Here is a 57,671-nt window from a genome sequence, read left to right as displayed (position 1 = left end):
TCATCACCATTCACGATTTGCGACTCGACACACACGCCCGCATGGTGTGGAAAGGGGACGAACCCATCTCCCTTTCAGCACGCGAATTCGATTTGTTGCGGTATCTTGTGGAACACGCGGGGCAAGCCCTGCATCGTCAAGAAATTCTCGACGCAGTGTGGGGCACGGATTGGATCGGCGATCCCCGCACGCTCGATGTGCACATTCACTGGTTGCGTGAAAAATTAGGCGATGTCCCATCGAACCCGTGCTATATCCAGACTGTGCGCGGCTACGGCTATCGTTTTGTCGCACCAGAAGACCATGCAGACGATGCAACCACCACCCCATAAACGCCGACACGCGCCAAGCCTGCGCGCCTTGTTGCTCTGGCCCTCCCTCGTTCTGGCGACGGTGGGATTGCTTGTGATTGTCATCTGGGCGGGATTGTGGATTCAACGGCTCTTCATCAGCCAGGCAGAACAAGAGCTCGAAATTGAAGCCTTTTTGATCGCCAACGCCTTGCGCGACCCGCTGGAAAACTATCTCTCCGCCCAATTTCCCAGCGGTCGCCCCTTGGGCAACCTCGTGCTCTCCTACGCCGCCGACACCGGCGCACGCATCATCATCACCTTGCCCGATGGGCGCATTGTTTTCAGCTCCGAAGCCAACGTACCGTTTGACCACCTGCCGCTCACAACCGAATTACAAGCGGCGCTGGCGCAAAGCGAACAACACGACATCCGTCCCGATGATTTTGGTACAGGGGAACAACGGCTCTACGCCGCCGCGCCCATCGTGGGCGAAGACGGCATCATAGGGCTTGTGCAACTCTCCATTCCATACGCCCCTATCCAGCAACAAATCTGGTCGGTTTGGGTGCGTACCGGAAGCATGGCGGCGCTCGTCATCGGCGCGTTGACACTGGCACTGCTCTGGCTGGCGCGGACGCTCAGCGCCCCCATCATTCACCTGACAACCGTCGCTGAGCGTATGGCGCAAGGGCACCTGGATACCCCCATCACGCCCAAAGGACCCGCCGAAATTCAACGCCTGGCGCTGGCATTCGCGACGATGGCGCAGCGCATCCGCGAAATGCTGGCACAACAGCAACAATTCGCCGCCCACGCCGCCCACGAACTCCGTTCGCCCCTGGCAAGCATTCGCTTGCGCCTGGAAATGATACAACGCATGGCGGCAAACGGGCAGAGCGAACAGATACAACAATACCTGCGCGATACCGAGACGCAACTCACTCATCTGGAAACGCTGGTCAACGATTTGTTGCTTCTGGCTTCGCTTGAAAAAGCCGAAGAAACAGCCCGCCAACCGATTGACCTGGCACCGCTCCTGTACGAATTGGTGGACGAAATGGCGGCGGAACTGCGCCAACACCGTTTGCGCGTCGAGATGGACGTGCCGCCCCATCTGCCGCCCATTGCCGGGCATCCCTCGCATGTGCGCGTGGCGCTTGGCAATGTACTTGATAACGCCATCAAATACTCGCCCGACGGGCAACGCATTGCCATTCGGGCACGCGAAACGTCAGAGCACCTCATCATAGAAGTCCAGGATTGGGGGATGGGGATTGCCCCCGAGGAAATGCCCCACTTGTTCGACCGCTTCTACCGCAGCAAAGCGGTGCGCGGGGCAAACATTCGTGGGACGGGGTTGGGGTTGGCGCTGGTCAAAGCCATTGTGGAACAGCACCATGGGCGGGTCGAAGTCGAAAGCGAGCCAGGCAAGGGGACCACGTTCAGGTTCATCTTTCCCCTCGCGTCGATGTCTGAACCAGCGCGCGCACACAAGAGTTGACCTGCAACCTCGGCGCTTCCTCATTCAAGCCTGAACGCCGAGCCGCTCAGCCAAATCAGCACGATCAGCACCAACAACATGCCCGTCCAGAGAGCCACCGCCACACGGATAGCACGGCGCGCCTTTTCCGCTTCCCACCACGTCCGCGGGCGTACCCGCTGCGCCAAAAACGTGACCACACCAGCCAGATTGATACACGTCATGTTGACGAGAAAGAGCATCGCCGCACCTGTCGCCGGCGTGCCATAGCCGGCGCCCGCTAGCAAGCCCATCGTCGCCAGTGGGGGAAGGAGCGCCACGGCCACCATCACCCCCACCAGCGTTGCCGACACGCCACTCGTAAACGCCAGCGTCCCCGCCACGCCCGCCGCCAGCGCCAACACAACATCGCGTCCCCCTGGTTGAATACGGCTCGCTATCTCCGGCACAGTTGGATCAACAGGAAACAAAACCCCCCACACCAGAGCAATCAGCACAGCCACAGCAACGCCGCTCCCCAGCGTTTTGACGGCGCGCTGCACCATCTCCAAATCGCCCAACGTCGTGCCCAATGCCAACGCAATGTTGGGGCCAAGCAGCGGTGCAATCACCATTGCCCCAATCACCACAGCCACATTGTTCGCTGTCAAACCGATGATGGCGACCAGGGTTGAGAGCGCCACCATGATGAGGTAAATTGGCGTCAGTTGGCTCGCTTCCACCAAATCCTGGTAGAGTTCCTCACGGCTTACCCGCGCCGGCTCGCTCGGTGTTTCCGATTCAGCGGCCGAAGCAGGCGATTCGTCGGCTTGTTTGAGCGGCGGCACCGTGGCTTCAATCGGCAACAACACCAGCCGAAACGCGTCGGAATGCCCAAAGCGATTCATCAGCGCGTCGCTCAGCGCTTCCGTCTCTTGGGCGTCGAGAAGCACACGCACCAACAGCCGCTCATCGGCGGTCTTGATACGCCATGAATGAACCGCGTTGATTTCTTCAAGCAACCCCGCCACCTCATCAGCGGCGTCGGTCGGAACGAGGAACTCCACCAGGCGCAGCGCCATAGCCGCTCTCAACCCTTCCAGACCGTCTTGACGTTGACGAACTCGCGAATGCCATGCACCCCCAACTCACGCCCATAGCCCGACGCTTTGACGCCGCCAAACGGCAAGCGCGGGTCGCTCTTCACCAGCCCGTTCACAAACACATTGCCCGCTTCCAGATTGGCGATGAAGAACTCGGCTTCGGCGTCGTTCTGCGTCCAGACGCTGGCGCCCAAACCGTAGGGGGTATCGTTCGCCAGCGCCAGCGCCTCTTCCCGCGACGCAACGCGGAAGAGCGCCGCCACAGGGCCAAACAACTCCTCGCACCGCGCCGGCGTCCCCGGCGGAATGTCGGTGAGAACGGTGGGCGCGTAGAAAAAGCCCGGTCGGTCGAGCAAATGCCCACCCACCAGCACACGCGCACCGGCGGCAACCGTTTCTTCCACCTGGCGCGCTAACGTGTCGCGCAGGTAATCGGCGGCAAGTGGACCAATGTCCGTTGCGGGGTCGAAGGGGTCGCCCACGGTGAGCGCCTGCACCCGTTCAACAAACGCCGCCTCGAATTCGTCGGCGATGGCTTCATGCAAGATGAACCGCTTGGCGGCAATGCACGATTGCCCGTTGTTGAGCATGCGCGACTGCACCGCCACCGCCACCGCCGCTTCCAGATTGGCGCTCGGCATCACAATGAAGGGGTCGCTGCCGCCCAATTCCAGCACCGTTTTTTTGATGTTGCGCCCCGCCTCGGCGGCCACCGCTCGCCCAGCGCGCGTGCTGCCGGTCAACGTCGCGCCGCGAATACGCACATCCGCCAACAGACGCGGCACCGTTTCGACCTCGATAAAAAGGTTCTGGTACAAACCTTCCGGTGCGCCGGCTTCACGGAAAATGTCTTCAATCGCCTGGGCGCATTGCGGCACAATCGGGGCATGCTTCACCAGCACAACATTGCCCGCCATGAGCGCCGGCGCGGCAAAACGAAAAACCTGCCAGAAGGGGAAGTTCCAGGGCATAATGGCGAGAAGAGGCCCCAACGGTTCGTAGCGCACTTCACTGTGGCGGGCGTCGGTCGCCACCGGTTCCGGCGCGAGGAACGCCGCCCCGTGGTCGGCGTAGTAGCGGCAGACCCAGGCGCACTTTTGCGCTTCGGCAACGGCCGCACGAATGGGCTTGCCCATTTCCAGCGTCATCAGGCGCGCCCACCGCTCGGCGTCGGTGTGCAGAATGGTCGCGACACGGTGCAAAAGCGCCGCGCGGTCTTTGAACGGCGTGCGCCGCCACACCTGAAACGTCTCGACCGCGCGCGTCAACCGCGCTTCCACTGCGGCGTCGTCAATGGGGTCCACCGTCAAAAGAAGTTCGCCCGTCGTGGGATTGACCGTGCGGAATGGCATGGTTCCCCTCCTTTCCCGTGCTTATGCGGCGGAATCACGAAACTGCATCGTGTAGAGCCGATAGTAGCGCCCACGTTGCGCCAGCAATGCCTCATGTGTGCCCATTTCCACGATACGCCCATGGTCGAGCACCACAATGCGGTCGGCGTTGACGATGGTGCTGAGGCGGTGGGCGATGATGAACGCCGTGCGCCCAGCCAGCAGCCGGGCAATCGCCTGCTGAATAAGCATCTCCGTGGCGGTATCCACGCTCGACGTAGCTTCATCCAGAATGATGAGCGCCGGGTCGGCGAGCAGGGCGCGCGCAAAGTTGAGCACCTGCCGCTGCCCCACGCTCAGGTTGACGCCGTTTTCGCCCACCTCGGTCTCGTACCCCTGGGGCAATTTTTCGATGAAGGTGTGCGCCCCCACCGCACGCGCCGCCGCTTCCACTTCCTCATCGGTGGCGTCCAGGCGACCGTAGCGAATGTTCTCGCGCACGGTGCCGCTGAACAGGAAGGTAGTTTGCAGCACGATACCCATTTGGCGGCGCAGACTGGCGCGGGTGACTTGGCGCACATCGTAGCCGTCAATGCGAATGGCGCCATGCGTGACATCGAAAAAGCGGGGGATGAGCTGCACCAGCGTGCTTTTGCCCGCGCCGGTTTCCCCCACCAGCGCAATCGTCTCCCCCGGTTCAGCGGTCAGCACGATATCTTGCAACACCGGCTGATTGTCGCCATAGGCAAACCAGACATGGTCAAACTCGACACGCCCCTTGATGGGGGGAAGTTCAATCGCATCGGGGGCGTCGCGCAAATCCGGTTGCGTATCCAGCAGCTGGTAAATTCGCTCGCTGGCGACCATGGCGCTCTGGAAAGTGTTGTAGCGCTGAGCAAGGTCGCGAATGGGGTTGAAGAAACGCTCCACGTAGAGCGCAAACGCAATCAGCACGCCCGGCGTGAGCGAGCCGCCCAACACGCGCATCCCCCCGTAGCCAATCACCAGCACCAGCGAGACGGCGCTGAGCATATCCACCGCCGGAAAGAAGACCGCCGCCAACCATCCGGCGCGTTCGTTGGCGCGGAAATGGGCGCGGTTCAACTCGTCAAAGTGGGCAATGTTGCGGGCTTCACGTACAAAGGCTTTGGTGACGCGAATGCCCGTGATACTCTCGTTCAGGTAGCCGTTGAGCACAGCAATGCGCTGGCGCACCGTGCGGTACGCCTCGCGCACATGCCGCCGCCATACGCGCGTCGCCCACACCATGATGGGCATGGTGGCAAACGCCGCCAGCGACAATTGCCAGTTGAGCGCGAGCATGGCGAGCACCGTACCCGCCAGCAAGAAAATATCGCGGAAGACGCCCAGAATCGCCCAGGTGACGAAATCCTGCAAGACGCCCACATCGTTGATGAGCCGCGACATGAGCCGCCCAATGGCAAACTTGTTGTAGAAGTTGAGCGAAAGGGTGTGCAAGTGGGCAAACAGGCGCTCGCGAATATCGCACACCAGCCGCGTGCCCACCACCGCCATAATGGCGATACGGGCGCGGGTTGCCCACCACTCCACCAACGCCGCCCCCAAAAACAACCCAACGTAGATGAGGAGCAAGCGCCCATTCTGGTGCACCAGCGCATCGTCCACCGCGCGCTGAATGAAAACCGGACCGGCGACGTTGGCAGCGCTCGCCAAAAACATGAAGACCAGCGCCAACCCAATGCGTCCCCAGAATGGGCGCAATTCGCCCAGCAAACGCCGCATCAGGTGCGGGTCGTAGGCGGTGCCGAGAATGTCTCGCTCATCACTCACAAGTCGCGTCCTGTTCGGTCGGTTCGGTCAGGCAAGCAACGTCTCCAACGGCCACGATTGCATCTTTTCCAAGAACGTGTAGTTCGTCATGTCCAGGTGGATAGGCGTGATGGAGACGTACCCGTCGCGGATAGCGCGGATATCGGTACCAGGTTCAGCGTTGTCGCCGCTCAGCAAATCGCCGCCCAGCCAGTAATAGGGGCGTCCGCGCGGGTCAATGCGCTTCACCATTTTATCGCGATACGAGCGCCGCCCCAAGCGCGTCACTTGCACGCCCCGCGGACCGCCGTTGTTGGGGTAGTTCACGTTGAGCACGACGCCATTGAGCAGTTGGTTCGTCCAGACGTATTCCACCAGCCGCGCGGCGAATTCAGCCGCCGGGCGCATCAAGTCTTCATCGTCCTTGAAGTTCATGCTGGACACAGCCACCGCCGGCACGCCCGAAATCAGCGCCTCGAACGCCGCCGCCAGTGTGCCGCTGTAGGTAATGTCCTGCCCCAGGTTAGGCCCCTGGTTGACGCCGCTCACCACAAGGTCAATCGGGCGTTCAATCAACCCGTTGAGCGCCAACGCCACGCAGTCGCTTGGCGCGCCCGTGCTCGTCCACATCTCAATGTCGGGGTCGAGGGTGACTTGTTCGGCGCGCAGCGGCTTGTGAATGGTTTTGGCGTGTCCCGCCGCCGACCAGTTGTGGTCGGGCGCGACTACCACCACATCGGCAAAGCGTTTGAGCGCCTGCCACAACACGCGGATACCTGCCGAAGAAATACCGTCATCGTTCGTGACCAGAATGGTCGGTTTGCGTACGGACGTCATCGTCAGCCTCCTCAATCTCACTCTATCACCATTTTGCCAAAAGAGGGATTGAGCATGGTAAACACGTTTGAACATTTGAGCAACTGCGAGACACTTTCCTTCCACATGCCGATTATTCAAAAACCGCATTTACGGCTAAGATACACTTGTACCGTTGGTTGTTCCACAAACGAAAGGAGTTCCTTATGTCCAAGGTACAAAAAGGTGATACCGTCCGCGTCCACTACACCGGCAAACTCGACGACGGCACGGTTTTCGACAGTTCCGAAGGTCGTGAGCCGCTCGAATTTACGGTGGGCGCCGAACAGGTGATCCCGGGCTTCGAGCAAGCCGTTGAAGGAATGGAAGAAGGCGAAACGCGCAGCGTCACCATTCCCGCCAGTGAAGCCTACGGCGAACATCGCGAGGATTTGGTGGTGGTCATTCCGCGCAACCAATTGCCCCCCGACATCGAGCCGGAAATTGGCATGCAGTTGCAGGTGCGCGAACCAACCGGGCAAAGTTTCGTCGTGACGGTGACAGCGTTCGACGATGAAACCGTGACGCTGGACGCCAACCACCCACTCGCAGGGAAGGATTTGACGTTCGATATCGAAGTCGTCGAGATTATTCGCCCATCCTAACCCCATGCAGCGCAAACACCCACCGCTCAATGCAGCCGACATGAGAGACCTGCCGCCCCTGGTGCGTGCCTACGTACAAGCCGCTCAGTTGAAGCAGTTGTACCGCCAGGGGTGGCTGCGGCGGGATGTGCCCCCCAACTTGGCAGAAAGCGTCGCCGAGCATACGTTCGGCGTGGCGCTGCTGGCGCTGTTTCTGCTCCCGCAGTTCCCCCACCTGGACGCGCAAACCGTCCTTTCCATGGCGCTCATTCACGATTTGGGCGAAGCCATTGCCGGCGATTTCACCCCCGAAGACGCCATCCACCCCGACGACAAACACCACCGCGAAGCGGACGGCGTGCGCGCCATTGTGCGCAACCTGCCCAACGGCGCGGCGCTTCTCGATATGTGGGAACGCTACGAGCGCAACGACACGCCCGAAGCGCAGTTCGTGCGCCAACTCGACCGCCTCGAAATGGCGCTGCAAGCCTTTGTGTACGAGCGTTTGCTCCACCTCGACCTGCACGAGTTCTACCAATCAGCCGCGGGCGTTGTTGAAGACGAGTCGCTACGCGCGCTTCTGGAAACACTTCTCGCGCACCGCAACGCATAGCCCAAGAAAAAAAGACCCGCCAGGCTGGTGCACCCCGACGGGTCTTGCTGGTTTCTCTCCCAGATGTCAGACAGGCAAGGCTTCCAACGCTTTGTGTGTGGCTTCCACAATCAAGCGATGCTCGGTTTCGTGCATGCGCTGCTCGAACGTTTCCAGCGTATCTTCGGGAAAAATCGGCACGCGCGCCGTCGCAATCACAGGACCAGCGTCCACTTCGGGAATGACGTAATGCACCATGCACCCGCTCGCCTCAATTTCGCCGCGCTGGTATGCCTCGAACGCGCGTTGAATCGCATGCGTTCCCGGAAACATGCCCGGCAACGCCGGATGAAGATTGATGACACGGTTCGGGAAGCGGTCCAGAAAGGCGGGGCTGAGGATGTGCATCCAGCCCGCCAGCACAATCAGGTCGGGCGACCACTGCGCCACCTGCTCGGCAAGGTCGCGGTCGTATTCTTCGCGTGAGCGCCCAGCCTCTTTGTACGGTTTCAGCGGAAAGTAGAGCGTGGGGACGCCGGCGCGCGCCGCCCGTTGCAAGCCAAACGCCTGTTTGCGATTGGAGACAACCAGCACCACTTCGGCGGGCAAGCGCCCCTCTGCGCAAGCATCCAGAATGGCTTGCAAATTTGTCCCCGACCCCGAAATCATGACGACCAGCCGACGTTTCGTCTCCATATGCCAGCCCCTCAATTGACGAGTTGAACGCCGGGCTCCGCCACCACACGCCCGACGATGAAACATTCTTCAACACCCAGCACCTGCACCGCCCGTTCCGCCTCCGCTTCGGGGACGACGGCGAGCATGCCCAGCCCCATGTTGAAAACATGGAACATTTCTTCACGCGCCACATGCCCCTTGTGCTGAATGAGTGTGAAGATGGGCGGCACAGGCCAGGTGCCCAAGCGCACACGCACACCCAGCCCTTCCGGCAAAATGCGCGGCACATTGTCGAACACGCCCCCGCCGGTGATGTGCGCCAATCCGCGAATGTCCACACCGGCGGCACGCAGCGCGCGCACATGCGGCAAATACGAACGGTGCACCGCCAGAAGCGCCTCGCCAATCGTGCGCCCGTCGAGCAAGGGGTGCGGCGTGGTCCAATCTTCATCGTCAAGCACGCGCCGCGCCAACGTGTAGCCGTTGGTGTGCAACCCGCTGGACGGGAACGCCAGCACCACATCGCCCGCTTGAATGCGCGACCCGTCAATCAGATGGGCGCGGTCGAGCGCCCCCACAATCGTGCCGACCACGTCCACCGCACCTTCATGATAGACGCCCGGCATTTCGGCGGTTTCGCCCCCCAACAAGGCGCACCCCGCCTCACGGCACGCCAGCGCCATTCCCTGCACAACCGTCGCCACCTGTTCGGGCGCAAGGCGGGCGCTGGCAACATAATCCAGGAAGAAAAGCGGTTCAGCGCCCTGCACCAGAATATCGTTCACACAGTGATTCACCAGGTCTTGCCCAATGGTTTCCCAGCGATTGAGCCGCGCCGCGACCAGCGTTTTCGTGCCCACGCCATCGGTGGAAGCCACCAACACCGGCGCCTGCATGGCTTTGAGCCGCGCCGCGTCGAACAGGCCACCAAACGCCCCCAAGCCCGCCAACACCTCCGGCGTGTAGGTAGACTTGACCGCCTCCGCCATCAGGTCAGTGGCGCGTTTACCGGCTTCAATGTCCACACCCGCTTCGCGATACGCTTTGGATTCCGGCGTCATCTCATGCTCCCTTGCTCATTGCTCTTCAACAACCGTTTTGCCAATATCGCGCCGGTATTGCATACCTTCAAACGCAATCTCTTCGACCGCTGCGTATGCACGCTGCAAGGCGCGTTCCAAATCAGCGTCGTAGGCGCTGATGTTGAGCACACGCCCGCCGGCGGTCACAAGCCGCCCCGCTTCATCACGCGCGGTGCCGGCGTGAAACACGACCACATTTTCGTGCGCCGCCGCCCGCTCGACGCCTTCAATCGGCAAGCCCTTGGGGTACGCCCCCGGATAGCCCGGCGACGCCAGCACAATCGTCGCCGCCGCGCCGTCGCGCCATTGCACGTTGGTTTCATCCAGACGCCCCGCCAGACACGCCTCGAAGACGTCCAGCAGGTCGCTTTCCAGCAGAAGCAAGATGGCTTGCGTTTCCGGGTCGCCAAAGCGGCAGTTGAATTCCAGCACTTTGGGGCCATCCTGCGTGAGCATCAAGCCGGCGTAGAGCACGCCCACGTAGGGCGTTCCACGTTCCAGCATGCCCTGGACAGCCGGGCGCAAGATGGTGGCTTCGATTTCATCCAGCAACGCTTCGTCTACGTCGGGCGGGGGCGCAAACGCCCCCATGCCACCGGTGTTCGGACCACGGTCGCCCTCGTAAATGCGCTTGTGGTCGCGGGCGGGGGGCATGCGTTTCACGGTACGCCCATCGCTGAACGCCAGCACCGAGACTTCGGGACCTTGCAAAAATTCCTCGATGACCACCACATCGCCCGCCGCGCCAAACGCCCGGTCCACCATTATCATGCGCAACGCGGCTTCGGCTTCTTCCTGCGTTTCACACACGATAACGCCCTTCCCAGCCGCCAGGCCGCTGGCTTTGACCACCACAGGCGCGGGATGTTGTCGCAGGTAGGCGCGTGCCGCGTCGTAATCGGTGAAGGCGGCGTGCGCCGCTGTGGGAATGCCCGTTTGCTCCATGAAGGCTTTGGCAAACGCTTTCGAGGCTTCGATTTGCGCCGCGGCTTGCGAGGGACCGAAAATCGGCACGCCGGCTTGCTGGAAGGCATCCACAATACCAGCCGCCAGCGGCGCTTCGGGACCCACAACCGCCATGTACACATCGTGTTCGCGGGCAAAGGCAATCAACGCATCGAAATCATCCGGCGCGATGGGCACGCGGCTGGCGCTTGCACGAGGCGCCAAGCCCGTGGCGTTGGGGTTGGCGGGCCATTCCGTGCCGGCGTTGCCCGGCGCGACGTACACGTGCCGCACACGGGGGGAACGCGCCAGCGCCCACGCCAAAGCGTGCTCACGACCGCCGCCGCCAATGACAAGGATGTTGCGCATCGTCTTCCTCCTAGTTCTCAAAGAGCACTTTACTCCGATCCTCGGCAAACAACCATTCCGGCACGTCCAGCGGATAGTCGCCGGAGAAGCAAGCGGTGCAGTGGCGCGGCTCGGTCGGTTCGCCCATGCCGCAGTACACTGCCTGCAACAAGCCGGGCAGACTCAGATACGCGAGACTGTCCGCCCCGATATGGCGGCGAATTTCCTCAATATCGTAGCGGTGGGCAATCAGTTCGCCGTAAGTCGCCATGTCAACCCCCATGAAACAGGGATGGCGCACAGGCGGCGACGCCACACGCACATGGACTTCACGCGCGCCGGCGTCACGGAGCAGTTGCACAAGCGGCCCGGCGGTGTTGCCGCGCACAATCGAATCATCCACCAATACCACGCGCTTCCCTTCGAGATTGGCGGGCAAGGGGTTGTACTTCAATCGCACCCCTTCGCGGCGCAGTTTGTCATCCGGCTGAATGAACGTGCGCCCAATGTAGCGGTTCTTGATCAGCCCTTCCGTGTAGGGAATGCCGCTTTCCAGGCTGTACCCAATGGCGTGCGGTGTCGCCGAGTCGGGCACACCAACCACGACGTCGGCATCGGCGGGGGCTTCGCGCGCCAACTGCCGCCCCATTTCCTGCCGCACCGTGTGAATGACTTGCCCTTCCATCAGACTGTCGGGACGCGAAAAATAGACATACTCGAAAATACACAACGCCCGCCGCCGGCAAGGCGCCCCCTGCAACGACGAAAGCCCCGACGCATCAATGCGCACAATTTCGCCCGGCTCAATTTCGCGCACATACCGCGCCCCGATGGTCTGCAACGCGCACGATTCGGACGCAATCACGTAGCCCTCATCGAGTTCGCCCAGGCAGAGCGGGCGCAAGCCGCGCGGGTCGCGCACGGCGTAGAGCGCGTGGCGGGTGAGAATGGTGAGCGCATACGCCCCCTCCGCCAACTGCATCAACGCCCGAATGCGTCCGATCCACAAATCGCCTTCATCGTCAACAGGCGGAATGTGCGGCCAGACATCGGGCGACGCCGCGAGAATTTGCACAATGGCTTCGCTATCGCTGGACGAAGTCAACCCCACGCCGCGCTTCATGAGCATGCGGCGCAGGTGCAACGCATTCGTGAGGTTGCCATTGTGCGCGACGCCCAAAGGGCCATGAATGGTTTCGATGAGATACGGCTGGGCGTTGCGCACATGCGAGCCCCCCGTGGTGGAGTAGCGGTTGTGCCCAATGGCAATGTGCCCGCGCAGTGGGCGCAGGTTCTCCTCGTTGAACACCTGCGACACCAAGCCCATGCCTTTGTGCAGATAGGCTGCACGCCCATCGGTCGTTGCGATACCCGCGCTTTCCTGCCCACGGTGCTGTAAGGCATACAGCCCAAAAAAAGCGAGCCGCGCCACGTCACGCCCCGGCGCGTAAACGCCAATCACGCCACAGGCTTCATGCAAACCGGTTGGAACCAACATACCAAACCCCCTTCTCACACTCTCCCCTGTTCCAGATGTGAGGGGCAGGCTCGAAAGCCTGCCCCCCGTTGGGTAAAGATATTTTACACAGTGGCGCGTATTTCACGTACTTCGGCGTCCGCTTGGGCAAGGCGCTCCGCGTGCGCCTGCTGGTAGGCGCGCACCTTCTCGCGCAAAGCGGGTTCGGCAAGCGCCAGGATTTTGGCGGCGAGCAAAGCCGCGGCTTCCGCTTCCAGCACCACCGCCGGCGCGACACCGCTGGGCATACGCAGCGATGAGAAGATGTCCGCCCCGCCAAAGGCGTCCGAACGCGGCGGGCAGGCAATCACCGGCGCGGTCACGGCGGCGTCAGCCATGCCGCTGAGCGCGTTCGAGCGCCCGGCGATGGTGATGAAGACCTTGGCGCGTGGGTCGGCTTCGTATTCGGCAAGAATTTCGAGCAAGCGCGCGGGGGTCTTGTGGGCGGACGCGATACGCATTTCGTAGGGAATGCCGAACGAGGCAAGCACATCGGCAATGGCTTGGGCGTGCTTCAAGTCGGACTTCGAGCCCATGAAAATCGGTACAATCACGTTCATAGCAATTCCTCTCCCTGTCATATTCAGCAGATGTGTTGGTTTACAAGGTTTCAGTTTCCAGTGCCGCCTGAACGTTGCGCACAATGCGCTCTTTGGCGGGCAATTCGCCCGGCTCAAACGGTTGTCCGGTCAACTTTTCGTAGGCGGCGATGTAGCGGGCGGCGACTTGGGCGATGAAGTCGTCGGGCATGGCGGGCGGCTCGCCGTCGCCGCGGTAGCCCTGGGCGGCGAACCATTTGCGCAGGAATTCTTTGTCGAAGTTTTCCGGTTCGGTGCCGCGCTGGTAGGTCTCGGCAATCCAATAGCGGCTGGAATCGGGCGTGTGGACTTCGTCAATGAGCGCCAGCCGCCCATCAATCAGCCCGAACTCGTACTTCGTATCCACCAAAATCAGCCCCGCCTGGCGCGCCACTTCTTGCCCACGCTTGAAGATGGCAATCGCCACGCGCTCGATTTCTTCCCACAACGCCGGCGGAACGATACCGCGCTCGATAATTTCATCGCGTGTGAGGCGTTCATCGTGGCCGCCGTCGGTGGCTTTGGTGGTGGGGGTGATGATGGGTTCGGGCAGTGGGTCGTTCTTCTGCAAGCCTTCGGGCAGTTCGATGCCGTAGGGGCGGCGTTCACCCTGCGAGTAGAGATACCAGAGCGATGTTTTGGTGACGCCGGTGATGTAGCCGCGCACGATGACTTCAACGGGCAGGGGTTCGGCTTCGCGCACAATCATCACGTTGGGGTCGGGAACGCTGAGCACATGGTTGCCCACAATGTCGCGCAACTGCTCGAACCACCAGGCGCTCAGTTGGTTGAGCACTTGCCCCTTGTAGGGAATCAGCCCCAACACACGGTCGAACGCCGACACGCGGTCGGTGGTGATGAGCACGCGACGCCCATCCACGCGGTACATGTCGCGCACTTTCCCCTGCACCTTGTCGCCAAGGCCGGGGATGTCCACTGTGTCAATGGCGTGTGGAATGGCGGCTAACAGCGCTTCGTGTGAAAGCATACAAAAAACCTCCTCATTTCAGTTGGTACATGGAGAGTGGGGATGGGGTATGCCTGGATACCCCCCCCCATTCTCCCGCACCCTCTCATCTTCAGCAGGCACGAATACCGTTGATGAAGAGCCGCAACCCGTCCAACCCCCGTTCGCCGCGATGATGGCGTGGATGTTGCCAGGGGAAAATGTGGTCTTCGGGGTGCGGCATCAGCCCCAACACGTTCCCCGCCGGGTTGCAAATGCCCGCAATGTGCGCGTCCGACCCGTTGGGGTTGTAGGGGTAGCGCACTTCGCTGCCGTCGGGTGTTGTGTAGGTGAGCGCCACCAGGTTATCCCGTTGCAACGCCGCCAGAATGTCGACGTCACGGGCAACGAAGCGCCCTTCACCATGCGCCACCGGGCAGTGAATCGGCGCATCCAGCCCTTGTGTGAAGAGTGAAGGGCTGTGGGGGTTGGGTTCCAGCCAGACCCAGCGGCACTCGAATTTTGCCGAGGCGTTCGGCGCGAGGGTCACCACCCGCTCTCCTTGGGCGGGCGCCCACTCCATGCCGGGCAGCAGCCCCGCCTTGATGAGCGCCTGGAAACCGTTGCAAATGCCCAACACCGGGCGACCTTCCGCCACAAAGCGACGCAGTGGTTCGCCCAGTTGCTCTTGCAGGTCAAGCGCCCAAAGCGCTCCCGCGCCCAGGTCGTCGCCATACGAAAAGCCCCCCGGCACCACAATCATGTGGTAGTCCAGCAGGTTGCGCTCGCCGTTCAGGAGTTGCTGCATCAGCACGATTTCGGGCGCGCCCCCCGCCAGTTCGGCGGCAAGGGCGGCTTCGCGGTCGCGGTTGGTGCCGCGGGCATGCAGAATGAGAACGCGCGGCGCACGCTTGACGGCAGGCGCGGCGGGGTAGGACTGTTGCGGCGAGGTGTGTGCCGGCGAAGTCACCCCACGCCAGGCGCGTTCCAGGTCGGCGACGGCGGCGTGCACAAGCGGCTCGCCATTGCGCCCCAGAATGCGCAAAACCGGTTCAGCGTGCACGCGCCCAATGCGGGCGTAGGGCAGCCCGTGCAGGGCGTTTTCAAAGGCGGCGGCGTCTTCGGGACGCACTTCCACCACCCAGCGCGCCAGCGATTCGGCAAAGAGCAGGTGTGTGTCGTTTTCGACTTGGTCCGCCCCTGGCAACGCCCCCAGGTTGACTTCCGCTCCGAGCCGCCCGGCGAGCGCCATTTCCGCCAGCGCCACCGCCACCCCGCCTTCGGAGCAGTCATGGCACGCCTGCACCAACCCGTCACGCATGGCGCGGTGCAGGGCGCGCGCCCGTTGAATGGCGTCGGGCACGGGTTGGGGCACATGGGCGTCGCGCATGCCCACCACTTCGGCGTAGTGGCTTCCGCCCAATTCAGCGCGGGTATCGCCGAGGATGTAGAGCAGGTTGCCCGGCGCTTTCAAGTCCAGCGTGGCGGTGCGGCGCACGTCGGGCACCAGGCCAATCGCGGAGATGAGCAACGTGCCGGGAATGGCGTGGCGTTCGCCGTCGGCGGTGGTGTATTCGTTGTTGAGGCTATCCTTGCCGGAGATGTAGGGGGTGCCATAGGCGACCGCGGCGTCGTAGCATCCTTGCGCGCACCGCACCAGGCTTCCCAGACGGTCGGGCAGGTTGGGGTTGCCCCAGCAGAAGTTGTCCAAAATGGCGAGGTGGTCGGGGTCGGCGCCGACCGCCACCGCGTTGCGCACGGCTTCGTCCACCGCCGCCCACGCCATGGCGTAGGGGTCAAGTTCGCCGTACTGCGGGCAAATGCCGACCGACAGCGCCACGCCGCGCAACGGGCGCGTTTCATCGGCGGCTTGCAGCGGCGTGTAGGTGCCCAGCGGCACAATCACCGCCCCGTCCGACGGACCATGATCGGCAACCCCCGCCAGCGGCTTGACTGTGGTGCCGCCTTGCACTTCGTGGTCGTAGCGGCGGATAATGCGCTCGCGCGAGCGAATGTTGGGGTGCGCCAGCAAGCGCTGCAAGGCTTGGGTGGGCGAAAGGCTTTCAGCCGGGGGAACAGCCTGCACCACCGGCGGACGCCAGACGGCGTGCATGGTGCGTTGGGGCAAGCCTTCATGCAAGAAGTGCATATCCAGGTCGCCCACCACACGGTCGCCGTAGAAGAGTTTGAGCCGACCGGTCGGTTCAAACGTGCCAATGACAACCGCCTCGACGCCGTGCAAGTCGCACACCTCACGCAAGCGCGGCCAGGCGTCCGGCGGGACGGCGAGCACCATGCGCTCCTGCGCCTCGCTCAACCAGATTTCCCAGGGACGCAAGCCGGCGTATTTGAGCGGTACACGTTCAAGGTGAACGGTCGCGCCAATCTCCGCGCCCATTTCCCCCACCGCGGACGAAAGCCCGCCCGCGCCGCAATCGGTGATAGCGTGGTACAAGCCTTCATCACGCGCCTGGATGACGACTTCTTGCACCTGTTTTTCGTTGATGGGGTGGCCGATTTGCACGGCGCTCCCGGCAATCTCGCCGGTCTCGGCGTCCATTTCCATGCTGGAAAACGTCGCGCCGCGCAAGCCGTCGCGCCCTGTGCGCCCCCCCATGACCACAATCAAGTCGCCGGGCTGGACGTTCGAGGGGTGCGCCCCACGCGGCAACACGCCCACACAGCCACAGTACACCAGCGGGTTGGCGGTATAGCCGGGATGGTAGAAGACCGCGCCGTTGACGGTGGGAATGCCCATTTTGTTGCCGTAATCTTCGATACCGTGCACAACACCGGCTTCGATACGGCGGGGGTGCAGCGCCCCCGGCGGCACAGCGTCGTCGGGCAAATCGGTCGGACCAAAACAGAGCACGTCGGTGTTGGCGATGGGGCGGGCGCTGACGCCCAGAATGTCGCGCACTACGCCCCCCACGCCCGTATTCGCCCCGCCAAACGGTTCGATGGCGGAGGGGTGGTTGTGGGTTTCCACCTTGAACGCCACATCAAAGCGCTCGTCAAACGCGATAATGCCGGCGTTGTCCACAAAAGCGGAATGCACCCACTCACGCGCAACCTGCTCTGTTGCGGCGCGCAAGTAGGTGCGCAGCAAGCCGTTGATCTCTTGCCGAACCGGTTCAGCGTTGGGCGGCGCGCCATGCGGTGGTCCTTCGTACAGGATACGCGCCTTGAACGTCTTATGCACGCAATGCTCGCTCCACGTCTGCGCCAACATTTCCAGTTCCGCGTCGGTGGGGTCGCGCCCTTCACGGCGGAAGTAGGCGCGAATCGCGCGCATTTCGTCCAGGTTGAGCGCCAGGCGGCGTTCGCGGCTGATGGCTTCCAATTGGGCGTCGTCGGCGTCGCGGATGGGGATGGTTTCAACAGTGTCATCAGCGTTTTGGGCGGTGATAAAGGCGGGCGCAATGGGAACATTAATGCTGTAGCGTTGGACAACGGTGTTGCAGAGGACGGTTTCGGCAAGGCGGGCGGCTTCTTCTTCCCCCGTGAGCCCCCACACGTGGAAAGAGGTCCCGGTCGCGGCGGCTTCAATCTGCTCAACACCAATGAGCCGTGCGGCGCGGAGCAGGTTTTCAGCCACAGGGTCGGTCACGCCGGGGAGCCAAGTCACATCAATGATCGCGTCGGGGTGGTCGGTCTCGGGTGCGGGTGGGGGGAAGGTGTCGGACTGCTGATGAATGTGGTACGTCTCGGTCACGGGGTCGGTCAACAATCGGCGGGCGATACGGTGCAAATCTTCGGGACGCAATCGCCCTCGTATGAAAAAGAGGCGGCGCACATCGCAACGGGTGAGGTGGGGAAAGCCGGCGGCCTGTGCGGTGCGAAGAATGCGCGCCCCCATGTGGTCGGGTGGACATCGTAAGACGACCTCAATCCGATAGGTCGGGGCAAGCGCTTGGGCGACGCCCCTGAGAGAATGCGGCTGCTCGCTCGTGCTCATGCTTCTTCAACTCCTCGTTCGCGCTCGTTCACAAACAAAAAAAGACGCAGAGAACAGTCCTCGGCGTCTTCTTCGACGGGCGTTCTGTCTTGTCAGTGCGCCCAGATTATACAAGGGGCGTGATGCGCGTCAAAGAAGTGGAATACTGTGCAGAGGAAACACGGGAGATAGAGCGCCACACGCCGCTTCGCCAATGCCCTTGAAGAATTTGGTGCTCTACAATACAATGAAGCGGCACGTGGACGACTGCAAGCATAAGCGTGTTTGTGACAAATTTCACTTTTCAACTCTTCCGTTCTCCTGTATGCTGGAAACAGGATGAAACCAACAATCTGCCCGCTTGACACAACCGGATACGCCAAAGGAGGCTGACCATGTTCAAAACAATCATCGTCGGCGTAGATGAAAGTGACCGCAGCCGCTATGCCGCCAAAGTGGCCGCAGACATTGCGCAAAAATACGGCGCCGATTTGGTGCTGGTACACGCCTATGAGCCTGTGCCGCGCTACCTTGGCAACGAGATGTTTGAGAATGCTGTGGAAAAGGCGTTGACCTATGGCGAGAAAATTTTAGAAGAAACCGTCAAAGCCCTTCCCGAAGGGATTGTCGCCGAAACCGACTTGCTGGAAGGCCCGGCGGCGAATGCCCTCTTGAGCGCCGCGGAAGCGCACAAAGCCGATTTGATTGTGATTGGGAGCCGCGGGCTTGGCGAACTGGCGGCATTGGCGTTGGGCAGTGTGGGGCACAAGCTCATTCAACAATCGCCTGTACCGGTGCTGATTGTCAAACACGGCACGGGCGAAGCATAAGCACCAACCGATTGCACAAACGGAGGGTTCGTTGAACGCACAACACGATGTCGCGATTATCGGCGGCGGACCGGCAGGGGTAGCCGCCGCCACTTACTTGCTCAACGCGCGTTTCAATGTGGCGCTGTTTGCGCCTGAAAGCGGAGGCAAGCTCTCGTACCGTTTTGCACTGCGTGGTATCCCGCATGTTGAAACGGTCTGGGGGGCTGAACTGGTGCACCAGTTTCAAGCCTATGTGAACGCCCACCTTGGGCGCTCCGACCCGCGCTTTGTTGAGCGCGTGGAACATGTACCGCCCATCTTTCGCTTGCACCTCAGCGAAGGCGAGCCGGTCACAGCGCGGGCGGTGTTGGTCGCCACAGGGGCAAGCCCGCAAAAACTGTTTGTGCCCGGCGAAGATGAGTTTTGGGGACGCGGCGTTTCGTATTCGGCGATTAGCCATGCCCCCTTCTTCCATGGGCGCGATGTCGCCGTCGTGGGGCAGGGCGAGCGGGCGCTCTACGCCGCCATCGAGCTCGCCCACCTGGCGCACAAGGTGTATCTCATCGCCAGCAATGACACATGGTCGCAACACCCTCTGGCGGCGGTCGTGCAAAAATTGCCCAACGTCACCATCTTCACCCACTGGACGGTCGAGCGGATTGTGGGCGACCAATTCGTCACAGGGATTGAACTGGCAAACAACCTTGGCGCGGCACGCCATCTTGATGTGGAAGGGGTGTTTATCATTCTCGGTGTACGCCCCAACAGCGATATGGTGCGCGACTTGGTGGAGTGCGACGAGAATGGTCATATCATCGTGGATAAACAAGGGCGCGCGAGCGTGCCGGGCGTCTTTGCCGCGGGTGATGTGACGGATACCTACATTGAACAAGTGCCTATTGCGCTGGGCGAAGGAATCAAAGCCGCCATCAGCATTTGGCGGTATCTGGCAACACAGGTCTGAACAGGCAGCCCCCATCACGGGGGCTTTTTGCTTCTCTTCTCCCTCGTCGCGTTCTCCTCTTGTTCGACCTTGTGTGATTGCCTATACTCCTCAGAAATCGGAAACCGCTCAACGAAATGAGGGAATACTTATGTCCATAATCACAATCACATTGCCAGAGCCACAATGGAAACGGCTTCAAGAAATTGCAGCACGTTTCGGAATTGCACCCGAAGAATTATTGCGCCTCAGTCTCGAACATTTTCTGGCGCAAACTGAGCCTGAGTTTGAAAAAACGTTGAAGTACGTTCTCTCAAAGAACGAAGAATTATATCGCCGTCTAGCGTAATCAATGAGTCGCCCACGTTATCTCACGTTAGATCACCACCCACGCTAACCTATGCTTCTTGCTCCGCACAAAATTTGTCGCGTTCTCCTCTTGTTCGACCTCGTGCTATAATCACCGCTGTTGGAGGTCAGAACGATGAACCAGGAAAGCCCGTTGTATCCATCACTCGACAAACCACAACCCGCCATGAACCGTGAGCAATTGGCGTGGATTATCCTGCTCACGGCGTTCGCCATTTTCTGCGCGCTGGCGGTGGGAATTCCGTTGAGCGTTCGCTGGTATGTGCACACCGCGACACGCCCCCAATTAGCCGTCGTCAAGGGCAGTGCGGGGAAACCCGTTGTCCAGGAAGTGAATATGAACACCACGGTCGCCGTGCCGGAAGGTGAGCGGCGTGACGGCGTGCAGGAAGGCGCGCGCATCTTGACCGACCGCGACGATATCGCCGAAATCAACTTTTTTGACGGCAGCACCTTGCTCGTCTTCCCCTACAGCGAAGTGACCATTGAGCGCATGCGCAAACCCCGGTTTGAACGCAGCCCCAATCCCAATGAGGTGGTGTTGCAGGTTTCGCGGGGGCAAATCCGCCTGAACCTGGCGCCGCCGCTGTTGCGCAAAACCGATGTGCAGGTGAAAACGCCCCACGCGCTCGCCACGCTGGAAGCGGGGAGTTATAGCATCGAGGTATCCACCGACGAAACCACCGTGATCGCCCGCAGTGGCGTCGCCTATGTGCAAGGGAGCGCCGGCGAAGCCGTCCGCATCGAAGCGGGCGAACGCACAAGCGTGGGGCTGAGCGGCATTGCCACGCCGCCGTTGCCCGCCGAGCGCAACCTCATCGTCAATGGTGATTTTGCCAACCCCACAACCGCCACGCCTATCACTCAGGGCGTGCTCGCCGAAGGCTGGGTGGTGTACAACGACCAGGGGGGCGACGGCGGCAGTGTTGACGGCACAGCAGCCGTGATGTTGCTGGACGGGCGGCGCGTGGTACAGTTCAAACGTACCAACAGCGGCAATAACCACGGAGAAACCGGCATCCGCCAAACGCTCAACCGCTATCTGGGCTTGTACGAATCCCTGCATCTCGCGTTCGATGTCAAACTCATTCACCAATCGCTAAGCGGCGGGGGGCAACTCAGCTCCGAGTTTCCGCTGATGGTGCGCATTGACTACAAAGACGTGTACGGCAACGATAACCACTGGGTGCGCGGCTTCTACTACCAGAATGAAGCCGGGTTTTACGTCAACGAGTTTGGGCAACGCATTCCGCGCGATACCTGGGTGCCGATTGTATTTGAGAATTTGCAGGACGAATTGCAAAACGCGGCATCCATCACCACCATCAGCATCTACGCCAGCGGGTGGGATTACGAATCCTACGTCAGTCAGGTGGAATTGCTGGCACGCTAACCCCGGAGACAGGAACCCATGCCGACACACGAACACCTGCGCCGCATTCCATCGGTCAACCGCCTCTTGCAAACGCCAGCCCTGCAAGAGGCCATGCAGGCGTTCGGGCGCGCCCCCGTGGTGGCGGCTGTGCGCGAAACGCTCGACGCTGTGCGTGATGAGATTGCCGCGGGGCGCATGCCCGACCTGACACCTGAAGCGCTGACAACACGCATCATCGCACACTTGCACCGGCGCGTGTTCCCCACGCTTCGCCCCATCATCAACGCCACGGGCGTCATCATCCACACGAACCTGGGGCGTGCGCCGCTCAGCCAAGCGGCGCTTGAAGCCATTCGCACCGTGGGCGCAGGCTACAGCAACCTCGAATACGACCTTGAAAGCGGGCGGCGCGGTTCGCGCTACACACACGTGGGCGAGTTGCTGGCAGAACTCACGGGGGCGGAAGCGGGGCTTGTTGCCAACAATAACGCGGCGGCGCTCGTGCTCATCCTCGCCACCCATGCCGCGGGGCACGATATCCTCATCTCGCGGGCGCATCTGGTCGAAATTGGCGGCGGTTTTCGCATTCCCGACATTATGGCGCAAAGCGGCGCGCGCCTGCGTGAAGTCGGCACGACCAACCGCACCTACATTCGCGATTACGAAGCGGCCATCACGCCTGAGCAATGCGCCATGATTTTGCGCGTCCACACCAGCAATTTTCGCATCGAAGGCTTTGTCCACCAACCGACGCTCAAAGAATTGGTCGCGCTGGCACGGCGGTATGGGCTGTTGGTGGGCGATGATTTGGGGAGCGGCGCTCTGCTCGATACGACGCAATTTGGGCTAGCGCCCGAACCACGCCCGCAAGAGAGTATTGCCGACGGGGCAGATGTGGTCTGCTTTAGCGGGGATAAACTGCTTGGCGGTCCTCAGGCGGGTTGTATCGTCGGGCGGCGTGAGGTGATTGACGCCATCAAGCGCCACCCGCTCATGCGCGCGTTCCGTGTGGACAAAACCACACTCGCCGCACTCGACGCCACATTGCGCGCCTATCAGCGCGGCACCGCGGTGGAGGAAATTCCCATCTGGCAGATGATTGCCACGCCAACCGACGTGTTGCGCCAACGGGCTGAAGCCTGGGCGGGCGTCTGGCGGCAAAAAGGGCGTCAAGCGGATGTGGTGCCAAGCCAGTCGGCGATTGGGGGCGGCTCACTTCCGGGGCAAACACTCCCGACCTGGGTTGTACGCCTGCCATCGGCTCACCCGCAACAAGAGGCGGCAGCGCTACGCCACGCTACACCCCCAATTGTGGCGCGCATCGAAGATGACAGCCTACTCTTCGACCCACGCACTGTACGCCCTGAAGAAGAACAAACACTTGTGCGCGTCGTTGCCGCAACCCTCGAGCCCTAACCTCACGGTCCCACGGTAACCAGGGGCGCAATCTCGGCAAAGGTCTTGTCCCCAATCCCCTTCACGTTCTTCAACTCGTCCACGGTCTGAAAAGCGCCGTTCTGCTCGCGGTAGTCAATGATACGCTGGGCAATAGAGGGTCCAATGCCCGGCAAGGTATCCAGTTCGGCGACGGTTGCAGTGTTGATATTGACCAACCCCGACGCCGCAGACGCTTGTCCCGACGGCGCACCACTTCCGCTACTCACCACAGGCGGCGCGTCCGCTTCACCTTGCGCGGGCACGTGAATGTGCATGCCGTCCGCCAGCGGCAGCGCCAGATTGATCGCTTCGGGCACGGCGTCCGACGAAAAATCCCCGGCAGCGGCAATGGCGTCGGCAATACGGCTATTGGGAGGAACAGTGTACAGACCGGGAGCATGCACCGCCCCACTGACATAGACGGTCAACGGGGCAAGCGTGGGTGTTGGTGCAGGTGTGGGTTCAATCAGGCTGAGCGGTTCACCAGACGTGCGGGTTGTCCACCAGAGCAACCATCCATTGACGCCTGTGGAAAGCAGGAGCACGACGAGCATGGCGCGCCACAATGACCAGCGATTTGCCATACAACCACCTCGCATGTTGCGCCGCCCCTACCCCACAGCGGCTGGTTGCGCCCGCAACCAGGGGGAGTATATGCGAGAGCGAGAAAGATTGGCAAATGGAGAAAAACGCAACACCAGCGAAGAAAACAGCCGCGCGCAGGCATAAAAAAAGTGGTCGTGCACCCCCCTCTCGACTGCAGCGCACCGGCTTACACACAGTCAGACGGCTCAGGCCAGGCTCCCCTGAGGCACCCGAGAGTGACCGCTTATGGCTGCTCCCTTCCGGGCCTGACCCGTTCACGGGCTCTCGCCGCTCAGGACCCAGCCCTCAACACCGCTGACTGCGGCAGTTCCGGCCACTTGCAGCCTCAAGGGGGGATTTCAGCCCCGCTTTGGCGGATTTCGGGTTCAGGGGACCGCCACCCCCCCGCTTAGCACGACCACCGCTGTATTGTAGTCTGTTGAAGCGTTGTGTCAAAAGGGTCAACCGGTATCTTCAACCATGCTTTGCAACTTCAAGAAAAGCGCTTGCTCCCCACAAGCATCTGGTGTTATACTGAAAGGAGCCAAGCCCTGTGTCTTGTCAGAGAGAAGGGGAGAAATCGCCATGAGTGATGAAAAAAAGCGCGGCGGAATACCATCTGATGATGAAATGGCAAACTTGCCCGATTGGCTGCGCGACCTTGCCAAGGAGCAAAGCGAGGCTGCACAAGCCGCCTGGACGGATGATATTGATTTTAGCGAACTCCCGGAATGGCTTGTCGAAGAAGAGGAAGCCGAACAAGTCCCGGCAGTTGGTAGCAGCGAAAGCGTCTTCATTACGCGCAAACCACAAGACCCCGCGGAAATCGTCGAAGGAAGCGGCTTGCTGGCGGGCGTTCCCAACCCCATCCCGATCGAACCGATTATCGTCCTGCCGCACAAAGTGCCGCCGTTCCCATCCAGCACACTCGCCGAACCATCGGAAACAGTTCCCCTTTCACTCGATATGGCGGACAGCGCGCAACAAGCACTTGTGAGACAAGAACCGGCGCGGCGCACCTCACGCCCACGGCGACGCATGCCGCCGCCCAAAGAACCAACCCGCGCCCAGCGCACATTGCGCCTTATCCTCTTGTTGCTGGCGATCCTGTTGCTCGTCATTCTCATCATCAACGGATTTGTTCTGTAAAACACTATGAACACCTACGCACGCATCCTCGAATCGCTCTTGTATGCCGATATTGACAACCTGCGCACGGTCGCCGCACTCATTGACCAGGTGGCGGGGCATTACCGTTTTGTCGCCAATGGGATTGCCGCCACAACAATTGCGCCCCCTTCTCCCAATCTGATCAATGGCTTGAACTTCGCAGTGCGCGAAATTGAAGAAACCACCGGGCGGCATATTCTGGCGCAAGGCGTTGGCAGCAGCCTGGCGGTCATTACACCCGAAAACGCGGAAGGGCAAGGCGTGGACATGTTCCTCGCCACCGTCAGCCTGGTGAAACCCATGAACGTCGCCATCTTCGCGTTTGACGAAGAGATTGACCTGCCCATTGCCATGGTTGCCGCCGGCAGTCTCCCCACCCGCGTCACATTTCGACTTGTTGCCGCGCCCAAAACGCTCTCGTGGGGAGGCGATTTGCTCAACGCCATCGCAACACTCAGCCAAACCCCGCCCGATGTCATCCTCGTCAGTGCGGCATCCCTGCAAGAGATTCCGCCCAGCCTGGAAGAACTTGGGCAAAGCATCGCCCTCTTGCAAGACATGCTCGAACCACGCGACCGGGCGCTGGTCATTGTCATTGGCACAAAAGCCGTTCAAGACACGCTCTACCCCCTGTTGCACAAAAACAGCACCCTTGAAGCGGTGTTGTTGGAAGACCAGCCCGACGAATACGCCGTCGCCGAAGAAACACTCGAATTGCTGGAAACCTACTATCAGGAAACACGCATCGCCCGCTTGCCCGGCTTTGGCGCTATTCAGAGCTGGTCGAACTTCACCATCCGCTCAGCCCTTGCCATGCGCACGCTGAGCATTCGCCAACTCAGCCGCCAAACGCCTGGCTCAATTCTCTACGCCCACATTGGCTCCGAAGCCACGCAAGTCATCGCCGCCGACGAACTCTCATACCGCTCGTTTGTTGATGTGGATTGGGGCACGGGCTATAGCATGGCCAAACTGCTGCAACAAGACGAAACCCTGGAACAAGTCCTGCGGTGGACCCCAGGCATGACGCCGGAGCGCGACCTGCTCGCCCTCCTCTGGCAACGCAGCCTGCGCCCACACATTCGCCCCACCATCGAAGATTTGCTCTGGCTGGAACACGCCGCCGCGCGGGTCTTGCTCAACAAAACCATACGGGCGCTCCCAGCCACCTACCGCCACGAAACCGGCTTCCCCAACCCCACCTTCCTCATCGGGTCGGGTCCCGCCATTCAAATGGCGCCGCGCCCAGCACAAGCCGCCATGATTCTGGTGGACGCTGTCCAGCCCGTGGGCGTCGTGCGCCTCATGCGCGAGCGGCTGGGATTGTTGCCGCTGGTCGGCTACCTTGCCGAAGAAGAACAAACCCTCATCGCCGACCTGCTCCGGTTTGACATGTTTGAATCGCTGGGCACACTCATCGTGCCCTTTGGCGAAATGAGCCCCGGCAAACCCGTGCTTGAATTTACCATGCCCATGCCCGGCGGCGGTTCGTACACCGTCGAAGTCGAAGCGGGGCAGCTCTACCGCGAATACGTGCCCCCCGGCACACACTTCTCGCTGGAACTCAAACCGGCGCGCGGCATTGACATTGGCGAAGGCAGCGGGCGCAAACGCACCATCACCATTCACGGCGGCGCCGTCGGCTTGATTGTGGACGCGCGTGGGCGTCCGCTTCCACAAACAGAAACACTCGTCACCCAACGCAAACTGGTTCAGGATTGGATGCTCTATGTGGGCAGCTGAACGCTTTACTCCCCAAGAACTCATCGTCGCACCATTGGTACGCATCCAGCGCGAGCGCCTGCTCAGCGCCCCCGGTCTCGTCCTGGTGCAACAAGGGCGCACCGTGCAAGCCAACGACGTCGTCGCCCAAATGCCCGGACGGCGTATCCTGCACATGTTCGACATTGGCGAACTGCTGGGGTTGAAAAAACGCTCCGCCGTCCAAAAAGCCCTGCGTGTGCAACCCGACCAACTCGTCGAAGAAGGCGACATTCTCGCCGAAGCGGGAAGCGTCATTCGGCGGAAGCGCGTGCGCGCCCCTATGCGCGGTCGCATCTTGCACATTGACCCCCACGGGCGCATTCTGCTGGAAACCATCGGCGAAGAAGAAAACCTGCGCGCTGGATACCGCGGCACCGTCATCGGCTTGCTGCCGCGCTATGGCGTGGTGATCGAAGCCATTGGCGCTCTCGTGCAAGGCTGGTGGGGCAACGGGCACACCAATATCGGCGTGCTCCGCATGGGCGTCAAACGCCCCCACGAAATCATGCCATCCAGCCGCTTGGGGATTGGCCTGCGCGGCATGATTGTGGTTGCCGGGCGCACAGTGGAACCCGCCTTCTTTGAAACCGCCGCCCAGGTTGGCATCCGCGGCTTGATTGTGGAAACCCTGCGCCCCGATTTGCTGGAAATCGCCACCCGCATGCCCTACTCCGTCGTGGTGCTGGGCGGCTTCCATCGCGAGCCAATGGCGCAGCCGGCGTTCGACATCTTCAACGCCCACGATGGGCACGAAGTCATCATCAACGCCACTGAGCCCAATCCCGCCGAACGCAAATATCCCGAAATCTTTATCCCCTCCATGCGCGCCGACGCACGCAGCGAAGCCACCCCGCTTCAACCCGGGCGTCCCTTCAATGTCGGCGACGTGGTGCGCGTGCTCACGCCGCCCATGATGGGGCGTATCGGCGTCATCACGGAACTGGACGTGGACGAAGGGCCATCTGAAACAGGTTTGGAATTACCAGGGTGCCGTATCTCTTTTGGGAAAGGCACCGAAATGATTTTCCCATACACCAACCTGGAACGTTTGACCGGCTGTACCCTCTCGCTCGAGTGAGGCGGTCAGCGCTCTTGACGCTGTTCAACCTGAGAACAGCCACGGCGAAGGTGCTGCATGCAACTCGCTGACTATCCGCGCCCCAAAAACGATACCGGTTTGGGCATCCACTGGTCGGCTGGACCAGCGGGGGCTGTGCCTCTGCAAGAAGTGCGCACCCGCTGGCTTCCCGAACTTCAAGCCATGAACATCAAGTGGGTGAAAGTGCTGCACGACGGCGCCGAAGACCTGTGCGAACTCTTGCTCGCCCACGACATCATGCCCATTGTGCGGCTCTATCGCTTCCAACCCAACCCAGGGCGGCTCAGTGCAGACCTCATCGATCGGCTCAAACGCTTCATCGCGATTGGGGTGCGCTATTTTGAAGTCAACAATGAGCCCAACCTGGTGGAAGAATGGCAACCGGGCGAATGGCAAAAAGCCGGCGAACACCTGCCCATCCTTGTCACCGAAGCATGGATTGCCGACGCCGAAACCGTGCTGGAACTGGGAGGCTTGCCCGCCTATCCGGCGCTCACCCCCGGCGGACATTGGGACGACATTGATTTCTTGCATCGCAGTTTGCGCTATCTCGCCGAAAAAGGGCGCGCCGACCTGTTTGAACAGGGCGGCTGGCTTCCCGTCCACAACTATTTTTTGAACCACCCGCACGACTACCCCTACGACCCCGTCAACCAGTTTGGCGTGCCCGTTTCACCCGAAGAAGCCGCCCAACATCGCTTTGCGATTGCAATCGAAGAAGTCAACCGCCACCGCCTGCGTGGGCGTGCGCCAGGGCGCACCTTGCGCGGCGATAGCAACGGATTTCTGAAATACCGCATCTACCGCGATATTTTTGTTGAGTATTTTGGCTTCGAGGTCCCCATTCTGACCACCGAAGGGGGCATGGTCATGGGGCGCGCCCAGGACCCGCGCTATCCCATCGTGGATGAAACCCTGCATACCGCCTGCAACTTGTTTGGCTTCACGCACATGGCGGACGCACCCGACTACTATTTTTGCAACTGCCCCTGGCTCATTGCGAACGCCGAAATGCACCACAACAACCCGCACTGGGAAGAAAGCGCCTGGTACTCGCCCCGCTGGCCCAACGGACAATTGCCCATCGTGCAAGCCGTGAAAGAACGCGCCCCCTGGCCTGTGCGTCTCCCACGGACGACGCCGACGGATACGCTGACGCTCACCGTACACAATGGGGAAGGGCAAGTTGTCGTGCTGCGCCGTCCTTCCGGCGACTATGTGAGCGAAACCGTCATCGGCGCCGATGAACGCGCCCACTTTGAGCATGTGGCGCATGGCACCTACACCGCCGAAGTTGTCGGCACGCGAGTGCAGACCGAGCCGCTGACCGTGCCCGGCGACCCACCGCCCCCGCTCACTGTGCCCCCGCGTCTGAGCGCCATCGAGGGCGAACTGGTCAACGCGCCGCCCATCGCCGATTTGACGCTCTTTGTCCAGGATGAAGGCTTTGAACGTGTGGAACGCCGCATGCGCATCACCACCGCCACCTTCGCTTTCGAGCGCCTGTGGGCGGGCACCTACCGGCTGGTGCTGGAACAAAACCCGCACGTGCACGCCGGTCCCATCACCCTGGACGGGCGCGAACGCCGCCGCGTGCGGTTGGTGGTTCCCCAGGTGGAATGGCAACTGGACATCGAGAACCCCAGCGGCGCGCCGACAGCCGAGCGCCGTTCCCGCATCATCGTGCATACGCCCGGCTTGCGTGGTCGGCGCGTTTCGCTGGAAGCCCCCTGGGCGCTGATTACCGTACCCGTCGGCAACAAACCCGACATTGACCCCGACGCCGCCGTGATTGAAAATCTCCCCGCCGCGACATATCGCTTGCACATCGCAGACATTCCCGGCGATATTGTGTTCACCCTCGACGGCGTGAGCACCGCCCACATTCACGTGCGCGAAGTACTGGTCGAACCGATTGTCGAACAAGGGCACATTCGCGGGCGCGTGGTGGGCGCGCCCCACACGCCGGTGCGCGTGCTTCTCCTGCGCGACAACAGCGACGTCATCGCCGAAACCCACACCGATGAGAGCGGCGCATTCGCCTTTGACGCCTTGCCCGCCGGGCGCTACACGGTTCATCTGCCCCTGTTCGACCTGCGCTCGGAAGAAATTACCATCGGCGGCGACGCCCCCTGGGACGCCGAGACGACCCTCACCGTGCCGACCCTGCCCACAGGGCGCATCAGCGGGCGTGTGCGCAACGTCGCCACACATCCTATCCCTGTGCTTCTCGAACAAGCGGGGCGCGTTGTCGCCGAAACCATGACCGACCCCCAAGGCAACTTTCTCTTTGAAGAACTGGCTGACGGCGAATACACCATTTTCGTGCCTGCCATCGAGCAACGTTCCGCCCCCATTCGGATTGACCATGAGCAGGCTCCTGAGGTGCACGACGTTGAGTTGACTGCGCCACCACCCGCCCTCTCACGCATACGCGGGCAGGTGGAAAACGCCCCCACACCCTCCGTGCGGCTCATCCTGCAACGTGACGGCGTAAACGTTGCCGAGACGGCGAGCGACGCTCAAGGGCATTTTGTTTTTGAAGAATTGCCCCCCGGTGCGTATCGCATTGCGCTTCCCGACCTGAACATCCTCACCAAGCCGCTCACGCTGGACGGGCGCAACGAGGTGCAGATTCGCATTCCGGTTCCGCCCACCACCACCAAGGCGCTGGACACCTACGTCTGGCTGCTGGCGGACGCCGCCAGAGCCGGCGACGTGTACACACTTGCATTGCCGCTGATTCAGCGTCATGGCTGGGCGTTCGGTTTCGACGCCGAAGCGGCGCGGCTGGCGCGCCGTGTGGTCGTGATTGGCACGCACGCGCCGCCGTCCACGGAAGGCATGACCATTGCGGCGCGCGCCATTGCCGACGATATGCTGACCCTTGCCGAGCGAGTTGCGGCATTGGAGGAAACGCTGTGAGCGAGCGATACAACGACGCCGAGCCCCTCGGCGTGCGCATCGAACCGGCAGACGTTGCGCCGGGCGAGTGGTTTTGGAAAGCCGTGCATGTGCACCACCTCACCCCGCAAGAAAACCGCGGGCGCAACCACCTCTGGGTTGACGTGCGCGACGAACAGGGGAAACGGCTCATGGGCAGTCGGGTGCGCGTGCGCTGGGCAGGCGGGGAAGGTGAAATCCGCATTGAAAAACCCGCCGACGAACCCGGCGGCAACATGCCGCTCTATCGCGGGAACATCTACACCGTGGACGTTCTCGAACCGCCCGACGCCCCCTTGCCAAGCGACCGCGTGGTGAGCATTCACACCAACCACATCGGCGAAGGCGACGGCAACGACCGCTTCCGCCACAGTTTTTACGTGGTGTTTCAACGCACCCGCCAACCCGCCATCTCACAAACGCACCCTTTGCCCCGCTACGTCCTTTTCGGCTCGCCAGACGACCGCCGCACCGCCACCGTGCTGCACCTGCTGGACGAATGGCTTGCCACACAACCCAAGCACGTTGTTTTCGGCTTTTCGCCCGACGAAGCCGCCGCCGCGCAACGGGTGCTCATTCTGGGCGACACCCACGCCGTCAGCGGCGACATCGAAGCCCGCTTGCGCGCAGCCGGCTGCGACGTTGTGCGCGCGGCGCTCACATCCTGGCGCGACATTCGCACCGTGCTTGAACAATTTGTCCATGCACCATAAACACCAGTACGCAACCAACCACAAGACCGGCGAAGGGGAAACCAATGGCACAACCAGATGTGGCCTGGGCAATCTGGAAACCATCACCCAACAAAAACCCGCGCAATAACGTCAAAATTGATACCATTGTCTTGCACGCCACAGCCGGCCCGCTGGAACCGTCTCTCAACTGGCTGACCAACCCCAACAGCGGCGTTTCAGCGCACTACCTGCTGGGCAAGGATGGCACACTCTACCAACTCGTCGAAGAGCAGGACATGGCGTGGCATGCCGGCGCATCGAAAATGCCGCCGCCGGACAACCGCGAAGGCGTCAACTGGTTTTCGATTGGCATTGAAATCGAAAACGCGAACACCGGGCACGACCCCTACCCACCCGCACAGATTGACGCCCTGGTGCGCCTGCTGAAAGACATCGTGGCGCGCTACAACATTCCGCGCCAAAACATCGTCACGCACAAAGCCATCGCCGTCCCCGCCGGGCGCAAAAGCGACCCCGCCGGGCTGGACGTGGACGCCCTGCTCAACCGCGTGTACGAAGGACAAGCCCCGCCGACGTTCACGCGCAACCGTCCACGCATTGGGCTTCACGCCCGCAACGACACCGACTTCACCCCCGCCGACTACGAAATCATCCGTCGGGCGCGGATTGAATCGCTGAAAACGCTCAGTTTTCTCAAAGAAGACGTGTATCGCCGTTGCCGCGAAATCAACCCCAACATGGAATTCATCGTGCGGCTCTACAAGCACATGCCGCGCGGCAATGTGCCTTCACCCCAACAATTCGCTGATGAATTCCGCGACGTCATCAACCGCCTGTTTGAGAAGTTCGGCGTCACCAAGTTTGAAGTGCACAACGAGCCGAACCATCTCACCGGGTTGGAAGGCTGGGGACAAACACGCGAGGACGCCATCGCATTCAACCAGTGGTATCAAGAAGTGTTTGCCATTCTCAAAGCACGCCACCCCTTCGCGTTGCTGGGCTTTCCGGGGCTTGCCGTGCCGCACAACGATTTGGAATGGCTTGACTGGTGCCGCGACAGCATCGAAATGAGCGACTGGCTGGGGTGCCACGTCTACTGGCAAACGCCCCCCGACCAGCCCGACACCTACAAACAAGAATTCTGGGGCTTGCGGTTCAAGTTGTACCACAACAAGTTTCCGCACAAACTCATCGAAATCACCGAGTTCGGCAATTCCAACGGACAAAGTGGGTTGCCCGTCTCGCATGAGGCGTTTGCCCAGCAGTACGTCTGGTGGCTCACCGAAATTCAAAAATACCCCTACCTCGGCTCGGCGCATGCGTTTATCGCCACCTCGCCCGACCCCCAATGGGCGCGCGACGGCTTCACCTGGGCAGATGAACATGGCAATCTCTACCCGATTGCCGAGGCGGTTGGCACAAAAGTGCCCCGCCCACCGTTGCCGCCCGAATGGGGCGCCGCCTGGCAGGGCTTCAACCCAGGCACACGTTTGCAGCCGGGCGAACGCAAGCGCGTGACGGGCACACTCATCAACAGCGGTCGGCGTCCCTGGATTGCCAAAGGCGATACCGCCATCATCCTGATTCAACGCTGGCTCACGCCGGGCTTCCAGGTTGTGGGCACACCGCAGTACCTTCAACTCCCGCATGACTTTGCGCCATCGGAGCAAGCCACTATCCAACTCACACTGACCGCCCCCGCCACACCCGGCACCTACCTGTTGCGATACGACCTGTACGACAAGGGCAACAAAAAATGGCTGACGCAACACGGCGCGCGCCACCTGCACTACACCATCACGGTTGAACCCGCCAGCGCCGCCCCGCCCCTGCGTGTGGAATGGGTGAGCGCCACGGTGCCCGGCGAAATGCAGCCGGGACAGCGCGTGCCCATCACCGCGACGGTGCGCAATGTGGGCACGGCAACCTGGCGCGCCGGCGGCGAGCCCGCCAAGGGCGTGGTGCACCTGGGCTACCACTGGATTACCGCCGACGGGCGCGAAATCGAAGGCAAAACGCGCGGCGTGCTCCCCCGCGACGTTGCACCGGGCGAAACAGTCACGCTCGAAAACGTCGAAATTCTCACACCTGAAACCCCCGGCGCCTACACCTTGCGGCTTGACATGGTCGCCGAACAGGTTGCCTGGTTCCGTCAGGTGGACAGCCGCCCCCACACAGTCAGCGTGCGCATTCAGCCGCCGCCCGCCCCGCCGTTCCGCGTGGAATGGGTGAGCGCCACGCTCCCCGCCAGCATTCCCACCCAGGGGAGCGCACGCATCACCGTCAGCGTGAAGAACACAGGCAGCGCCACATGGCGCGCCGGCGGCGAGCCACCGCAAGGCATCGTGCATCTTGGGTATCGCTGGCTCACCGCCGATGGTGTGGTGCAAGAAGGGGCTGAACGGGGTCGCTTGCCGTCCGACGTGCCCCCCGGCGGCACCGCCACCATTGCCATGGACGTGCGCGCCCCCGCCACGCCCGGCGCGTACACCCTGCGGCTCGATATGGTCGCCGAGCGCATCGCCTGGTTCCATGAAGTGGGCGGTCAACCCCTCGACCGCACGGTGCGCGTTGAAGGTGTCAGCACCAGCAGCCCACAACTCGATTACCGCTGGCTCAATGTGCAATTGCCGCGCCAAATGCGCGCGGGGCAAACCGTGCGCGGGCGTGTGGTGGTGCAAAACACCGGCAGCGAAACCTGGCGCGCCCGCACACCCGACGGGCGCGGCATGGTGCGGCTCGGCTACCACTGGTACACCACCGAAAAGCAACCCGTGCATGGCTGGCCTGACATCCGCGCCATGTTGCCCAACGACGTACCGCCCGGCAACAGCGTCGCCCTCGACATCGAAATCGGCGCACCGCCGCAACCGGGCACTTATCTGCTCGCGCTCAATCTCGTCAAAGAGGGCGTCGCCTGGTTCCCCAAAAAGCCCGAACCGCCGGGCTTGCTCACGGTGCAAGTGCTCCCCGCCGCATCCACCAAGACACCGTGGGGCGTTGTGTTTGAAGCGCACACGCTCCCCACGCATCTTGAAGCCGGCGAAACCGCCGACATCTCGCTGACGCTGCGCAACACGGGCGAACGCCCCTGGCAGGCCGACGGTGCAGAAGCGGTACACCTCGCGCACTACTGGCTCGCCGAGGACGGGCATGTCGCCGGCTGGTGGGACAATTTCCGCATCACGCTCCCGCACACCGTCGCCCCCGACGATCGTATCACGGTGCAGGCAACCATCCAGGCGCCGGATGAACCGGGGCGATACCACGTGCGCTGGGACCTGGTGCTCGAAGGGCGCTTCTGGTTCAGCCAGAAAGGGAACGAACCGCTCATCGTGCCCCTGACCGTCAAGGAAAGCCAGCGCCCCGACTGGGCGGTGGAATGGCTCGCGCACGAAACGCCTTCTCGCCTGACCGCCGGCGTCGAAACGCGGGTGGGCTTGCGCCTGCGCAACACAGGCCGCCAGCCGTGGCCCCCACGCGGCGCACACCCGGTCCACATCGGCTACCACTGGTATGATGAAGCGGGCAACCCGGTGCCCGCTATCAAAGACCTGCGCACCACACTCCCCGATGAGATTCCACCCGGCGGCGAAGTGAGTTTGCGGGCGGCGCTCGCTACACCGCCGCAACCCGGCACCTACACGCTCGAATGGGACCTCGTGCAGGAAGGCGTCGCCTGGTTCAAAGAGAAAGGCGGCACCCCCCTGCGCGTTCCGGTGACGATTGAAGCGACCACACGCCCCACCTGGACGGTACGCGCCAGCCACAACCCCGACGACGCCCCCCTCGTGCTGGACGGCAACCCCGCCACCTTCTGGGACAGCGGCGCACGCCAAGCACCGGGCATGTGGTTCGAGGTGGATTTGGGTGAACCGCGCTTGCTCGACGCGGTCACCTTCCTCAGTCCGGGGCGTGGGTATCCCACGGGGTATCGCGTCAAGGTGAGCGCCGACGGGCAAACATGGGCAATCGTTGGCGAACGCTCTTTCAATTGGAAAGATGTGTACGTTCCCTTCGACGTGCGCCCGGTGCGCTTCATCCGTATCGAGCAAACCGGCAGCCCCACATGGGACGCCACCTGGCGCATCAGCGAAATCGAACTCCGCGAAGCCCCCGCCTGGACGGCGCGCGCCAGCCACAACCCCGACGACGCTCACCTGGCGATTGACCATAACCCCAAAACGTTTTGGAGCAGTGAAGCCCCACAAACGCCGGGAATGTGGTTCCAGGTGGATATGGGGAAAATTCGGCGCATTGACACGGTGGAAGTGCTCAGCCACGAAAACACCTTCCCGCTGGGGTATCGCGTGCGGCTCTCGCGCGACGGCGAAACCTGGTTGACCATTCAAGAACGCCGTCAGAACTGGAAAGACCTCTTTGTGCAATTCGCGCCGATTGAGGTGCGGTTTATTCGCATTGAACAAACCGCCGCCGCCCCCGACGGGCGGCACTGGCGCATCAGCGAGATTCGCACGCGCGAAGCCGCCCCCTGGCAAGCCAAAGCCAGCCACAACCCCGACGCCGCTCCTCTGGCGATAGATAACCGCTGGCTGACGCAGTGGAGCAGTAATGCGCCGCAAACCCCCGGCATGTGGTTCATGCTCGATTTGGGCGACCTCTTCGCCATCAATGCGCTGCACATCTTCAACGGCGATAAACCGCACCACCCACGCGGCTTTGAAATTCTCCTCTCGGCGAACGGGAAAGATTGGAAACAAGCCGCCGAGCAACCGAACAACACCGGTCCCATCAGTCTGGCGTTCGCCCAACCCGAAGTCGCCCGCTTCATTACCATTCGCCAGACAGCGCAAGCATCCGTCCCGTGGGACATCAATTGGATTATTGTGGAGCGCCAACCCGCCATATAACCCAAACCAGCCCATCTCACACGAGGGCGCTTTGAGGCGCCCTCTTTTCTTGCCTATCACTTCATGCTACGATTGAGCGTGTCTGACACCAAGAAAAAACAGAGGAGTACGCACGTACATGGAACACCACACCATTTTGGTTCTTGCTGGTATCGTTGTGCTGGGGATTGGGTGCCAATGGCTTGCCTGGCGGCTGAAAATCCCCGCTATTTTGCCACTACTCATTACCGGCTTCCTTGTTGGTCCGGTCTTCGACTGGCTGCACCCCCGCGAATTGCTGGGAGAACTTTTCTTTCCTTCCATCTCGCTCTCCGTCGCCATCATCCTGTTTGAAGGGGCGCTCACGCTCGAATTCCGCGAAATTCGCCGTTTACGGGGCGTTGTGCGCAACCTGATCACTGTCGGCGCGCTGGTCACGCTGGTTGGGGGTGCACTCGCCGCCCGGCTGTTGATTGGGCTTCCCTGGCTGATTTCCTTCTTGTTCGGGGCGCTCATCGTCGTAACCGGCCCCACCGTCATCGGTCCGCTGCTGCGCAACATCCGCCCAACACAGCGCGTCGCCTCAATTTTGAAGTGGGAAGGCATCCTCATTGACCCCATCGGCGCCCTGCTCGCCGTCATCATCTTCGACATCATCATTGCCGAAGGTCCCCTCGGCAACCCGTCGCTCATTGCCATCAGCACCTTCGCCCGCATCATGATCATCGGGCTGGTTTTGGGCTTGTTGAGCGGCTACATCACCGCCTTTCTCATCAAACGCTACTGGGTGCCCGACTACTTGAACGAACTCTTTGCGCTGGCGATGGTGATCGGCGTCTTTGCCCTTTCCGACGTTTTGCAATCGGAATCGGGGTTGCTCGCCGTCACCGTGATGGGGGTGGTGCTGGCCAACAGCGGTTTGCACCAGCTGCATGACATGTGGCATTTCAAGGAGCGCATCAGCATCCTGCTCATCTCCACATTGTTCATCATCCTTGCGGCAAATGTCAGCTTCGAGCAATTGAGCCTGCTGGGGGTGAACAGTTTGCTCTTGCTGGGTGTTGTGCTCTTCATCCTGCGCCCACTCAGCATTTGGGTCAGCACCCTGAACAGCGACCTTTCGCGCAATGAGCGGCTTTTCCTCTCGTGGGTCGCGCCGCGCGGTATCGTCGCAGCATCGGTTTCCTCGCTCTTTGCGTTCCGCCTGGAAGAATTGGGGTATGCGGAAGCCGCCATCCTCGCCCCCCTCACCTTCCTGGTCATCGTCGGCACGGTCTTTCTGCATGGCAGCACCGCCAAGTGGGTGGCGCAACGCCTGGGCGTCGCCGAAGCAGACCCACAAGGCTTCTTGATGATGGGCGCGACAGCGTTTGCCCGTGCGCTTGCCAAACTGCTTAAAGAAAACGGCTTCAATGTGTTGCTGGTTGATACCAACCGCCACAATGTGCGCGCGGCTCGTATCGAGGGGTTAGAGGCGCACCAGGGCAATCTGCTCTCGGAAAGTGTGCAAGAAGACCTGAGCCTGAGTGGGCTGGGGCATTTCCTGGCGCTCACCAGCAACGATGAAGCCAACGCGCTCGCCTGCGTGCACATGCGCGATACGTTCGGCGCACGCAAGGTGTACCAATTGCCCCCACGCGAGGAAAACGGGCAAGAGTTTGCCAGCGGCTTGATGGGGCGCATTCTGTTCGATGAACGCGCGACCTACGAGACATTGGAATCTCTCATGCAACGCGGCGGTGTCATCAAAGCCACGTTGCTAACCGAAAAATTCACCTGCGACGAGTACCGCCAAGTATGGGGCGACTACGCTTTGCCGCTTCTGGCGTTCCGCGGTAAAAAAGTCATCGTCGCCACGACCGATGAACCCTTCCAACCTGAACCTGGGTGGAAACTGGTGGCGCTGGTGCTGGAAAAAGAAGCCCGCCGCGCCGGCATCAACGCGCCCGAAACGGCTTCATGAACGGGTAAACCATGTCCTACGACCGGTTTGAACCTATGCCACGCGGGCGGCGGCGCCGTCGCCCGCGTGGCGGTTTGCGCCGCCACATCCTTGAAGCCATCGCACACGGCTTTTTGGCGTTTAGCCTGGCCGTCAATCTGCTCGTGCTTGTGCTCTTCTTTTGGGTCTGGCCGGGGGCTTCCTCTTCCGCATCCACGCCCCCATCAACGCCGCTGGTCATCGTCAGCGCCTACACCCCGACCCCGGCATACCCCCCCACGCCACTCCCAACCGCGACCCCTCTCCCTACACCGACGCCCCACGTGCCGCGTATTGGCATCATCGCCGGGCATTGGCAAAACGACAGCGGCGCCATCTGCGAAGATACGGGCTTGCAAGAAGTGGATATCACGCTGGCGGTCTCGCGCAAAATTGTGGCACAACTGCGCAGCGAGGGCTATCAAGCCGATTTGCTCGCCGAATTCGACCCCCTGCTGAACGGCTATCAAGCCGACGCACTCGTCTCGGTGCATGTGGACTCGTGCGTGACGTTTGAAGGAGCCACCGGCTTCAAAGTAGCGCGCGCCGCCACCAGCGTCATCCCCGAAACAGAAGACCGTCTCGTGGCGTGTCTCTACGACGCTTACGAACGCGCCACAGGATTACCCCGCCACCCCGGTAGCATCACCCACAACATGACCGGCTACCATGCGTTTTATCGCATTCATCCACAAACCCCCGCCGCCATTATCGAATTGGGATTTTTGTATCACGACCGCGACATGCTCACGAATGAGCAAGACCGCCTGGCGACAGGGATTGTCAACGGCATCAAGTGTTTCTTGGACAGTCAATAAGCCACACCGCCGCCAAGTTTCATTTTTGCGCGCTCATGCTATTATCTGGCGCAGGTTGTACCGGTGAAACCCATGCCAACAACAAGCACCACAAGGTGAAACCCTATGAAACGTCCGGTTGAACAAACCGAAGTAGCGGCTTGGTTGGTCCATGTCGTCTGGCTGATGGTTGTTCTGTTGGTCGCCATTCCCCTGCGCGATACCATTCCCTTCGGGCGCTGGACGATTTTGGGGGCGTTGGGCGCCCACCTCATCGCCTTGCTGACGCTTGTTGTGCCCCGCTTGCCCGCCCGTCGCGGGCGCGAGCTCGCCTTTCTCGCCGACGGGATTTTGCTTCTGCTGGTGTTGCACGTCGCCCAAGGCACACTCGCCAATGTGCTTGTCATGCTCTCGCTCGCGCCGGCGTTCTGGCTGGCGCGCCACTTTGAAGCGCGCTACGGCTTTGCCGCCCTCGCGCTGCTCGCCCTGCTTGACCTCACATTGAACCGTCTGCCGCAAGGCAATGAAGCCATCGTCAGCATCGGTGTCTGGTGGCTGGGGGTGCTGGTGCTCTTCCTGGTGCTGGCATGGCATGAACTTCTGCTCGGCGGCATCGGGCAACTCTCGGCATCCAACAATGTGGATGATGAAATCGGCGCGAACGCCGTCACAACGCTCACCGAGCAGTTGCCCACGCTCTCAGGTGTCGGGCCGATTATCGAAGCGGGCTTGCAAAACGCCGCCAAAGTGCTCGAATCGGCCTACGGCGGCACAGTCCGCGCTATCGGATTCACCTTCAGCCCCACAGACGTCAACCAATTGCTGGTTGTCGCCACCCACAAAATCGAAGCCACGTGGTTTGGGCGGCGCGTCCAATTCGCCTCCCTGCAAGAAGCCTTCAACACGGGGCAAATCCAGGTGGTGCAAGCCGACATCGAAGTGGGGCGCGAATTCCCCATGCTGCGCCAGCACTGGTTGCTGGTTGTCCCGCTCTACATGCGGCTCGACGTGTACGGCGTCATGGTCTTTGGGCTGCGCAAACGCCCCAATATCGAAGAAGACCGCGCCATCACCTACGTGCGCGCCCTCGCCAACCTTGTGAGTTTGTCGCTCCACACGCAAAAAATGGCGCTCGAATTACAGCGCAATCGTGAAGAAATTTTGGCGGACGAAGAGGATTGGCGGCACAAAATGGCGCGTGATTTGCACGATGGTCCCGTCCAGCGGGTGGCGGCCATCGCTATGCAAGCCGATTTCATCATGGCGCTGCTGCGCAACCAGCCCGACCGCGCGCCCGAAGAGTTGCAGCAATTGCGCGAAAACGCGCTGCAAACAGCGCAAGAATTGCGCACACTCATGTTCACGCTCCGCCCGGTGGTGCTGGAAACCGAAGGGCTGGTTCCCGCGCTTGAACAGTACGTGAAGCGCCTGCGTGAACAAGACAACCTGAACATCACGCTCTACGCCGACCCACTCCCCAAAATGGACGATACGCTCGAACAAACCGTCTTCGCCATTGTGCAAGAAGCCGTGGGCAACGCGAAAAAGCACGCCAAGGGGGCGCCCATCACCGTGCGCCTCGAACGAACGGCGCGCGGCTTGCTTGTCCAGGTGCAAGATGAAGGGCCGGGTTTCGACGTTGAAGAAGTGCTTGGGCAATACGGGCGGCGTACCAGTTTGGGCATGGTCAACATGCGCGAACGCGCCGAAATCATCAACGGCGTTCTCGACATCGAAAGCGCCCCCGGACAAGGGACAACCGTCAGCCTCTTTGTCCCGCTATGAGCCTGCTTGCCGGCTGGTCGCGTCAGATATGGCTGTTGGTGCTCCTGGTGGGCACACTCCTCGCCCGAAGCGGCGTGCGCTGGCTGTCGCTTGAATTGCGCGGCGCTCCCTCCCGACGTAGCCGCCGCGCCGTCCGGTGGCGTGCGTTCCTGGCGCGTTCGGGCATCCGCACCACGCTGCGGTGGTTGGTCTATGTTGGCATTCCCTACGTCGCGCTCCTCAGCGGGCTTCTGTTCCCGCACGAACTGGGCTTGGTATGGCCGTCCCGTGAAGCGTGGCGACAAACACTCCCACCGCTTGCCGGATTGACGCTTCTCAGCATGGCGGTGTTTGCCCACGCCGCCTCTACCTGGGGCTCCACCACACCGCCCCCTGAAAGCCTGGCCTGGCGCGCTCCCTTTGGGCTTTTCCTCTTCTGGCCGGATATTCTACTGGTACACACCCATTGGGCGTTCTACCGCGCTATCGGGCTGGTTTTTGGAGTCGGGAGCAGCGCCGTAGCGGTTGGAGTTCTGCTCGTGCTGCTTGAATGGTTGCTTGATCCGGCATGGTGGCGGCGCATGCAACGCCCACACCTTGCCCTGCACCCCCTTTTTCGTGTGCAAAGCCTCTTCATTGCCGCAGTCGGCTTTGCGCTCAGTGGGTCCGCCCTGCCGGCTTTGGCGCTCCATCTCCTGCTTGAACCGCTGCTTTTCGGCGGGCTCTTCTTTCGCCCACCCATGTTGGCGTCTCGGCAATCCTCCAATACTTGAAGGCAACGCGGCTTGCTTCTTCCCCATCTCCTTCTATAATGACGTTGCGTTTCCCGACCGGGTACGTGAAGTGCTGGGCCACGTTGCGCCAACACCTACTCAAAGGGCGCGGATTTCCGCAGAAGCGCAGCGAGCGGCTTCGGCCGAGCAATGCGCTGGTTACGCGCCCACCGTGTGTACACGGGTTCGCACACGTCGCCAGCCACACGGCCCGGTGGAGAAACGCCTGAGAGCCACCGGGGGAACCCGTCCGGTGGCTTTCTCGTTTGTCAAGAGCACCATAAAACCACGCCACCACGTGCAATGTCTATTGCCTTTTCCATTGTTTCGTTTTATGGTTGTAGCGTGCATTGAGAAGAAGACGACGGGGTTGCGGAGTTTCTATGCGCACAGAACGAATTGCCGAGGACATTTACATCTTTACAAGTGAAATCTACGCCCACGTGACGGCAACTGCGATTCTGACGGAAGAAGGAGCGATTCTCATTGATACGTTGCCGCTCCCCGAAGAAAGCCGCGAAATGGCCGCTTTTGTGCGCCGGCGAAGTCCCGAGGGGGTGCGCTATGTCATCAACACACACTTCCACGCCGACCACGTCAACGGCACGTACCTCTATCCCGAAGCGCATGTGATTGCGCATCGCCGTTGCCGCGAGTTTCTGCTCACATTCGGGCAAGAGGCGCTCAACGCCGCCAAAGCCGAAAACCCTGCCCTCGAAGAGGTCGAACTGGTGATTCCCAACATTGTTTTCGACCACGAACTCGCCCTTCGCCTGGGCAATCACCTGCTCTACCTGCTCCACTTGCCCGGGCACACCCCCGACAACATCGGGGTTATCATCGAGGGCAATCGTGTGCTCATCGCCGGTGATGCGGTGTTGCCTGTCCCCTACTTCACGTGGGACCCCAACGTGCCGCGCAATGCCTGGGGGGATTGGCAGACGCTCTACCACACTTTGCAGCGCATTCGCGAAATGAACCTGGAAGCGATTGTCCAGGGGCATGGCGACGTGCTGTTGCGGGGCGAAATTCCCTACATCCTCCAAGACCAGATGCAATACCTGGATTGTCTCCATGAAAAAGCGCAGGCGCTTTTGGACGTTGAGGACGTGCGCGCCGCCATTACCGACAGCATTCCCGAAGATTGCGCATTTGATACGGAAGAACGCAAAAGCAGCATCAGCAGTATTCCGCTTGACGGGCTGGTGCGGTATATGCACCAGGCGAATCTGATGCGCATGTATACGGAGTTGAAAGAACAGCAGGCCACTGCCTAGCGTGTTGTTCCGCAAAAACGCACACGCGGCGCTCTCGATGAGCGCCGCGTTTTGCATTCCACCAGCACGCCCCGACGCACAGGGGCGCTCCGCAGCTCAATAGCCGGACACATTGACCAGCGGCTCTTGCATACCGTCCGGGTCGCCTGTCCAATCGTACGTCCCGCTGGCAACCAAAGCCGCCTGCACATCAGCCGGCGAAGCATACGGATGTGTGGCGCGGTAAAGCGCCGCGGCGCCGGCGACATGAGGCGCCGCCATGGACGTCCCGCTCATCACTGCATACCCACCATCCTTGTATGTCGAATAGACGCACACGCCCGGCGCCGTCAAATCAACATCAGCGCCATAATCGCTGAACGCCGCCCATCCATCGTCCGGGGTTGTGCAGTCGGTAGATGTTCCCAATCCGCCCGGCTTCCCATCGTAATCTGCGATGGCTGAAACAGTTATCACTTCATCGTAGCGAGCGGGAATGTAATTGCCGGCATCCGCCGCAAAATTGCCGGCTGCCACCACAAACGTCACCCCGGCGGCAACCGCATTGCAAATGGCTTCATGCAGTCCGGCGTCCGTACACGTCCCCTCTTCACCAATGCCGCTCATGCTCATATTGGCTACGTCTATCCGCCCGGCATGCGCCGCAACCCAATCAACACCACACAGCAAACTCTCGCTCGTCCCATAACCCAAATCATTGAACACCTTGATAGCCCACAAACGCGCACCGGGCGCAACACCCACAACACCAAAGCCGTTATCGCGCGCCCCAATAATGCCCGCCACATGCGTCCCATGCCCGTAGCCGTCGTCAAACTGCCGCTTGGGCCCGCCCAAACAGTTATACCCACCAACCACGTTCAAGTCGGGATGATCAACATCAATGCCGCTATCAATCACCGCCACATCCACATCCACCATGCCCGTTCCGTCCCCCGCCACGACACTGCTCACCGTCGCGCCAATGCGGGCAATCCCTGGTGGCACTGTCTGCGGTCCAGAATCGGTACTGCTCCCACCACCGCCGCAGTTCAAGCGGCACGGTTTCCCTTCCAACACAAAGGTTTGATTGGACAGCACCGCCTTCACCCGTGGGTCGCGTTTCAAGGCTTCGGCGCGCTCGGGGGACATCGTCACCGCAAAGCCACGTACCGCATGGCGATAGACATGCCCCACACGCAGCGCATGCACCCGCTGCATCTCATCAGCCACACGCTCCGCATCCTCGCGCGCATTCAAAATGACGATAAACGAGTTCGGAATCACGCCGGGCGTTCCCGCGTGCACAAGAGGCGTCTGGTGTTCACTCTGCCCAATCAAGAACGCCAACAGCGCCACAATCCCCGCCAACACGCCGCGCCAAACACGTCCGTATAGCATTGCCTGCCCTCCCTTGGTTTCTGCATATGCTTTCACACAAATCGCTTGCAGTGTACTGCGTCGCAGGCGCGGCTCAATGGGAAAAAACTTTTGCTATGCTTTGAGGACTTTTCGCCAATTTGACATACTTATTTTTGGTGCATACGACGCGGAATGTTGGCGTTTTTTTGCGCGGAATGTTCCACGAAATCTTTTTGAAGGAACAAACCCAAGAAGGCTTGCCGTGCGTTCAAAGGCACAATATAATCGCCACTGCCGAACCGGCACAATCGAGATGAACACAAAGAGGTGTTCACAGAAGAAAGGAGAGGGAAACGATGATCGTCCAAAGTGTGCCCGAACTGCTCAAAGCGTTGGAAGGCGTCGTGCAGGTTGACGGCAACCAGGTGAGTGTGCTCGATGAAGCCGCTTTGCCGCAAAAAGCCGAATTGCTCGCCTGGAACGCCGTCTTTGGCGAAGGGCTTGTTCGCGATTATACCCGCTGGCTCCTTTGGGAACTGGGTTTGGCAGTCGGCATCTTGCCCGCTTCCATTCACGACCTCTACATGGCGCGTGGGCGCGGCGAAGTGCCCACCAACTTCACAGTACCCGCCATGAACATTCGCGGCATGACCTTCAACACCGCCCGCGCCGCTTTCCGCGCCGCCACACGTTTGAATGTCGGCGCGCTGATTTTTGAGATTGCCCGCAGTGAAATCGGCTACACCGACCAACGCCCCGCTGAATACCTTTCCGTGCTCATCGCCGCGGCATTGGCGGAAGGTTGGCGCGGTCCGCTCTTCGTGCAGGGCGACCACTTCCAGGTGAGCGCCAAAGGCTACAAAAACGACCCGGAACGTGAAGTCAATGCCGTCAAGCAACTGATTGAAGAAGCCATCCAGGCCGGTTTCTACAACATTGACATTGACACGTCCACACTGGTGGACCTGAGCAAACCTACTCTGGACGAGCAACAACGCCTCAACTACGAACTGTGCGCCTCGCTGACGATCTTCACCCGCTCGCTGGAACCGGAAGGCGTCACCGTTTCGCTGGGTGGCGAAATTGGCGAAGTCGGCGGCAAAAACTCGACCCCCGAAGAACTGGACGCCTTCATGGAAGGCTACACGCGCACACTCGCCGCCCACAACGCCGATATGCCCGGCATCAGCAAAATTAGCGTGCAAACCGGCACGAGCCACGGCGGCGTTGTCCTGCCCGACGGCACGCTGGCACAAGTCAAGGTGGACTTCGACACGCTGGCGACATTGAGCCGCCGCGCCCGCGAAAAATGGGGCATTGGCGGGGCTGTCCAGCACGGGGCTTCTACACTGCCGGACGAAGCCTTTGGCAAGTTCCCCGAATGTGAAACGCTGGAAATTCACCTGGCGACGGGCTTCCAGAACATCCTTTACGACCTCGCACCGCAAGACTTCGTCGCCGAGGTGTACGAATTCATCAAAGCCAACTTCGCCAACGAGTGGAAGGAAGGGCAAACCGAAGAGCAATTCCTCTACAAGACCCGCAAGAAGGCGTTTGGTCCGCTCAAGCGCCAGTGGTGGGAATTGCCCGCCGACGTGCAAGCCACCATGCGCGAGGCATTGGAGAAAAAGTTTGCCTTCCTGTTTGAACGCTTGAACGTGCAGAACACGACCGACCTGGTGGCGCAAGTCGTCAAACCGGTGGTGCAGCACCGCCCGGCGCCCACCAGCGCCCAAACCGAAGCCGACCTGGAAATTGCGTCGGACTTGTCCGACTGAGCCATGCATGCCAACGCAAAAGCGGTGGTCTTTTCAGACCACCGCTTTTTTGCTTCCTCCGGTTGCGGCGTTGCTTCGCTAGATTTTGCGAATCGCCTCGCGGTATTGGTCGGCGGCTTCACGCAAACGCCCCAAACGTCGATAGACATCGCCCAACAACTGGTGCGGTTGCGCCCCCGTCTTCCCTGTGTTGACCCAAAGCAACAAGGCTTCCGCCAATGCTTCGTCCTGCCCACCTTCCTGGTAAATACGCTGGAACAAGCGCAACGCTTCACGTTCCTTGCCCTGTTGCGCGAGATGGAGCGCTTCCATGAGTTCAGGGCTAAACGTGCCTTCAATCGCCCACGTCATGCTTTCGGCTTCTGCGGCTTCCACGGCGGGTGTTGCACTTTCCTCTTCGCCCTCAATCGGCGCAGATGGCGGCTCGCGCAAATCGCCAAGCCAGTCGGTGTGTCCCCGCTCTTCCGCCGGCTCCTCCTCAATGGGCGGCACGTCTTCCAAACCGGGTTCTTCCTCAACAACCGCGGGCGTCTCCGCTTCTTCGGCGGGCGCTTCCGGCGCAACCGGTTCGGGCGTGGGCGTGAGGGCTTCGGCAGGCGGCGCTTCAACGTCGGCGGTCGGTTCCGCCGGCGCGGGGGCTTCCGCCAACAGCGCCTCGGTCGCCTCGCGCAGGTCCGCACGCCAATCCGCGGCGGGCGCTTCCGGCACAACCGGTTCGGGCGTGGGCGTGGGGGCTTCCGCAGGCGGCGCTTCAACGTCGGCGGTCGGTTCCACTGGCGCGGGGGCTTCCGCCAACAGCGCCTCGGTCGTCTCGCGCAACTCCGCGCGCCAATCCGCGACGGGTGCTTCCGGCGCAACCGGTTCGAGCGTGGGGGCTTCCGCAGGCGGCGCTTCAACGTCGGCGGTCGGTTCCGCCGACGCGGGGGCTTCCGCCAACAGCGCCTCGGTCGTCTCGCGCAACTCCGCGCGCCAATCCGCGGCGGGTGCTTCCGGTGCAACCGGTTCGAGCGTGGGGGCTTCCGCAGGCGGCGCTTCGACGTCGGCGGTCGGTTCCGCCGACGCGAGGGCTTCCGCCAACAGCGCCTCGGTCGTCTCGCGCAGGTCCGCACGCCAATCCGCAGCGGGCGCTTCCGGCGCAACCGGTTCGGGCGTGGGCGTGAGGGCTTCCGCAGGCGGCGCTTCAACGTCGGCGGTCGGTTCCGCCGGCGCGGGGACTTCCGCCAACAGCGCCTCAGTCGTCTCGCGCAGGTCCGCACGCCAATCCGCAGCGGGCGCTTCCGGCGCAATTGGTTCGGGTGTGGGGGCTTCGGCCTCAGCCTCAGCCAACCGCAACGCTGCTTCCCACGCTTCAACCACTCCCTCTGTTTCCGCCCGCAACGCAATCAACCATTCCGGCAGGGTGGAAAGATCGGGCAGTTCAACCGGTTCCAGGGCTTCAAATGCACGCGCGACAGCATCTCGCATGGCCTCTTGCAAGTCCTGCTCATCGGTTGCCGGCGGTTCATCAACAATCTCAAAACCGACAACCTCATCGCCGGGTTCTTCGGGGTACTCAATTCCCAAGTCGTCCAGCGAGATGACCTCCGCTTCTTCTTCGGTCTGCTCACTCGCTTCAAATTCGTCCAAAAAAGAAAGGTCTTGCGGCTCTTCGGCGCTTTCCAGCGTCTCGTCCCAGGGGGCGGTTTGTTCGGCTTCCCAGGCGGCAAGCACGGCATCGGTCTCGCGGCGCAACGCAATACGCCAATCTTCCGACGGCGCCACTGTTTCTGTCGCACCGCCAAAGATGTCTTCTTCCAGCGTTTCATCAAACAAGCCGACCGTCGCAAACCAGTCGGTGGTCTCTTCGGAAGCGGCTTCCTTCTCTTCTTCCTCAGCGCCTGGGAGCGGCACAACAATTGTTTGCAAGGGAATCACGCTGTTGGCGCCAAACAACCTGTGCGCCATGCGTCCTTCCGGGTCGAGCATACGCGCGCGTTCCAGATACTGAGCGGCGCGGTTCGACTGGCTCTCTTCTTCCCAAAACTGCCCCACAATCAAATTGGCTTTGAGAGCGTTGGGCAGTTCGTTCAACACTTGTTCCGCTTGCTGGACGGCCTCTTTGCGATAGCCCGCATGCCAGTACGCTTCAGCAAGCGCAACGCGCAAATCCACGCGGTCGGGGTCGTCTTCAAGGTCAATGCGGAGTTCCTGGATGGCGAGTTCATAGCGCTGATTGCGCAAATGGACGCGTCCGAGCGCCGCATGGTTCATCTTCAAACGCCCCGGACGCCGTCCGGTATGCTGTTCGTACAAATTGCGCAGTTGTTCGCGCACATAGACATTGTTCGGCTGCAATTCAAACGCGCGCATCATGTGCCAGATGGCTTCGTGGAGCAGATTGCGCTCTGCGTAGATAAGCCCCAGCCCGGCGTAGGCGATAAAATCCTCGGGGTCGGCGCTGAGTACGCGGCGAAAGAGGTCAATGGCGTCATCATGCATGCCTTTTTCCAACGCCGCTTGCGCCAACAGACGATACGCAGGGAGATAGCGCGGGAACAACTGCAAAACATGTTGCGCCCAAACAATCGCCTCATCGTAGGCTTCTTGTTCCAGAAACTCATCTACTTTTTGCACATACTCCGAAAGGGGCAGTTGCTCCATGCAGAATTCCCCCGGTCTTTTTGCTCATTTTCGGTCATTTGCATGCGTATGGCTTTTTGTATTGTGCCAGTAGGCTGACCTCTTGTCAACGTTGTTGGGCGGCAAAAAAGAGAAAGCATTGACCAAAGAGGCGCTCTGTTCTATGATACAAAATGCGACAACAAACATTCCGACTTCTATTTGATACTTTGACTCATCCCGCTGCGTGGCAGCGATAACAAGGAGTAGAGCCTTGACAACCGAAAATACGTTCCTGAGCGGCTATCCGAAGACCGTCCCAATTCGGCGTGGGCAACATATCGTCATCCGCCCAATGCGCGCCGATGATACCGAAGGGTTGCGCCAACTGTTCGCCGATGTGGATGAAACCGAGTATCGCGTTTTACGCGACGACGTCTCCAATCCAGACGTGATTGCCTCGTGGACGGCAAACATCAATTTCGATGAAGTGATTCCGCTGGTTGCTGAACTGGATGGGCGCATTGTTGGCGATATTCGTTTGCATCGCCAACGGGTCGCGCCTTATGAAAAAATTGGCGAAATCCGCTTCTACGTTCATCCGCGCTACCGCAAACGCGGCATTGGCAAAGCCCTGGTGCGCGAAATTTTGCAGATTGCGCGTGCGGTGGGGCTGGAAAAAATCGTCGTCGAGTTTTATGTCGAGCATCGCGGGTTGATTACAGCCTTCGAGCGCATGGGGTTCGAGCGTGAGGCGATTTTGCCCACGTACCAGGTGATTGTGCTGAGTTATGACCTGACACGTACCCCCGAACCTGAACGCCCGCCCATTGCGCACGCCGACCATTTGCCGCCCTTGCCGCTCTGGCCGGATCGCCGCTTCTTTGGCATGACGCCTGAGCGGTATCCGGAACGGCTCAACCTGTGCGAAATTTTGCTGGACGCCGTAGTACAAAGCGCATGGGCGGAACGCCCGGCGCTCATCACCGAAACCGAAACCATCTCGTATGACCTTCTGCTGCAAGAAACAACCCGCCTTGCGGGCGGCTTGCGTTCGCTTGGCGTTCAGGAAGCCGACCCGGTCCTGATTTACTTGCCGAACATTCCGCAAGCCGTCACCGCCAATTTTGCCGTGCAACGCTTGGGCGGCATCAGCGTGCCCGTCCCGCCCCAGCTTTCGCGCCGCGAAGTAGGGTACATCATTCGCGATAGCGAGGCGGGGGTAGCTATCACCACCGCCGACCTTCTGCCTGAGCTGTTGCGCGCCCGTGGCGCTGAAAAATTGCACCACATCGTTGTTGTCGGCGGCGGCAACGACATCCCCGAAGGCCCGCGCATCGTGCGCTACGCCCACCTGGTGGCGCGCAGTGCCGCAGTAGACCCCGTGCGCCGCAGTGGGCAAGAAGTGGCGCTGTTGCTGTACACGTCGCGCGAGGATGGACGCCCCAAGGGGACGGCACACCTGCTTGAAGAAATCCTCAGCGTCGCCGACATCATGGGCAAGCATCTCTGGCATGTCAACGAAGACGACGTGCTCGCCAGCCCGGCGCCTTTGGGATTGGGGCAAGGGTATCTGACATGGGGCATCATTCCTTATCGCTTTGGCGCCGCGGCGTACCTGTTGCCCGGTCTCGATGGGCAAGCGCTGGCGAACGCCATTCGCCAACACCCCATCACCATCCTGAACATGGTGCCAACCGGCTATCGCCGCCTGCTCGAACTCGAAACGCTGACCGAAGACGACGTGGCAAGCCTGCGGCTCTGCATTGCTTCAGGCGAGGCGCTGACCATTCACACGTACCGCGCTTGGTACGAACGGTTCGGCTTCCCCATTTTGGAAGCCTTTGCGACCACCGAAATGCTGGGGCAATTCCTTTCCAACGCGGTCAACATGCAACCCAAGCCCGGCTCATTGGGGCGCGTGGTCCCCGGCTATGAAGTGCGCATTGTGGATAAACATGGCCGCGAACTGCCCGATGGCGAAATCGGCTTTTTGGTGGTGCGTGGTCCCAGCGGCACGCTCTACTGGAACGACCCGCAAGCGCAGGAGCAGAGCGTCTGGCACGGGTGGAACGTGGTCGGCGATTACGCCTACCGCGATGAAGATGGGTACTTCTGGTACGTCGCGCGGCAAGACGACCTCATCAAGAGCGGCGGCTTCCGCATTGACCCGCTTGAAGTGGAGTGGGTGTTGCGCGAGCACCCCGCCGTGGTGGACGCCGCCGTCGTTGGTCTGCCAGACCCCATTCGGGGGCAAGCCGTGCACGCCTTCGTTGTGCCCAAGCCCGGCGTCCAGGCGGATGACGCCCTCGCGCAATCTATTTTGGAAAGCCTGCATGGTCGGCTTGCCGAATACAAAATTCCCACCTCGTTGACGTTCATCGAGTCCATTCCTCGTGGACCTGATGGCAAATTGATTCGCCGAATGTTACGCGAACGGGTACGGTTAGGCCATGATCGAATTCTCTAACTCACTCTTCAACGACCTGGGACCGATTGACAAAGTTCTGGGCGCCATCGCCCTCTGGGTAGTGGGCATGTTCGTGGTGTACTACGTGTACACCTACGTGCTCCCGGTGTTGCGTTCGCGCGCCCGCCTGATCCCCTTCCTCAAACGCATGAGCCACATGCTCATGGAATATGCGTTCATGTTCTTCCTGATTTTCCTTTTCATCTACGGGCTGAACACCGTGGTGGGCGTGCCCCTGCCGGGCGACATCGCCGCCGAACTGGGGCTACGCGACCCCAGCGGCGCAGCCCGCTCACTCATGGACGCGCTGCGCAATTTCAGCCCGCGCCCCACCATCTTGCTGGTACTTCTGCTCACCGCGCTCTTGTCCCTCTGGTTCGTGCATACTGTGCGCAGCCTCGTTGCGCGCCGCCGCTCTGGCTCGTAAGCATACGCCGCACGCGTCATCAGGGCACGGTTGCATACCGTGCCCTTCTTCATTTCTCCGAATACCCAAACAAACGTATGATTGGCCTACCAAACAAGAATCAACCAACAACGCCAAGAGGAGACCGCTGTGCGCGCTTTATTGCTCGACCTGGACGATACGCTCTTGCTCAACAGTGTGGACGCCTTTTTACCCCGCTACTTCCGCGCCCTGAGCGCCGCCTTTGCCGACCTGGTACCGCCGGAACGCTTTCTCGACACCTTGCGCACCGCCACCATGCAAACCATCGCCAATACCGACCCCACCCGTACCAACGCCGAAGTCTTTTGGGAAGCGTGGGAACATCTGCTCCCCGAACTGCGTTCCCAACGCGATGAAGTGCGCCGACGCACCGAACACTTCTACCGCGAGGTGTTCCCCACGCTGAAAGGCGATACACGCCCCGTTGAAGGCGCGCGCGAGGTGATTACCTGGGCGAAAGAGCAGGGGCTGGCGGTCGTGATTGCCACCAACCCCATTTTCCCCATGGCGGCGATTCGCGAACGCTTGCGCTGGGCGGAACTGGACGACCTCGACTTCGACTTGATTACGTCCTACGAAAACATGCACTTCACCAAACCCCAACCGCACTACTACCGCGAGATTGCCGACGTGTTGGGCATCACCCCCGAAGAGGCTGTGATGGCGGGCAACCACATCACCAACGACCTCGTCCCGGCGCACGCGGTGGGCATGCGCACCTTCCTGGTGAATCTTGCGCCTGTGCGCGACGCCCCCTTCACCCCCGACGGCGAAGGGGATTTGTTCGCACTGCGCGCATGGCTGGCGCAACACCTGGCATGAGGGCATCCACCATGAGTGTATCCTTTCTGATTGAAACATCGCACCTCACCAAACGCTTTGACGGCGTCACCGCCGTGGAAGACCTGAGTCTCCACGTCAAACGCGGCGAAGTGCTGGCGCTGCTCGGACCCAACGGAGCGGGGAAAACAACCACCATCCGCCTGTTGCTGGGGCTTTTAGCCCCCACCGAGGGCACAGTCCACGTATTGGGCTACGACATGCGCCGCCGAAGCCAAGCCGAGCAAGCACGCGCCCGCGTGGGGGTGCTCACCGAGACGCCCGGTCTCTATGAAACCCTCAGCGCGCTTGAAAACCTGCGCTTCTTCGCCGCGCTCTACAACGTGCGCAACGCCGAGAGCGCCATCGAAACCTACTTGCGCCTGGTGGAATTGTGGGACCGCCGCCATGAGCGCGTGGGCACATTCTCCAAAGGAATGCGCCAGCGGCTGGCATTGGCGCGCGCCCTGCTCCACGAACCCGACATCCTCTTTCTGGACGAGCCAACCAGCGGACTTGACCCCGCCGCCACACGTCGCATCCGCGAACTCCTGCTCGACCTGAAAACGCAAGGGCGCACCATTCTGCTCACCACGCACAACCTGGATGAAGCCGAACGCCTTGCCGACCGCATCGCCGTCCTGCGTACACGCTTGCTGGTCATAGACACGCCCGAGGCGCTGCGCTTGCGGCTGTACGGGCGGCGTGTGCGTATCGAATGCTCGGCGCCGTGTCCGCAGGCGCTTGAAATCGTGCAAGCGTTGCCCTTTGTGCGCCATGTCGCCGCTTCATCTGAGAACACGTTGCTTGTGCAAGTCGAATCGCCCGAGGAACAGAACCCCGCCCTCATCGAAGCGCTGGTACAAGCAGGGGCAAAAATTCGCTGGGTGGAAGAAGACCGTGTCTCCCTTGAAGACGTGTATCTGCAACTGGTTGGTGATACAGAGGAGGAAGCGGTATGAGATGGCACTATGTCCGCGCCGTCCTCACCAAAGAATGGCACGAACTCGCTCGCCAGCGCATGATCTGGTCGGCTATGCTCATCCCCCTGCTCGTCACAATGGTGATTCCCATCATCACCGTGCGCAGTATGGGCGCCGAAGAAGCCCTCGACCGCGACACGGTCGAACTCGTGAGCCGTTTCACCGCCGCCATCCCCGAACTGGCCGCCCTCTCGCCCGATTTGCAGGTCGCGGTCGTCATGTTGCGCATGTTCAGCATGATGTTCCTGCTCATTCCCGTGGTTGGGGCGCTCAACATTGCCACCTATGCCATTGTGGGCGAAAAGCGCAACCGCACCCTGGAACCTGTGCTCACCACGCCCATCCGCCCGCAAGAACTTCTGCTGGGCAAAAGCATAGCGGCTGTTGTCATTCCCATGCTCACCACCTGGCTGGGCTATGTGCTCTACATTTTCATCATCACCTTCTTCCTGGACGCGCGCCTGCGCCCCTACCTGCTGGACACCGCCAGCCTGCTCATGATTTTTGTACTGGCGCCCTTCGTGGCGCTGTTTGGGCTGGGCGGCGGCATGATTGTCTCCACACGGGCAAACGATGTGCGCGCCGCGCAACAAGTCGGGGGGCTGGTGGTGTTGCCGGTGGTGGCGCTCTTCGTGGGGCAAGCGCTGGGCTGGCTCATCTTCGATACGTGGCTCATGCTGCTTGCGATTGCCGGCGCAATCGTGCTCGACATTGTGCTGTTGGGCATCAACGTCGCCCTGTTCGACACGGAGCGCATTTTGACACGCTGGACGTAAACGCCAACAATTCTCAGCATCGACCCACATCAGGAAAGAAGCCGAACAGACCATGAGGACGATGAACGAAGCCAACGAACTCGCCCAACTGCTCAACATCGTATGCAGCGCCACCGTCGAAGCCATACGCGACGATGATACGGCACGCCGCGAAGCGCTGGCGGAGCAACTCGACACGCTGCGCGCCGACATCCGCGACGAATCACCCACGGTGGCGCACTTTTTCGGCGTGCTGGCAGCGTGGCTGCGCGGTACACTCCCCGACGACGCGACCATCCGCGCGCTGCCCACACCCTTTGCGCGCGCCCTACGCCAAATGCTGCGCGAAACCGGCGCGCCAGCCCCCGCGCCGGAAGCCCCCATCAGCCAGCAAACCCTGGCGCAACTGGTGGCCGCCGTCGTCGCCGCCGCCAAGCACAAAGACCCCGAACCAGCCCGCAAACTCGCCGCAACCATCATCAACATCGAAACCCAACTGCCCGATTCAGCCCGCGCCGACGCATTGCCCTTCTTTGAAAACTTGCGCGCGCTCCTGGGCGGCGCCGACGCCCGCACCCTGCCGCCCCCCGCCGCCGAACCCTACGCATCAGTCTGGCAAACCGTGCTCTACCTGGTGAGTGTCGGCGAGGATATGAACACCGTCGCGCGGCAAGCCCTGCTGGACCGCCTGATTCACAACACGCAATTTGTGCGCCGCAGCGGCGATGAAACGCTCGCGCAGCAACTGGCAACCGCTTTGCTCGACGTTCAACGGAGCGCCGCCGAGCAAAACGCCAGCGACATCGCCACGCTTGTCGCCGCCGTGCGGGCGCTTTTGCTGGGCTACGACCCCACGCCTTACGCCGAAGCCCTGCAAGGCGACGTGCGCGACGCTTGGGAGCGCATTCTGGCGGAAAACGCTTAGTGTCTTTTTCACACTTACTTGACAGGATACGCAAGAGTCGCCACAATAAAAGCGCCGTACCGACCCGACCAGGACAATCAAGGAGGAGGCGGCTATGAGCATCCAATTTGTTCCCGGCGAAACCGTCGCTGTGCCCGAAATTGCGTTCAAAGAACGTGTTGAACTCCCCGCCGACAAGACGGCGCTCATCATCGTGGATATGCAAAACGATTTTGTGAAAGAAGGCGGCACATTGGTCGTGCCCGCCGCGATTGAAACGGTGCCCAACATCCAGCGCCTGCTGGAACGCGCGCGTAGCGCCGGCGTCAAAGTCGTCTTTACGCAAGACACGCACTTCGACGGCGACCCTGAATGGCAAATCTGGCCGGAACACTGCCGCGCCAACACGTGGGGGTGGGAAATCATCGAAGAACTCAAACCGCAAGAGGGCGAACTCATTTGCCAGAAGAACCGCTACGATGGCTTCTACGGCACCTGGCTCGACCACTTCTTGCGTGTGTGGGGCGTTGAAAACGTGGTCATTGTGGGCACGGTGTCGAGCATCTGCGTGTTGCACACCGCCGCCTCGGCCGGCTTGCGCTGGTACAACATCGTTGTGCCTGCTGACGGCGTCTCGGCGCTGAACGACTTTGACCAGGCGCTCACCTTGCGGCAAGTCTCCTGGCTCTACACTGGGAGCGTCACCAAAAGCGTGGATGATATTGCGTTTACGTAAGTACACCCAAGCGTCAACGCATCTCAATCATGAACGGCATCGGCTGGTCAAGGGGATGAGCCTTCCCCTGACCAGCCACCAAGAAGGAAGGTTGTTGCCATGTTAGCATTCGTACTCAGTGGCGGAGGTAATCGCGGCGCGTTGCAAGTCGGAGCGCTGCAAATTCTGCTCGAAGCGGGCATCGTGCCCGATATGCTTGTGGGCACATCTGTGGGCGCGGTCAACGCCGCCTTCCTGGCAGTAGACCCCACTCCTCGCGGCGCGTATCGGCTCGCCGACATCTGGCGGCGCGTCCGCAAGGATGACCTGTACCCCGGCACACACCTGACGGCGCTCTGGAACACCATCCGCGGGCGCGAGGGGCTCTTTTCCAACGCCAACTGGTTCGCCTTCTTGCAGAAGCACACACCCGCCAAGCGCTTTGGCGACCTGCGCATCCCCGCCTACGCCGTCGCCACCGACCTGGAAACAGGGCGGCAAGTTGTCTTTGGCGACAACCCGGACGACCCCATTGTGGACGCGCTCATGGCGAGCACCGCATTGCCCCCTCTGCACCCCCCTTGGGTGTACGAAGGGCGGCGCTTGATTGACGGCGGCGCGGTGGCCGACTTGCCCGTGCGCGTCGCCATTGAGCGAGGCGCAACGGAGATTATCGCGCTCAACCTGGCTAACCCCCACACGCCCGGCGAACAACTGCGCTCACTGGTAGGCATCATGAACCGCGCCGTCTCGGTGTTGATTTGGCGGCACGTGGAAGCCGACCTGGAACACGCCGCCATGCTGGGCAATGTGCGCCTGCGCACCATTGACCTGCGCGTGGAAATGACGCTTGCACCGTGGGATTTCAGCCAAACCTCGCGCCTGATTGCCGAAGGGCGCAATATCACCCGCCGCGCACTCGAAGCCGACCCATACCAACTCACCCCACCTCAGCAACGCCTGCGCGACCGTCTCGCCGAAACGCTTTCCGTCAAGACGGCAAGCATGTTCCGCAAAACAACCGCCTGGATGCGGCGCAACGCGGCTTCTTCGCCGGAGACGCGCAACGCACGCCCCTGATTCGTTGCCATGTGGACGCGTTTTTTCATCTACGGCATGCTGGGATGGTGTGGTGAAATTGTGTGGACGGCGCTGCACGACAAGGTCAGCGGCTACAATCGCCGTTGGGACTTGCGCGGCACAACCTACCTCTGGATGTTTCCCATCTACGGCTTGATTGCCCCGCTGTTCGAGCCGGCGCACAATCTGCTGCGCCCCTTGCCCTGGGGCGTGCGCGGGCTGGCGTACATGCTGGGGTTCTTCACCGTGGAGTACGCCAGCGGCTGGCTGTTGCGCCGCCTGACCGGCGCATGCCCCTGGGATTACAGCAAACGGGCACGCTGGCACCTGCACGGGCTGATTCGCTTCGATTACGCCCCCGTTTGGTTTTTCGTCGGTCTGCTGCTGGAACGTGTGCATGACATGCTGGTGCTCCTCACCCCCGCGCTGCAAGAAGCAGTGCGCGCCGTCTGGTAGCCGCACGCCCCTCTCTGCACAGAAGCGCACCGCTTGCCCCCCCGGCGTGCCCTACGCCAAAGCACGCTTCACCCACACCCCACGCGCTGGAATTTTCCCAATGTGTGTTATACTTTGAGGCGCAAACCCAATCGAAGCCAAAGGAGCGCGGCCTTGTTTGTCAATTCCGTTGCCGAATTCATCGCTGTTGCCATCGCGGTTGTGCTTGCGATTACGGTGCACGAATTTGCCCATGCGTGGGTTGCCGACCAGATGGGCGACCCCACACCACGCCGCGAAGGGCGCGTCACGCTCAATCCGCGTGCTCACCTCGACCCGCTGGGCACGCTTTTGTTCTTCATCGCCGGCTTTGGCTGGGGGAAACCCGTCAACAGCAACCCGCGCTACTTGCCGGGGGGCGTGCGTGGGCTGGCACTGGTGGCGGCGGCGGGACCGCTCTCGAATATCGTGCTGGCGATTCTGTTCGCTCTTCCCTTGCGCCTGGGCGTGGTTGACCTCGCCACGCAAGGGGGGCGTCTCATTCCCAGCCTTGGCTTGATATACTGGAACGTGATTTTACTCAACGTGGTGCTGGCGGTTTTCAACCTCATTCCGCTTGCGCCGCTTGACGGCTCGAAGGTGTTGGCTTTTTTCATCCCGCCGGCGTGGATGC

Annotated in this window: 45 protein-coding genes and 1 other RNA gene (2 of these 46 only partly in view); 31 read left to right on the top strand and 15 right to left on the bottom strand. The window is 61.2% G+C overall.

Annotated elements, in window-relative coordinates; genetic code table 11:
- Nucleotides 1-332 carry the 3' end of a response regulator transcription factor gene (locus SE16_RS10845; RefSeq protein WP_054493435.1) on the top strand. The gene continues 427 nt to the left of window position 1, outside the view, so only the last 332 of its 759 coding nucleotides appear in the window; its start codon lies beyond the left edge, outside the window; the stop codon is at nucleotides 330-332.
- Nucleotides 313-1,794, top strand: coding sequence for a sensor histidine kinase (locus SE16_RS10840; protein WP_054493436.1), 1,482 nt, complete (start codon nucleotides 313-315; stop codon nucleotides 1,792-1,794). The genes SE16_RS10845 and SE16_RS10840 overlap by 20 nt, the downstream gene beginning before the upstream one ends.
- 20 nt (nucleotides 1,795-1,814) lie before the next feature.
- On the opposite strand, the gene SE16_RS10835 is transcribed toward SE16_RS10840, so the two are convergent.
- Genes SE16_RS10835 through surE form a run of 4 tightly spaced genes read right to left on the bottom strand, consistent with a single transcriptional unit; the run spans nucleotide 1,815 to nucleotide 6,814 of the window.
- Nucleotides 1,815-2,834: a TIGR00341 family protein gene (locus SE16_RS10835; protein ID WP_054493437.1), complete on the bottom strand. Its 1,020-nt coding sequence runs from the start codon at nucleotides 2,832-2,834 to the stop codon at nucleotides 1,815-1,817.
- Nucleotides 2,835-2,842: 8 nt separating this feature from the next.
- Entirely contained in the window at nucleotides 2,843-4,207 is a 1,365-nt protein-coding gene (locus tag SE16_RS10830; RefSeq protein ID WP_054493438.1) for an NAD-dependent succinate-semialdehyde dehydrogenase, read from the bottom strand.
- A 21-nt stretch (nucleotides 4,208-4,228) separates the two neighbouring features.
- Nucleotides 4,229-5,998: an ABC transporter ATP-binding protein gene (locus SE16_RS10825; protein WP_200907348.1), complete on the bottom strand. Its 1,770-nt coding sequence runs from the start codon at nucleotides 5,996-5,998 to the stop codon at nucleotides 4,229-4,231.
- A gap of 27 nt (nucleotides 5,999-6,025) precedes the next feature.
- The gene (gene surE, locus SE16_RS10820) at nucleotides 6,026-6,814 is read right to left on the bottom strand and encodes a 5'/3'-nucleotidase SurE (protein ID WP_054493439.1); all 789 of its coding nucleotides are present in this window, start codon (nucleotides 6,812-6,814) and stop codon (nucleotides 6,026-6,028) included.
- A gap of 185 nt (nucleotides 6,815-6,999) precedes the next feature.
- On the opposite strand from surE, the gene SE16_RS10815 reads away from it, so the two are divergent.
- Nucleotides 7,000-7,437, top strand: a complete 438-nt coding sequence (locus SE16_RS10815) for an FKBP-type peptidyl-prolyl cis-trans isomerase (RefSeq protein WP_054493440.1) — start codon at nucleotides 7,000-7,002, stop codon at nucleotides 7,435-7,437.
- A gap of 40 nt (nucleotides 7,438-7,477) precedes the next feature.
- Nucleotides 7,478-8,029, top strand: a complete 552-nt coding sequence (locus SE16_RS10810; protein ID WP_200907349.1) for an HD domain-containing protein — start codon at nucleotides 7,478-7,480, stop codon at nucleotides 8,027-8,029.
- Between the two features lie 66 nt (nucleotides 8,030-8,095).
- On the opposite strand, the gene purN is transcribed toward SE16_RS10810, so the two are convergent.
- From purN to purL, 7 genes are all read right to left on the bottom strand, one after another.
- Nucleotides 8,096-8,704: a phosphoribosylglycinamide formyltransferase gene (gene purN / locus SE16_RS10805; RefSeq protein WP_054493442.1), complete on the bottom strand. Its 609-nt coding sequence runs from the start codon at nucleotides 8,702-8,704 to the stop codon at nucleotides 8,096-8,098.
- A gap of 11 nt (nucleotides 8,705-8,715) precedes the next feature.
- Nucleotides 8,716-9,747 carry a phosphoribosylformylglycinamidine cyclo-ligase gene (gene purM, locus SE16_RS10800; RefSeq protein WP_054493443.1) on the bottom strand — a complete coding sequence of 344 codons (1,032 nt, stop codon included), beginning with the start codon at nucleotides 9,745-9,747 and terminating at the stop codon, nucleotides 8,716-8,718.
- Between the two features lie 15 nt (nucleotides 9,748-9,762).
- Nucleotides 9,763-11,082 (bottom strand): phosphoribosylamine--glycine ligase, encoded by a 1,320-nt coding sequence (gene purD, locus SE16_RS10795; RefSeq protein ID WP_054493444.1) that lies wholly within the window; start codon nucleotides 11,080-11,082, stop codon nucleotides 9,763-9,765.
- A gap of 10 nt (nucleotides 11,083-11,092) precedes the next feature.
- Nucleotides 11,093-12,559 carry an amidophosphoribosyltransferase gene (gene purF / locus SE16_RS10790; RefSeq protein WP_054493445.1) on the bottom strand — a complete coding sequence of 489 codons (1,467 nt, stop codon included), beginning with the start codon at nucleotides 12,557-12,559 and terminating at the stop codon, nucleotides 11,093-11,095.
- Between the two features lie 83 nt (nucleotides 12,560-12,642).
- Nucleotides 12,643-13,137 (bottom strand): 5-(carboxyamino)imidazole ribonucleotide mutase, encoded by a 495-nt coding sequence (gene purE, locus SE16_RS10785; RefSeq protein ID WP_054493446.1) that lies wholly within the window; start codon nucleotides 13,135-13,137, stop codon nucleotides 12,643-12,645.
- A 40-nt stretch (nucleotides 13,138-13,177) separates the two neighbouring features.
- Complete coding sequence (locus SE16_RS10780; RefSeq protein ID WP_054493447.1) at nucleotides 13,178-14,143, bottom strand: phosphoribosylaminoimidazolesuccinocarboxamide synthase; 966 nt, start codon at nucleotides 14,141-14,143, stop codon at nucleotides 13,178-13,180.
- Between the two features lie 91 nt (nucleotides 14,144-14,234).
- On the bottom strand, nucleotides 14,235-18,059 hold the full coding sequence (gene purL, locus SE16_RS10775) for a phosphoribosylformylglycinamidine synthase subunit PurL (protein ID WP_152918154.1): 3,825 nt from the start codon (nucleotides 18,057-18,059) through the stop codon (nucleotides 14,235-14,237).
- 374 nt (nucleotides 18,060-18,433) lie between these two features.
- On the opposite strand from purL, the gene SE16_RS10770 reads away from it, so the two are divergent.
- The 5 genes from SE16_RS10770 (at nucleotide 18,434) to selA (ending at nucleotide 22,953) form a co-directional block, all read left to right on the top strand.
- On the top strand, nucleotides 18,434-18,868 hold the full coding sequence (locus SE16_RS10770; protein ID WP_054493448.1) for a universal stress protein: 435 nt from the start codon (nucleotides 18,434-18,436) through the stop codon (nucleotides 18,866-18,868).
- 31 nt (nucleotides 18,869-18,899) lie between these two features.
- On the top strand, nucleotides 18,900-19,814 hold the full coding sequence (locus tag SE16_RS10765; protein WP_054493449.1) for an NAD(P)/FAD-dependent oxidoreductase: 915 nt from the start codon (nucleotides 18,900-18,902) through the stop codon (nucleotides 19,812-19,814).
- A gap of 130 nt (nucleotides 19,815-19,944) precedes the next feature.
- Entirely contained in the window at nucleotides 19,945-20,142 is a 198-nt protein-coding gene (locus SE16_RS10760; RefSeq protein ID WP_054493450.1) for a hypothetical protein, read from the top strand.
- A gap of 135 nt (nucleotides 20,143-20,277) precedes the next feature.
- Nucleotides 20,278-21,555 (top strand): FecR domain-containing protein, encoded by a 1,278-nt coding sequence (locus SE16_RS10755; RefSeq protein WP_054493451.1) that lies wholly within the window; start codon nucleotides 20,278-20,280, stop codon nucleotides 21,553-21,555.
- Nucleotides 21,556-21,573: 18 nt separating this feature from the next.
- Complete coding sequence (gene selA / locus SE16_RS10750) at nucleotides 21,574-22,953, top strand: L-seryl-tRNA(Sec) selenium transferase (RefSeq protein WP_054493452.1); 1,380 nt, start codon at nucleotides 21,574-21,576, stop codon at nucleotides 22,951-22,953.
- 2 nt (nucleotides 22,954-22,955) lie between these two features.
- On the opposite strand, the gene SE16_RS10745 is transcribed toward selA, so the two are convergent.
- Together SE16_RS10745 and ffs are read right to left on the bottom strand one after the other, a co-directional pair.
- Nucleotides 22,956-23,558 (bottom strand): ComEA family DNA-binding protein, encoded by a 603-nt coding sequence (locus tag SE16_RS10745; protein ID WP_054493453.1) that lies wholly within the window; start codon nucleotides 23,556-23,558, stop codon nucleotides 22,956-22,958.
- A gap of 154 nt (nucleotides 23,559-23,712) precedes the next feature.
- Nucleotides 23,713-23,977: signal recognition particle sRNA large type (gene ffs, locus SE16_RS10740), an RNA gene on the bottom strand.
- A gap of 167 nt (nucleotides 23,978-24,144) precedes the next feature.
- On the opposite strand from ffs, the gene SE16_RS10735 reads away from it, so the two are divergent.
- The 11 genes from SE16_RS10735 to SE16_RS10685 all read left to right on the top strand — a co-directional run bounded on the left by SE16_RS10735 (nucleotide 24,145) and on the right by SE16_RS10685 (nucleotide 42,672).
- Nucleotides 24,145-24,708, top strand: coding sequence for a hypothetical protein (locus SE16_RS10735; protein ID WP_054493454.1), 564 nt, complete (start codon nucleotides 24,145-24,147; stop codon nucleotides 24,706-24,708).
- A 6-nt stretch (nucleotides 24,709-24,714) separates the two neighbouring features.
- Complete coding sequence (locus tag SE16_RS10730; protein ID WP_054493455.1) at nucleotides 24,715-26,472, top strand: glutamate mutase L; 1,758 nt, start codon at nucleotides 24,715-24,717, stop codon at nucleotides 26,470-26,472.
- Nucleotides 26,459-27,571, top strand: coding sequence for a KOW domain-containing RNA-binding protein (locus SE16_RS10725; protein WP_054493456.1), 1,113 nt, complete (start codon nucleotides 26,459-26,461; stop codon nucleotides 27,569-27,571). The genes SE16_RS10730 and SE16_RS10725 overlap by 14 nt, the downstream gene beginning before the upstream one ends.
- Nucleotides 27,572-27,628: 57 nt before the next feature.
- Nucleotides 27,629-30,517, top strand: coding sequence for an MSCRAMM family protein (locus SE16_RS10720; RefSeq protein ID WP_054493457.1), 2,889 nt, complete (start codon nucleotides 27,629-27,631; stop codon nucleotides 30,515-30,517).
- Nucleotides 30,514-31,248: a hypothetical protein gene (locus tag SE16_RS10715; protein WP_060687580.1), complete on the top strand. Its 735-nt coding sequence runs from the start codon at nucleotides 30,514-30,516 to the stop codon at nucleotides 31,246-31,248. Before SE16_RS10720 ends, SE16_RS10715 begins: the two co-directional genes overlap by 4 nt.
- A gap of 44 nt (nucleotides 31,249-31,292) precedes the next feature.
- Nucleotides 31,293-36,101, top strand: coding sequence for a discoidin domain-containing protein (locus SE16_RS10710; protein ID WP_060687578.1), 4,809 nt, complete (start codon nucleotides 31,293-31,295; stop codon nucleotides 36,099-36,101).
- Nucleotides 36,102-36,219: 118 nt separating this feature from the next.
- Nucleotides 36,220-38,043, top strand: a complete 1,824-nt coding sequence (locus SE16_RS10705; protein WP_054493121.1) for a cation:proton antiporter — start codon at nucleotides 36,220-36,222, stop codon at nucleotides 38,041-38,043.
- 11 nt (nucleotides 38,044-38,054) lie between these two features.
- On the top strand, nucleotides 38,055-38,879 hold the full coding sequence (locus SE16_RS10700; protein ID WP_060687576.1) for an N-acetylmuramoyl-L-alanine amidase: 825 nt from the start codon (nucleotides 38,055-38,057) through the stop codon (nucleotides 38,877-38,879).
- A 105-nt stretch (nucleotides 38,880-38,984) separates the two neighbouring features.
- Nucleotides 38,985-40,643, top strand: coding sequence for a sensor histidine kinase (locus SE16_RS10695; RefSeq protein WP_054491551.1), 1,659 nt, complete (start codon nucleotides 38,985-38,987; stop codon nucleotides 40,641-40,643).
- Nucleotides 40,640-41,395 (top strand): hypothetical protein, encoded by a 756-nt coding sequence (locus SE16_RS10690; protein WP_054491552.1) that lies wholly within the window; start codon nucleotides 40,640-40,642, stop codon nucleotides 41,393-41,395. The genes SE16_RS10695 and SE16_RS10690 overlap by 4 nt, the downstream gene beginning before the upstream one ends.
- A gap of 383 nt (nucleotides 41,396-41,778) precedes the next feature.
- Entirely contained in the window at nucleotides 41,779-42,672 is an 894-nt protein-coding gene (locus tag SE16_RS10685) for an MBL fold metallo-hydrolase (RefSeq protein WP_054491553.1), read from the top strand.
- Between the two features lie 96 nt (nucleotides 42,673-42,768).
- Here the strand turns inward: SE16_RS10685 and SE16_RS16620 are convergent, their stop codons facing one another.
- Nucleotides 42,769-44,052 carry a S8 family peptidase gene (locus SE16_RS16620; RefSeq protein WP_082373707.1) on the bottom strand — a complete coding sequence of 428 codons (1,284 nt, stop codon included), beginning with the start codon at nucleotides 44,050-44,052 and terminating at the stop codon, nucleotides 42,769-42,771.
- 317 nt (nucleotides 44,053-44,369) lie between these two features.
- Here SE16_RS16620 and SE16_RS10675 point away from each other — a divergent pair, with 317 nt between their 5' ends.
- A complete protein-coding gene (locus SE16_RS10675; RefSeq protein ID WP_054491554.1) occupies nucleotides 44,370-45,791 on the top strand; it encodes a class II fructose-bisphosphate aldolase in 1,422 nt (473 codons plus the stop codon).
- A 78-nt stretch (nucleotides 45,792-45,869) separates the two neighbouring features.
- On the opposite strand, the gene SE16_RS10670 is transcribed toward SE16_RS10675, so the two are convergent.
- On the bottom strand, nucleotides 45,870-48,431 hold the full coding sequence (locus SE16_RS10670) for a tetratricopeptide repeat protein (RefSeq protein WP_054491555.1): 2,562 nt from the start codon (nucleotides 48,429-48,431) through the stop codon (nucleotides 45,870-45,872).
- 232 nt (nucleotides 48,432-48,663) lie between these two features.
- On the opposite strand from SE16_RS10670, the gene SE16_RS10665 reads away from it, so the two are divergent.
- From SE16_RS10665 to SE16_RS10620, 10 genes are all read left to right on the top strand, one after another.
- On the top strand, nucleotides 48,664-50,859 hold the full coding sequence (locus SE16_RS10665) for a GNAT family N-acetyltransferase (protein ID WP_054491556.1): 2,196 nt from the start codon (nucleotides 48,664-48,666) through the stop codon (nucleotides 50,857-50,859).
- Nucleotides 50,843-51,286, top strand: a complete 444-nt coding sequence (locus SE16_RS10660) for a hypothetical protein (protein WP_054491557.1) — start codon at nucleotides 50,843-50,845, stop codon at nucleotides 51,284-51,286. The genes SE16_RS10665 and SE16_RS10660 overlap by 17 nt, the downstream gene beginning before the upstream one ends.
- Nucleotides 51,287-51,415: 129 nt before the next feature.
- Nucleotides 51,416-52,129 carry an HAD family hydrolase gene (locus SE16_RS10655; protein WP_054491558.1) on the top strand — a complete coding sequence of 238 codons (714 nt, stop codon included), beginning with the start codon at nucleotides 51,416-51,418 and terminating at the stop codon, nucleotides 52,127-52,129.
- An 11-nt stretch (nucleotides 52,130-52,140) separates the two neighbouring features.
- A complete protein-coding gene (locus tag SE16_RS10650) occupies nucleotides 52,141-53,088 on the top strand; it encodes an ABC transporter ATP-binding protein (protein ID WP_054491559.1) in 948 nt (315 codons plus the stop codon).
- A complete protein-coding gene (locus SE16_RS10645) occupies nucleotides 53,085-53,885 on the top strand; it encodes an ABC transporter permease subunit (protein WP_054491560.1) in 801 nt (266 codons plus the stop codon). Before SE16_RS10650 ends, SE16_RS10645 begins: the two co-directional genes overlap by 4 nt.
- Before the next feature lie 61 nt (nucleotides 53,886-53,946).
- Nucleotides 53,947-54,789: a hypothetical protein gene (locus tag SE16_RS10640; protein ID WP_060687574.1), complete on the top strand. Its 843-nt coding sequence runs from the start codon at nucleotides 53,947-53,949 to the stop codon at nucleotides 54,787-54,789.
- 94 nt (nucleotides 54,790-54,883) lie between these two features.
- Complete coding sequence (locus tag SE16_RS10635; protein ID WP_054491694.1) at nucleotides 54,884-55,504, top strand: cysteine hydrolase family protein; 621 nt, start codon at nucleotides 54,884-54,886, stop codon at nucleotides 55,502-55,504.
- A 99-nt stretch (nucleotides 55,505-55,603) separates the two neighbouring features.
- Nucleotides 55,604-56,563 carry a patatin-like phospholipase family protein gene (locus tag SE16_RS10630; protein ID WP_054491693.1) on the top strand — a complete coding sequence of 320 codons (960 nt, stop codon included), beginning with the start codon at nucleotides 55,604-55,606 and terminating at the stop codon, nucleotides 56,561-56,563.
- Between the two features lie 9 nt (nucleotides 56,564-56,572).
- Nucleotides 56,573-57,019 carry a putative ABC transporter permease gene (locus SE16_RS10625; protein ID WP_054491692.1) on the top strand — a complete coding sequence of 149 codons (447 nt, stop codon included), beginning with the start codon at nucleotides 56,573-56,575 and terminating at the stop codon, nucleotides 57,017-57,019.
- 153 nt (nucleotides 57,020-57,172) lie between these two features.
- On the top strand, nucleotides 57,173-57,671 hold the 5' portion of the coding sequence (locus SE16_RS10620; protein WP_054491691.1) for a site-2 protease family protein. It continues 140 nt past the right edge of the window; 499 of the gene's 639 nt are visible here — the first part of the coding sequence; the start codon lies at nucleotides 57,173-57,175; its stop codon lies beyond the right edge, outside the window.

Source organism: Ardenticatena maritima, assembly GCF_001306175.1.
Lineage (GTDB): Bacteria > Chloroflexota > Anaerolineae > Ardenticatenales > Ardenticatenaceae > Ardenticatena > Ardenticatena maritima.
Note: the sequence above shows the minus strand (reverse complement) of the source record. Positions and strands in the feature narration are given on the sequence as shown.

Excerpts from the sequence above, each read along its gene's own strand:
- selA (WP_054493452.1), top strand. The coding sequence starts at position 21,574 with ATGCCGACACACGAACACCTGCGCCGCATTCCATCGGTCAACCGCCTC.
- SE16_RS10810 (WP_200907349.1), top strand. The coding sequence starts at position 7,478 with ATGAGAGACCTGCCGCCCCTGGTGCGTGCCTACGTACAAGCCGCTCAG.
- SE16_RS10650 (WP_054491559.1), top strand. The coding sequence starts at position 52,141 with ATGAGTGTATCCTTTCTGATTGAAACATCGCACCTCACCAAACGCTTT.
- SE16_RS10660 (WP_054491557.1), top strand. The coding sequence starts at position 50,843 with ATGATCGAATTCTCTAACTCACTCTTCAACGACCTGGGACCGATTGAC.
- SE16_RS10625 (WP_054491692.1), top strand. The coding sequence starts at position 56,573 with ATGTGGACGCGTTTTTTCATCTACGGCATGCTGGGATGGTGTGGTGAA.
- SE16_RS10755 (WP_054493451.1), top strand. The coding sequence starts at position 20,278 with ATGAACCAGGAAAGCCCGTTGTATCCATCACTCGACAAACCACAACCC.
- SE16_RS10760 (WP_054493450.1), top strand. The coding sequence starts at position 19,945 with ATGTCCATAATCACAATCACATTGCCAGAGCCACAATGGAAACGGCTT.
- SE16_RS10630 (WP_054491693.1), top strand. The coding sequence starts at position 55,604 with ATGTTAGCATTCGTACTCAGTGGCGGAGGTAATCGCGGCGCGTTGCAA.
- SE16_RS10815 (WP_054493440.1), top strand. The coding sequence starts at position 7,000 with ATGTCCAAGGTACAAAAAGGTGATACCGTCCGCGTCCACTACACCGGC.
- purF (WP_054493445.1), bottom strand. The coding sequence starts at position 12,559 with ATGTTGGTTCCAACCGGTTTGCATGAAGCCTGTGGCGTGATTGGCGTT.
- SE16_RS10840 (WP_054493436.1), top strand. The coding sequence starts at position 313 with ATGCAACCACCACCCCATAAACGCCGACACGCGCCAAGCCTGCGCGCC.
- SE16_RS10720 (WP_054493457.1), top strand. The coding sequence starts at position 27,629 with ATGCAACTCGCTGACTATCCGCGCCCCAAAAACGATACCGGTTTGGGC.
- SE16_RS10695 (WP_054491551.1), top strand. The coding sequence starts at position 38,985 with ATGAAACGTCCGGTTGAACAAACCGAAGTAGCGGCTTGGTTGGTCCAT.
- SE16_RS10635 (WP_054491694.1), top strand. The coding sequence starts at position 54,884 with ATGAGCATCCAATTTGTTCCCGGCGAAACCGTCGCTGTGCCCGAAATT.
- SE16_RS10640 (WP_060687574.1), top strand. The coding sequence starts at position 53,947 with ATGAACGAAGCCAACGAACTCGCCCAACTGCTCAACATCGTATGCAGC.
- SE16_RS10700 (WP_060687576.1), top strand. The coding sequence starts at position 38,055 with ATGTCCTACGACCGGTTTGAACCTATGCCACGCGGGCGGCGGCGCCGT.
- purE (WP_054493446.1), bottom strand. The coding sequence starts at position 13,137 with ATGAACGTGATTGTACCGATTTTCATGGGCTCGAAGTCCGACTTGAAG.
- SE16_RS10745 (WP_054493453.1), bottom strand. The coding sequence starts at position 23,558 with ATGGCAAATCGCTGGTCATTGTGGCGCGCCATGCTCGTCGTGCTCCTG.
- SE16_RS10645 (WP_054491560.1), top strand. The coding sequence starts at position 53,085 with ATGAGATGGCACTATGTCCGCGCCGTCCTCACCAAAGAATGGCACGAA.
- SE16_RS16620 (WP_082373707.1), bottom strand. The coding sequence starts at position 44,052 with ATGCTATACGGACGTGTTTGGCGCGGCGTGTTGGCGGGGATTGTGGCG.
- SE16_RS10685 (WP_054491553.1), top strand. The coding sequence starts at position 41,779 with ATGCGCACAGAACGAATTGCCGAGGACATTTACATCTTTACAAGTGAA.
- SE16_RS10770 (WP_054493448.1), top strand. The coding sequence starts at position 18,434 with ATGTTCAAAACAATCATCGTCGGCGTAGATGAAAGTGACCGCAGCCGC.
- purM (WP_054493443.1), bottom strand. The coding sequence starts at position 9,747 with ATGACGCCGGAATCCAAAGCGTATCGCGAAGCGGGTGTGGACATTGAA.
- SE16_RS10675 (WP_054491554.1), top strand. The coding sequence starts at position 44,370 with ATGATCGTCCAAAGTGTGCCCGAACTGCTCAAAGCGTTGGAAGGCGTC.
- SE16_RS10670 (WP_054491555.1), bottom strand. The coding sequence starts at position 48,431 with ATGGAGCAACTGCCCCTTTCGGAGTATGTGCAAAAAGTAGATGAGTTT.
- purL (WP_152918154.1), bottom strand. The coding sequence starts at position 18,059 with ATGAGCACGAGCGAGCAGCCGCATTCTCTCAGGGGCGTCGCCCAAGCG.
- surE (WP_054493439.1), bottom strand. The coding sequence starts at position 6,814 with ATGACGTCCGTACGCAAACCGACCATTCTGGTCACGAACGATGACGGT.
- SE16_RS10730 (WP_054493455.1), top strand. The coding sequence starts at position 24,715 with ATGAACACCTACGCACGCATCCTCGAATCGCTCTTGTATGCCGATATT.
- purD (WP_054493444.1), bottom strand. The coding sequence starts at position 11,082 with ATGCGCAACATCCTTGTCATTGGCGGCGGCGGTCGTGAGCACGCTTTG.
- SE16_RS10830 (WP_054493438.1), bottom strand. The coding sequence starts at position 4,207 with ATGCCATTCCGCACGGTCAATCCCACGACGGGCGAACTTCTTTTGACG.
- SE16_RS10705 (WP_054493121.1), top strand. The coding sequence starts at position 36,220 with ATGGAACACCACACCATTTTGGTTCTTGCTGGTATCGTTGTGCTGGGG.
- SE16_RS10690 (WP_054491552.1), top strand. The coding sequence starts at position 40,640 with ATGAGCCTGCTTGCCGGCTGGTCGCGTCAGATATGGCTGTTGGTGCTC.
- SE16_RS10725 (WP_054493456.1), top strand. The coding sequence starts at position 26,459 with ATGTGGGCAGCTGAACGCTTTACTCCCCAAGAACTCATCGTCGCACCA.
- purN (WP_054493442.1), bottom strand. The coding sequence starts at position 8,704 with ATGGAGACGAAACGTCGGCTGGTCGTCATGATTTCGGGGTCGGGGACA.
- SE16_RS10835 (WP_054493437.1), bottom strand. The coding sequence starts at position 2,834 with ATGGCGCTGCGCCTGGTGGAGTTCCTCGTTCCGACCGACGCCGCTGAT.
- SE16_RS10735 (WP_054493454.1), top strand. The coding sequence starts at position 24,145 with ATGAGTGATGAAAAAAAGCGCGGCGGAATACCATCTGATGATGAAATG.
- SE16_RS10780 (WP_054493447.1), bottom strand. The coding sequence starts at position 14,143 with ATGCTTTCACACGAAGCGCTGTTAGCCGCCATTCCACACGCCATTGAC.
- SE16_RS10710 (WP_060687578.1), top strand. The coding sequence starts at position 31,293 with ATGGCACAACCAGATGTGGCCTGGGCAATCTGGAAACCATCACCCAAC.